The organism is Ruegeria sp. CDSB136 (assembly GCF_059610965.1).
The window spans coordinates 225770-283440 of record NZ_JBXWOP010000003.1; the positions used below are offsets into that span (position 1 = coordinate 225770).

The 57671-nt window shown below is 57.2% G+C and carries 53 protein-coding genes and 1 tRNA gene (2 of these 54 running past the window's edge); 25 read left to right on the forward strand and 29 right to left on the reverse strand.

The genetic code is table 11. The features are described from left to right. The 5 genes in view from AC2FIR_RS05180 to AC2FIR_RS05200 are tightly spaced (at most 60 nt apart) and all read right to left on the reverse strand, a layout consistent with a single transcriptional unit that may run on beyond the window. Positions 1–576: the 5' portion of an ImuA family protein gene (locus tag AC2FIR_RS05180; RefSeq protein WP_170676757.1), read on the reverse strand. Its footprint begins 45 nt before the window's first position; the window shows 576 of its 621 coding nt (coding positions 1–576); the start codon lies at positions 574–576; its stop codon lies beyond the left edge, outside the window. A gap of 60 nt (positions 577–636) precedes the next feature. Then, positions 637–1218, reverse strand: coding sequence for a TIGR02281 family clan AA aspartic protease (locus AC2FIR_RS05185; RefSeq protein ID WP_170806208.1), 582 nt, complete (start codon positions 1216–1218; stop codon positions 637–639). 41 nt (positions 1219–1259) lie between these two features. Beyond that, complete coding sequence (locus tag AC2FIR_RS05190) at positions 1260–1880, reverse strand: MarC family protein (protein WP_170616279.1); 621 nt, start codon at positions 1878–1880, stop codon at positions 1260–1262. Further along, entirely contained in the window at positions 1877–2269 is a 393-nt protein-coding gene (locus tag AC2FIR_RS05195) for an ACT domain-containing protein (protein WP_496761994.1), read from the reverse strand. Before AC2FIR_RS05195 ends, AC2FIR_RS05190 begins: the two co-directional genes overlap by 4 nt. After that, positions 2266–4116, reverse strand: a complete 1851-nt coding sequence (locus tag AC2FIR_RS05200) for an ABC-F family ATP-binding cassette domain-containing protein (protein ID WP_496744683.1) — start codon at positions 4114–4116, stop codon at positions 2266–2268. The genes AC2FIR_RS05195 and AC2FIR_RS05200 overlap by 4 nt, the downstream gene beginning before the upstream one ends. A 106-nt stretch (positions 4117–4222) precedes the next feature. Here AC2FIR_RS05200 and AC2FIR_RS05205 point away from each other — a divergent pair, with 106 nt between their 5' ends. After that, the gene (locus AC2FIR_RS05205) at positions 4223–5425 is read left to right on the forward strand and encodes a multidrug effflux MFS transporter (RefSeq protein ID WP_496744685.1); all 1203 of its coding nucleotides are present in this window, start codon (positions 4223–4225) and stop codon (positions 5423–5425) included. Between the two features lie 102 nt (positions 5426–5527). Continuing rightward, positions 5528–5950: a nucleoside-diphosphate kinase gene (ndk, locus tag AC2FIR_RS05210; RefSeq protein ID WP_155143779.1), complete on the forward strand. Its 423-nt coding sequence runs from the start codon at positions 5528–5530 to the stop codon at positions 5948–5950. A gap of 58 nt (positions 5951–6008) precedes the next feature. Here ndk and AC2FIR_RS05215 read toward each other — a convergent pair whose 3' ends face one another. After that, positions 6009–6356, reverse strand: a complete 348-nt coding sequence (locus AC2FIR_RS05215) for a TfoX/Sxy family protein (RefSeq protein ID WP_496744687.1) — start codon at positions 6354–6356, stop codon at positions 6009–6011. 283 nt (positions 6357–6639) lie between these two features. Between AC2FIR_RS05215 and AC2FIR_RS05220 the strand changes: the two genes are divergently transcribed. The 3 genes from AC2FIR_RS05220 to AC2FIR_RS05230 are packed head-to-tail and all read left to right on the forward strand — an operon-like array spanning position 6640 to position 9368. Then, complete coding sequence (locus AC2FIR_RS05220; protein WP_496761997.1) at positions 6640–8157, forward strand: CHAD domain-containing protein; 1518 nt, start codon at positions 6640–6642, stop codon at positions 8155–8157. A gap of 3 nt (positions 8158–8160) precedes the next feature. Beyond that, a complete protein-coding gene (locus AC2FIR_RS05225; protein WP_496744691.1) occupies positions 8161–8904 on the forward strand; it encodes a ParA family protein in 744 nt (247 codons plus the stop codon). Next, positions 8901–9368, forward strand: a complete 468-nt coding sequence (locus AC2FIR_RS05230; RefSeq protein WP_170616296.1) for a CYTH domain-containing protein — start codon at positions 8901–8903, stop codon at positions 9366–9368. Before AC2FIR_RS05225 ends, AC2FIR_RS05230 begins: the two co-directional genes overlap by 4 nt. Here the strand turns inward: AC2FIR_RS05230 and AC2FIR_RS05235 are convergent. The 8 genes from AC2FIR_RS05235 to AC2FIR_RS05270 form a co-directional block, all read right to left on the reverse strand. Continuing rightward, a complete protein-coding gene (locus tag AC2FIR_RS05235) occupies positions 9365–10735 on the reverse strand; it encodes a sensor histidine kinase (RefSeq protein WP_170616298.1) in 1371 nt (456 codons plus the stop codon). The two genes, AC2FIR_RS05230 and AC2FIR_RS05235, sit on opposite strands and share 4 nt — an antisense overlap. Next, positions 10728–11408, reverse strand: a complete 681-nt coding sequence (locus AC2FIR_RS05240) for a response regulator transcription factor (protein WP_170616300.1) — start codon at positions 11406–11408, stop codon at positions 10728–10730. Before AC2FIR_RS05240 ends, AC2FIR_RS05235 begins: the two co-directional genes overlap by 8 nt. Positions 11409–11572: 164 nt before the next feature. Next, complete coding sequence (locus tag AC2FIR_RS05245) at positions 11573–13009, reverse strand: DegQ family serine endoprotease (protein WP_170616301.1); 1437 nt, start codon at positions 13007–13009, stop codon at positions 11573–11575. A gap of 748 nt (positions 13010–13757) precedes the next feature. Continuing rightward, the gene (locus AC2FIR_RS05250; RefSeq protein WP_496744695.1) at positions 13758–14360 is read right to left on the reverse strand and encodes a nucleotidyltransferase family protein; all 603 of its coding nucleotides are present in this window, start codon (positions 14358–14360) and stop codon (positions 13758–13760) included. Between the two features lie 31 nt (positions 14361–14391). Beyond that, positions 14392–16809: a GcvT family protein gene (locus tag AC2FIR_RS05255; RefSeq protein ID WP_496744697.1), complete on the reverse strand. Its 2418-nt coding sequence runs from the start codon at positions 16807–16809 to the stop codon at positions 14392–14394. Positions 16810–16956: 147 nt separating this feature from the next. After that, entirely contained in the window at positions 16957–18264 is a 1308-nt protein-coding gene (locus AC2FIR_RS05260; protein WP_496744699.1) for an HlyC/CorC family transporter, read from the reverse strand. 62 nt (positions 18265–18326) lie between these two features. Beyond that, positions 18327–19280 carry a tyrosine recombinase gene (locus tag AC2FIR_RS05265; RefSeq protein WP_170616310.1) on the reverse strand — a complete coding sequence of 318 codons (954 nt, stop codon included), beginning with the start codon at positions 19278–19280 and terminating at the stop codon, positions 18327–18329. 2 nt (positions 19281–19282) lie between these two features. Further along, positions 19283–20806: a hypothetical protein gene (locus AC2FIR_RS05270; protein ID WP_496744701.1), complete on the reverse strand. Its 1524-nt coding sequence runs from the start codon at positions 20804–20806 to the stop codon at positions 19283–19285. A 218-nt stretch (positions 20807–21024) separates the two neighbouring features. Here AC2FIR_RS05270 and AC2FIR_RS05275 point away from each other — a divergent pair, with 218 nt between their 5' ends. Together AC2FIR_RS05275 and aroB are read left to right on the forward strand one after the other, a co-directional pair. Continuing rightward, positions 21025–21612: a shikimate kinase gene (locus tag AC2FIR_RS05275; protein WP_480910244.1), complete on the forward strand. Its 588-nt coding sequence runs from the start codon at positions 21025–21027 to the stop codon at positions 21610–21612. Further along, complete coding sequence (gene aroB, locus AC2FIR_RS05280) at positions 21613–22725, forward strand: 3-dehydroquinate synthase (protein WP_496744703.1); 1113 nt, start codon at positions 21613–21615, stop codon at positions 22723–22725. It abuts the gene before it with no gap. Between the two features lie 13 nt (positions 22726–22738). Here aroB and AC2FIR_RS05285 read toward each other — a convergent pair whose 3' ends face one another. Further along, positions 22739–23809, reverse strand: a complete 1071-nt coding sequence (locus AC2FIR_RS05285) for a site-2 protease family protein (RefSeq protein WP_496744705.1) — start codon at positions 23807–23809, stop codon at positions 22739–22741. A gap of 18 nt (positions 23810–23827) precedes the next feature. Beyond that, positions 23828–24331, reverse strand: a complete 504-nt coding sequence (ssb, locus tag AC2FIR_RS05290; RefSeq protein WP_480910250.1) for a single-stranded DNA-binding protein — start codon at positions 24329–24331, stop codon at positions 23828–23830. A gap of 208 nt (positions 24332–24539) precedes the next feature. Between ssb and AC2FIR_RS05295 the strand changes: the two genes are divergently transcribed. The 3 genes from AC2FIR_RS05295 to AC2FIR_RS05305 all read left to right on the forward strand — a co-directional run bounded on the left by AC2FIR_RS05295 (position 24540) and on the right by AC2FIR_RS05305 (position 27294). After that, complete coding sequence (locus AC2FIR_RS05295; protein WP_170616321.1) at positions 24540–25118, forward strand: lytic transglycosylase domain-containing protein; 579 nt, start codon at positions 24540–24542, stop codon at positions 25116–25118. A gap of 97 nt (positions 25119–25215) precedes the next feature. After that, on the forward strand, positions 25216–26178 hold the full coding sequence (locus tag AC2FIR_RS05300) for a LuxR C-terminal-related transcriptional regulator (RefSeq protein WP_496744708.1): 963 nt from the start codon (positions 25216–25218) through the stop codon (positions 26176–26178). Positions 26179–26307: 129 nt separating this feature from the next. After that, positions 26308–27294 carry an MBL fold metallo-hydrolase gene (locus AC2FIR_RS05305; RefSeq protein WP_496744710.1) on the forward strand — a complete coding sequence of 329 codons (987 nt, stop codon included), beginning with the start codon at positions 26308–26310 and terminating at the stop codon, positions 27292–27294. A 118-nt stretch (positions 27295–27412) separates the two neighbouring features. Here the strand turns inward: AC2FIR_RS05305 and AC2FIR_RS05310 are convergent, their stop codons facing one another. The 5 genes from AC2FIR_RS05310 to miaA form a co-directional block, all read right to left on the reverse strand. Beyond that, positions 27413–29500, reverse strand: coding sequence for a dipeptide ABC transporter ATP-binding protein (locus AC2FIR_RS05310; RefSeq protein WP_496744712.1), 2088 nt, complete (start codon positions 29498–29500; stop codon positions 27413–27415). A 97-nt stretch (positions 29501–29597) separates the two neighbouring features. Then, entirely contained in the window at positions 29598–31061 is a 1464-nt protein-coding gene (locus AC2FIR_RS05315; protein ID WP_170616345.1) for an ABC transporter permease, read from the reverse strand. A gap of 12 nt (positions 31062–31073) precedes the next feature. Beyond that, complete coding sequence (locus AC2FIR_RS05320; RefSeq protein ID WP_170676800.1) at positions 31074–32120, reverse strand: ABC transporter permease; 1047 nt, start codon at positions 32118–32120, stop codon at positions 31074–31076. 135 nt (positions 32121–32255) lie between these two features. Beyond that, complete coding sequence (locus tag AC2FIR_RS05325) at positions 32256–33926, reverse strand: ABC transporter substrate-binding protein (RefSeq protein WP_496762000.1); 1671 nt, start codon at positions 33924–33926, stop codon at positions 32256–32258. Between the two features lie 347 nt (positions 33927–34273). Next, positions 34274–35167 (reverse strand): tRNA (adenosine(37)-N6)-dimethylallyltransferase MiaA, encoded by an 894-nt coding sequence (gene miaA, locus AC2FIR_RS05330; protein WP_496747331.1) that lies wholly within the window; start codon positions 35165–35167, stop codon positions 34274–34276. 95 nt (positions 35168–35262) lie between these two features. On the opposite strand from miaA, the gene pyrH reads away from it, so the two are divergent. The 15 genes from pyrH to AC2FIR_RS05405 all read left to right on the forward strand — a co-directional run bounded on the left by pyrH (position 35263) and on the right by AC2FIR_RS05405 (position 50546). After that, complete coding sequence (pyrH, locus tag AC2FIR_RS05335) at positions 35263–36015, forward strand: UMP kinase (protein WP_170616353.1); 753 nt, start codon at positions 35263–35265, stop codon at positions 36013–36015. 429 nt (positions 36016–36444) lie between these two features. Beyond that, positions 36445–37671, forward strand: a complete 1227-nt coding sequence (locus AC2FIR_RS05340) for an aminotransferase class V-fold PLP-dependent enzyme (RefSeq protein WP_496747330.1) — start codon at positions 36445–36447, stop codon at positions 37669–37671. Between the two features lie 48 nt (positions 37672–37719). Next, positions 37720–39144: a cryptochrome/photolyase family protein gene (locus AC2FIR_RS05345; RefSeq protein ID WP_496747328.1), complete on the forward strand. Its 1425-nt coding sequence runs from the start codon at positions 37720–37722 to the stop codon at positions 39142–39144. 69 nt (positions 39145–39213) lie between these two features. Next, the gene (locus tag AC2FIR_RS05350) at positions 39214–40422 is read left to right on the forward strand and encodes a class I SAM-dependent methyltransferase (RefSeq protein ID WP_170806232.1); all 1209 of its coding nucleotides are present in this window, start codon (positions 39214–39216) and stop codon (positions 40420–40422) included. 16 nt (positions 40423–40438) lie between these two features. Beyond that, complete coding sequence (locus AC2FIR_RS05355; protein WP_170616361.1) at positions 40439–40879, forward strand: TrgA family protein; 441 nt, start codon at positions 40439–40441, stop codon at positions 40877–40879. A 27-nt stretch (positions 40880–40906) separates the two neighbouring features. Continuing rightward, positions 40907–42022, forward strand: a complete 1116-nt coding sequence (locus AC2FIR_RS05360; protein WP_496747326.1) for an NUDIX domain-containing protein — start codon at positions 40907–40909, stop codon at positions 42020–42022. A gap of 70 nt (positions 42023–42092) precedes the next feature. Next, positions 42093–43127: a cysteine synthase A gene (locus tag AC2FIR_RS05365; RefSeq protein WP_170806234.1), complete on the forward strand. Its 1035-nt coding sequence runs from the start codon at positions 42093–42095 to the stop codon at positions 43125–43127. Continuing rightward, entirely contained in the window at positions 43127–45556 is a 2430-nt protein-coding gene (locus tag AC2FIR_RS05370; protein ID WP_496762002.1) for a DUF3772 domain-containing protein, read from the forward strand. The genes AC2FIR_RS05365 and AC2FIR_RS05370 overlap by 1 nt, the downstream gene beginning before the upstream one ends. Before the next feature lie 90 nt (positions 45557–45646). After that, positions 45647–45736 (forward strand) — tRNA-Ser (locus AC2FIR_RS05375). 216 nt (positions 45737–45952) lie between these two features. Continuing rightward, the gene (locus AC2FIR_RS05380; protein ID WP_496747322.1) at positions 45953–46396 is read left to right on the forward strand and encodes a lipocalin-like domain-containing protein; all 444 of its coding nucleotides are present in this window, start codon (positions 45953–45955) and stop codon (positions 46394–46396) included. 79 nt (positions 46397–46475) lie between these two features. Then, positions 46476–47207, forward strand: a complete 732-nt coding sequence (locus AC2FIR_RS05385) for an SDR family NAD(P)-dependent oxidoreductase (protein WP_496747320.1) — start codon at positions 46476–46478, stop codon at positions 47205–47207. A gap of 246 nt (positions 47208–47453) precedes the next feature. Next, complete coding sequence (locus AC2FIR_RS05390; RefSeq protein ID WP_170676823.1) at positions 47454–48059, forward strand: YrbL family protein; 606 nt, start codon at positions 47454–47456, stop codon at positions 48057–48059. A 98-nt stretch (positions 48060–48157) separates the two neighbouring features. Continuing rightward, on the forward strand, positions 48158–49000 hold the full coding sequence (locus AC2FIR_RS05395; protein ID WP_496747318.1) for a glycosyltransferase family 25 protein: 843 nt from the start codon (positions 48158–48160) through the stop codon (positions 48998–49000). Positions 49001–49122: 122 nt separating this feature from the next. Then, the gene (locus tag AC2FIR_RS05400; protein ID WP_170616712.1) at positions 49123–49491 is read left to right on the forward strand and encodes a group I truncated hemoglobin; all 369 of its coding nucleotides are present in this window, start codon (positions 49123–49125) and stop codon (positions 49489–49491) included. Then, on the forward strand, positions 49488–50546 hold the full coding sequence (locus AC2FIR_RS05405; RefSeq protein ID WP_170616714.1) for an adenylate/guanylate cyclase domain-containing protein: 1059 nt from the start codon (positions 49488–49490) through the stop codon (positions 50544–50546). Before AC2FIR_RS05400 ends, AC2FIR_RS05405 begins: the two co-directional genes overlap by 4 nt. Before the next feature lie 6 nt (positions 50547–50552). On the opposite strand, the gene AC2FIR_RS05410 is transcribed toward AC2FIR_RS05405, so the two are convergent. The 8 genes from AC2FIR_RS05410 to AC2FIR_RS05445 all read right to left on the reverse strand — a co-directional run. Next, a complete protein-coding gene (locus tag AC2FIR_RS05410) occupies positions 50553–51167 on the reverse strand; it encodes a TetR/AcrR family transcriptional regulator (protein WP_170616716.1) in 615 nt (204 codons plus the stop codon). Positions 51168–51260: 93 nt separating this feature from the next. Beyond that, positions 51261–52130: a polyphosphate kinase 2 gene (gene ppk2 / locus AC2FIR_RS05415; protein ID WP_496747316.1), complete on the reverse strand. Its 870-nt coding sequence runs from the start codon at positions 52128–52130 to the stop codon at positions 51261–51263. Positions 52131–52179: 49 nt separating this feature from the next. Beyond that, a complete protein-coding gene (locus tag AC2FIR_RS05420) occupies positions 52180–53127 on the reverse strand; it encodes an alpha/beta fold hydrolase (protein ID WP_496747314.1) in 948 nt (315 codons plus the stop codon). Between the two features lie 9 nt (positions 53128–53136). Next, complete coding sequence (metA, locus tag AC2FIR_RS05425; protein WP_496747312.1) at positions 53137–54075, reverse strand: homoserine O-acetyltransferase MetA; 939 nt, start codon at positions 54073–54075, stop codon at positions 53137–53139. Positions 54076–54114: 39 nt separating this feature from the next. Continuing rightward, on the reverse strand, positions 54115–54987 hold the full coding sequence (locus AC2FIR_RS05430; protein WP_170676834.1) for an ATPase: 873 nt from the start codon (positions 54985–54987) through the stop codon (positions 54115–54117). Between the two features lie 48 nt (positions 54988–55035). Then, positions 55036–55932 carry a DMT family transporter gene (locus tag AC2FIR_RS05435; RefSeq protein WP_170676836.1) on the reverse strand — a complete coding sequence of 299 codons (897 nt, stop codon included), beginning with the start codon at positions 55930–55932 and terminating at the stop codon, positions 55036–55038. 97 nt (positions 55933–56029) lie between these two features. After that, positions 56030–57193 (reverse strand): OmpP1/FadL family transporter, encoded by a 1164-nt coding sequence (locus AC2FIR_RS05440; protein WP_480910282.1) that lies wholly within the window; start codon positions 57191–57193, stop codon positions 56030–56032. A gap of 128 nt (positions 57194–57321) precedes the next feature. Then, on the reverse strand, positions 57322–57671 hold the end of the coding sequence (locus AC2FIR_RS05445) for a DMT family transporter (RefSeq protein ID WP_480910284.1). The gene runs 556 nt beyond the window's last position; the window shows 350 of its 906 coding nt (coding positions 557–906); the start codon falls outside the window, past its right edge — the gene reads right to left on this strand; it ends in the stop codon at positions 57322–57324.

A 57671-nucleotide genomic window follows, 5' to 3' on the forward strand; every position in this document is an offset into this window, starting at 1 on the left:
CGCGCGCGGTTTGGTCTGGGTGGCTTGCCAGCTGACCGGGGGCAGGGCGCGGGCGCGGCGGCGGGTCAGAGTCCAGGACCGGGCCTCGCCCTTGTGGTTCGCCGCCATGTGCCAGCGCGTCTCGACACCTTGCGCGCCGCCATCGCCGGGTGTCAGCAGCAGCCCGAGCGGTGCCCGCCCCATCGCGCCGCCCTGTTCTGCGGCCAGATGCATCCGTCGTACCGGTGTCAGCCCGGGCGCACCGGGCAGGTCGCCAATGATCAGCGGGATGGCCCCGCTGCGCAACGCCTCTTCCATGCACCACAGCAGGTCTTCGGCGCGGTTGGGGCGGACGAACAGGAAACGCGCGGGGTCGGCAAAAGGCATCATCCCGTCAGGGTTCAGCTGGCCGGGCTCCCACGCGGGGGAAATCCACAGCACCGGCCCCTGTGCCTGACCCGCCAGCCACATGGCAAAGCTGCGTCGGGCAGGGCCGCAGGCCTCGTGCACGCGGGCCAGTTGCAGGGTGATCTGAGGGTGCAGTTTTATCCCCGGCGCCTCGCGCGCGGGTTTGCGGCCAAGAAGGTGTGCAGACATGCCGTCAGGTTAGCATGTTCCCATTTTGTTCTCAAGATTGGATGTGATCCCGGAAGCTATTTAACGAGACAGGATCAGACGGCCATCGGCAAACTGGATGTTCGAGAAACGATGCAGATAATCCATGCCCAGAAGGGACTGATGCAGCTCGCCTTCGTTGATCCAGGCCGAGATGTTGCGGTCTACGATCGGGCCAAGCTCGAGGCTGTCCAGACGTACGGGTGCTGTCCGGACTTCTCCGTTCGCGGTGGCGGCGCGGCCAAAATAGTTCAACTGATCCGGATCAATGCCGACGCGCCTTGCGTCTGCGGAACTCAGGACAATCTGACTGGCTCCGGTATCGACGAGAAATGTAATCGGCTCTCCGTTCACCAGAACTGGCAGGTAATAGTGCCCGTCATAAGACCGGGGAACCGCAACCGTGTCGCCGGTTACGGACATCTGCGCCGAAGGGCCCACGGTTGAACGGATGTCTTCCCACAGACCCACCACAGCTATCACGCCAATAAAGATGAACACCCAGGCCATCATCTGTTGCAGGGTCTTGTTCAGCGATTGCCGGTTCTGAGAGATGAACCAGGCCACCACCGCTGCGCCGAGCAGGCTCAGATACGCCAAACGTGCAATGCTGTCGCCATCCATACCGTTATCCCAACAATATTACCTGAGTGATATATGGGGATTCAGGACGCAAATCCAAAGGCCTTAAGGCCATCCAGGATGAACTGAACCGACAATGCCGCCAGCAACATGCCCAGCAGGCGGGTCAGTACGTTCAGCCCGGTTTTGCCCAGAATACGGGCCACAGCGCCGGATGTCAGATACATCACGAACACCATCGCCAGCACGACCAGCATCACACCGATGACGACGGCCAGCCCCTGTATGCCGGGCTGCTGACCCGCCAGCAAAATCATCGTTGCAATCGCGCCCGGGCCTGCAATCAAAGGAATGCCCAGCGGAAAGACTGACGGATCGGGGTGTTCTTCTTCCTCGGCGCTGGTTTCACGCCGTTTTGTTCGGCGCTCAAACAGCATGTCGAGCGCTGTCAGAAACAGCAGGACGCCACCGGCGACCCGGAATGCCTCCATCGAGATACCGACAAACCCCAGAAGCGCTTCGCCAAAGGCGGCAAACATGGCCAGAATGACGCCCGCCGTCAGACACGCGCGGATTGCGATCGAGCGGCGCGTGTTCCAATCCATGCCCTGGGTCAGCGCCACAAAGATCGGTGTTTGCGCAGGCGGGTCGAGCACCACGAATAGCGTCGTGAACGCGGTAATCAGGAATGCGCTGTCTATCACTGTTTGCTGCTCCGTTGCAGGTCTTGCAGGACACGCAAGGCGTCTTGCGACTGCGCTGCGGGGACATAGATGTGGTCGTGGTGATATCCCGCGACCATGTTTGCAGGTATTCCATGCCGCGCCAAAGCACCAGATACGGCGGCGGTAAGGCCTACGCCCTCCAGCGAGGAATGAATCTGCAATGTGATGCAGTGCATTGGGACCGTGTCTTGTGGCGCGCTGTCAATCGGGACGATCAGGGACAACCCCTCCGCCTCGACGCAGCTTGCACGTGTTCCGTCAGGCCAGGGTTTGTTGTCAGGCCAGACCACAAAGGCAAACGCACCAGGCTGCAAGACGGGGCGCATGCCGGAAATCATGGCATTGGTGTCCTTGACGGGTTGGGTCATGCGGATTCCGCCTGTTCCAGTCGTTCGGCGGCCGCAACCCACAAGGTCTCGGCCTTTTGCATGGCTTCGACAACTTCGGCAAATTTGCGGTTCCAGGATTCCAGATCGTTGATCCGGTCGTCTTCATACAGCGCGGGGTCAGCCAGTTTGGCCGACAGCTTCTCGTGCATGTCGCTCAACTTTTCGATCCGGTCCTCACATTTGCGCAGATCAGCGCGCAGAGCCAGCATCGCCTCGCGCGACGGGCGTTTGGGTTTGGCGGCTTGCGGCTTTTCCTTGAGCGGTTTTTCTCGGGCCAGCAGCATGGCGCGATAGGCTTCAAGGTCGCCGTCAAAGGGCTTGACCGTGCCGTCCGATACCAGCCAAAGCCGATCTGCGACCAGCGACAGCAAATGCATGTCGTGGCTGACCAGAACAACCGCGCCGGAATATTCAGTCAGCGCCTCGACCAGCGCCTCGCGACTTTCGATGTCCAAGTGGTTTGTCGGTTCGTCGAGGATCAGCATATGCGGCGCGTCGATCGTTGCGATCAGCAGCGACAGGCGGGCCTTCTGTCCGCCCGAGAGGCGGCCGACCACTGTCTCGGCCTGATCGGCGTTCAAACCGAATCCGGCCAGACGAGACCGCCACTTGCCCGGCGCCTCGTTTGGGCGCAGGCGGCGCAAGTGATCCAGCGGCGTTTCATCAACATAAAGCTCATCCACCTGATGCTGGGCGAAATAGCCGATCCGCAACTTGTTGCTGCGGGTCATTTTGCCGGCCATCAGGGGCAGGCGGTCGGACAGCAGCTTGGACAGGGTCGATTTCCCCTGACCGTTCTTGCCCAACAGCGCAATGCGGTCGTCCTGGTCGATGCGCAGGTTCAGACGTCGCAGAACCTCGGTCTCACCATAGCCCGTCACGCCGCCTTCGATCTGGATGATCGGAGGAGATAGCTCCTCGGGTTCAGGAAAGGAGAATGCGCGTAGCGCGGCTTCTTGCGGGGTCGAAACCAGTTGGATGCGTTCGATCATTTTCAGGCGCGATTGGGCCTGAACGGCTTTAGAGGCCTTGTACCGGAACCGGTCCACAAAGCTTTGCAGATGGGCGATGCGCGCCTTGGCCTTGGCGTTCTCGGATTCAGCCTGCGCCAGCCGCTCGGCGCGACGCTCGGCGAATTTGTCATAGGGCACCGCGTAATAGGTCAGCTTGCGGTCTTCCAGATGAAGGATCGATCCCACCGCGCGGTTCAGCAGACCCCGGTCGTGACTGATGATGATGACCGTATGCGGATATTTTGCCAGATAGCTTTCCAGCCACAGCGCACCTTCGAGGTCCAGATAGTTGGTCGGTTCGTCCAGCAGCAGCAGATCGGGTTGCGAAAACAGCACCGCCGCCAGTGCAACGCGCATCCGCCACCCGCCTGAGAAATCCGAACAGGGCCGCAACTGGTCTTCATCGTCAAAACCCAGTCCTTTCAGGATCGAAGCCGCGCGCGCCTCGGCCGACCAGGCGTTGATGTCGGACAGACGTGTCTGGATATCGGCAATCCGCGCCGGGTCGGTGGCTGCGTCGGCCTCGGCCAACAGCGCGCTGCGTTCGGTGTCGGCGGCCAGAACCGTATTGATCAGCGAAACATCGGAGGAGGGGACTTCCTGTGCCACCCCGCCAATCCGCGCGCGACTGGGCAGTTTGATGTTGCCCGATTCCAGCGCCAATTCCCCACGGATGAGGCGGAAGAGGGTGGTCTTGCCGGTGCCATTGCGCCCGACAAGACCCACCTTGTGGCCGTCAGGAATTGTTGCACTGGCCCCGTCGAACAGGGGGCGGCCTTCTACCGCGTAGGCTATGTCTTCGATCCGTAACATGAGCCGCTCATAACAGAGGGTGAAATTGGCCGCCAGCAGCTTGACATGTTCAGCACGCGATCAATGTGATAGCGCTGACATGATTTCACCCGGAACGGATTGTTGAATGAGACCCGCGCGAACGCCTCCATCCCTGATCACGCTGGTCCTGATCACTGCGTTGTCGGTTCTGTCGCTGAACATGTTTCTGCCATCTCTGCCTCATATCGGCAGCGACTTGCAGGCAGATTACGGTCTCGTGAACCTGTCTGTTGCAGGGTACCTGGCGCTGTCTGCGGTTTTGCAACTGATCATGGGGCCTTTGTCCGACAGGTTCGGTCGCAGGCCGGTATTGCTGAGCTGCATGGGACTTTTCGTCATTGCCTCGATCGGCTGCGCCATGGCCCAATCGATCTGGGTGTTTCTGGGTTTCCGTATGTTGCAGGGCGCTGTTATCGCGGGGCAGGTTCTGGCGCGCGCCGCCATCCGCGACATGCATCCTCCCAATGAGGCCGCCAGCAAACTGGGTTATGTCTCGATGGCCATGGCACTGGCGCCAATGCTTGGCCCGATGCTGGGCGGAGTGCTTGAGATGTTGTTCGGCTGGCGGGCCGGATTTGTTCTGTATTTCCTGATGGGAACAGGCCTTCTGGCGCTGGTCTGGGTCGATCTGGGCGAGACCAATACCAACACAACCGCAACCTTCACCGCCCAGATGAAGCTCTATCCGCTGCTGTTCAACTCGCGACGGTTCTGGGGGTATTCATTCTGTGCCGCCTTTTCCATCGGCGGGTTCCACGCCTTTATTACCGGTGCGCCGCTTGTTGCGGCCACGTGGTTCGATCTGAACCCGGCCTTGCTGGGGCTTGGAATCGGGATCATCACGATGGGGTTCATGGTCGGAAGCTTTTTGACCGGACGGCTTGCAGCCCGCACAAGACTGAGCACCCTGATTCTTGCAGGGCGAGTGATCGCTTCGGTCGGCCCCTTGATCGGCTTGATGACCTTTGCAGGGGGTGTGGGGACTGTCTGGTCCTTCTTTGGTTCCGCCGTGTTTGTCGGGTTTGGGAACGGGCTGACCGTGGCCAACGCGACCGCTGGCTTGATGTCCGTGCGGCCCCAGCTTGCAGGCAGCGCAGCAGGTCTTTCGGGCGCTATGACAGTGGCCTTGGGCGCGATCCTGACTTCGGCCACTGGGGTACTGGTCACCCCTGGAAACGCACCTTACGTCGTGCTGGGGATGATGGGCGTCAGCAGTTTCGCGGGCCTTCTTGCTGTGCTCTATGTGCGCTGGATTGACCAGCGCGACCCGTTGCCCGACACGATCTGATCCGCAAAGCATCATAGTGCTTTTCTTAAGGCACAGACCATGCTAGGCGGCGCGCGATAGATTTCGGCGCGGGTCCGCGCCATATAGTAAGGAGAGGCCGACATGGCACTGGAACGCACATTCTCGATCATTAAACCCGATGCAACCCGCCGCAACCTGACTGGCAAGATCAACGCCAAGTTCGAAGAAGCCGGCCTGCGCATCGTTGCGCAAAAGCGCATCCACATGACCAAGGAACAAGCCGGCAAGTTCTACGAAGTACACGCCGAGCGTCCGTTCTATGACGAACTGTGCGAATTCATGTCGTCGGCTCCGGTCGTCGTTCAGGTTCTGGAAGGCGAAGGCGCCATTGCAAAGAACCGTGAAGTCATGGGCGCAACCAACCCTGCAGACGCAGCAGCTGGCACCATCCGCGCCGAGTTCGCTGAATCGGTTGGCGAAAACTCGGTCCACGGTTCGGACGCACCTGAGACAGCAGCGGTTGAAATTGCTTACTTCTTCTCGGGCATCGAGCTGGTCGGCTAAGCCACCACTTTGGTGAACAGATTAGGCCGCCTCCGGTTTCGGGGGCGGTTTTTTTTGTTCAAACTGGCTTGAGGTCATTCGACGTGATGCGCACTCCGTTGGCGTCGAGGTCCGAAACCAACTTCGATTGCGGGGCGGTCTTTGTATTGGCCTTGATCGCATCGAACCTTTGACGCAGCGCTTTCTTTTCCTCGCCTTTGCAATCGTTCCAGGGGCGGCCCTGCAATCCCATGACAAGTACATAGTAGCCAATGAAATGCGGTCGTGATCCTGCCTGAAGCAGCCGGGCATACGCCGCGTCGGCCCCCAGTTCGCGCAACTCCTGCGCCGAATGAATTCCAGCGCGTGCGCATGCCTGTTCAAAGGCAGGGCCGAGGTTGCGGATGGATGAAACAGGATCTGACATGCCCAAGTCTTATCTGGACGCCGTGATGCTGTCATCCGGTTGATGGAGTGTCGCCGGCCTGAAAGATAACATTGACGCAATGCTTGCCTGATCACCCAAGCTACGATTTCATGCTGTCATATTGTCGTGCAGTCTCCGATGTTGGAAAATCAAGGAAACCGGTAACAATCGGTAGACGAATACAATGTCGCGAAAGCCGGGCGATCGAAGAAGTGAGCGTGCCAGAAATCATGGAAACTTTTTTGACCGATGAGCCCCGCGTGCCTCTCAAGGACCGACCCTGATGGTGCAACTGGTCGGAGTGTACGTTGTTGACGGGAAGTTTGACCCGTTCGCGTTCAACAAGGGCCTGAAAGGGCTGGCCTTACGGGTTGAAGGAGGGGATCCGCCGCAGTCCTTCAACTGGCTGGATTGCCACGATCAATCGCTCAGATCGGCGGGGTCGATCTTGCTGGAGGTCGGCGAAACACTGCGGCTTTTGCAGGGCAATGCAGGATTTCCGGTTCAGAAGGGCACAGGCACGGGAAAGTTCGTTCAGGATCTATCGGACGGTCCGGTACGTGATGCATTGAACGGATTTCCAAAGCTGCGTGCATTGATGAACCTTGGTGCAGGAGATTTGGAAATCCAGGAATTTGCCGCAGTTGACAATTTGGAAAAGACGCGTGTGCGCGGCGAACTGATTTCACTGAAATCCGAAAACAGGCGGGCGACCCTGGTGCGAGTTCGTTCCCTGCGCGGATATGAACCCGCCTATGAAACGATCTGCGCAGCATTGCAGGAAATGGCCGGGGACGAAGGCGGTCTTGATGTCGTTTACCCCATCCTGTTCCCTGAAACGCCCCCGTATCAATCCAAACCTATCGTACTTTTGGGAAAAGAAGAGCCTTCAATCGAGGTTGCCGTGGATCTGATGCGCACCTTTCTGGCTGTTGCGCGGCGGAACGAAGCGGGTGTTATTGCCGACATTGATACCGAGTTTCTTCACGATTACCGCGTTTCGTTGCGGCGTGTCCGCTCGGTTCTCAGCCTGTTCAAAGGGGTCTTTTCACCTGCGCATACGAATGCCCTCAAGCGGCAATTTTCCGACCTTATGGCCCCGACCGGTCGGCTGCGGGACTTGGATGTGTACCTTTTGGAAAAGGATATGTATTTCAGCTTGATACCGCCCAATCTTCATGATGGTGCCGAGGCCATGTTTCGGCAATTCCAGACAGAACGTGCGCAGAAACTTTCTAGCCTGTCCCGTCGGTTCCGCAGTGCAGCCTATCAAAAGCAGATGGATGACCTTGCGGCGCTGCTTGCAGCTCCCCAGTCTTTGCAACCCGGGCCCAACGCCGAACGCGGCGCTTATGAATATGCTTGCGCCCTGATCTGGAAACGCTACCGCAAGGTTTGCAAAAGGGCGCGGCGTATATCCCCCATGACCCCGGATAAAGCGGTCCACGATCTCAGGATCGACTGCAAGAAACTCAGGTATCTTATGGAGTACTTTGCACCACTTTTTGATGCAAAGGCATTCAAGTCGATCATCAAGCCATTGAAAAAGTTGCAAGATAATCTGGGGCGTTTCAATGACTGTTCAGTCCAGCAGGACGCGCTGCTAGGGTTTGTGACTAAACAGTCGAACACACAAGGCCGGGTGGACGCCCAAATGGCCTTGGCCGCTGGTGGGCTGATTTCGGTGCTTGATCAGCGGCAAAAGTCCGAACGGGATCGTGTGATCGCCAATTTCAACCATTTTGACAGCCCGGACATCCGGCATCTTTTCCGCAGCTTGTTTCATCATAAGGGGGACTGAGGATTGAAAACCATTGCCTGCTACAGCAACAAAGGTGGTGTGGGGAAAACCGCGACCTCGGTCAATCTTGCCTATGCTTATGCGCGTTCGGGTCAAAACGTGCTGCTGTGTGATCTGGATTCCCAAGGGGCGTCAGGATTCTACCTGCGGGTAAAGCCGTCAAAAAAGCTGATTGAAACACGATTCTTCGAGGATGTGGAACGGTTTACCAAATCGATCCGCGCCAGCGACTTTGACCGGCTGGACGTCCTGCCTGCTAACCTGACCTATCGCGATTTCGATGTTTTCCTGTCGCGAATGAAAAACAGAAGATCCCGGTTGAAGAAAGCCCTGGTTGCGGCGGGCAGTGACTATGATGTGGTCATTCTGGACTGTCCGCCAAACTTTTCGACATTGTCCGAGAACGTATTCAAGGCTGCCGATCAGATTGTGGTTCCAGTCATTCCGACGACCCTGTCGGAACGGACATTCGATCAGCTGATCGGTTTTTTTGAACAGAAAAAACTGCCCAAAAAGAAGCTCAAGGCCTTCTTTTCCATGGTGCAACGGCGCAAGACCCTTCATCTGGAAACGATGGATGGAATGCGAAAGCTGTATCGCAAGAGGTTCATGAAAACGGTCATACCCTTCGCAGCCGATATTGAACGCATGGGTATGCACCGCGCGCCTGTCAGCGTTTATGCGGGCTCGAGCGTGGCAAGCCGGGCCTACAAGGCGCTGTTTGACGAGTTGGAAGCCCTGACATGAGCACGGAAATCGAACGTAAGTTTCTGGTGGCTGAACGGCCTGATCTGACAGAAACGCGCAAGGCCTTGGTGCGGCAGGGCTATCTGACTGCGCCAGACGATTCCACCGAACTGCGGTTGCGTCAGAAGAACGACGTTCATTACCTGACACTGAAGGGAAAGGGTGCAATGGTGCGTGTGGAAAGAGAGGCCGAAATCACACCCGAACAATTCAACACCTTCTGGCCCGAGACCGAGGGCCGCAGGGTCGAAAAAGAGCGCTATACCGGGGAGTTGCCGGATGGTCGGGTGTTTGAGCTGGACGTGTTTCTGGGCGATCTTGCGCCCTTGTCTCTGGTCGAGGTCGAGTTCACATCGGCGGCCGAAGCAGAAGGGTTCAGGCCGCCAAGCTGGTTCGGTACAGATGTGACCGGGGATAAGCGTTATAAAAACAAGATGATGGCGATTGACGGGATTCCCGACTAACCCTTTCGCGCCAGCGTCAGGGTTGCTTCAAGCCCCGGATTGCAATTGCGTGCCGAGAATTTGCCCCCATGCATGTGCGAAATTGCCGCGACCAGCGCCAGACCCAGCCCGGAATTGCGTTCGGTGCGCGCAGGATCAAGCGTGACGAATGGCAGTTGCAGGCGCGGCAGATCCTCGGGCGGAACACCGGGGCCCTGGTCTCTGACGCTAAGAAGAACGTAATCCTTTATTCCGGACAGGTTTATCGTAATATCAGACTCTTCGGGCGCGTATCTCATCGCGTTTTCGAGTAAGTTTGACAAAGCCTGGGACAGAAGCGGTCGATGCCCCTGAATAGGCTTTGCTTCGCCGGATACTAAAAGTCGGATACCCTGGTCCGCCGCGACAGGCTCGTACAGGTCCACCACGTCGCCCACCAACTGTTGCAGGTCAACTGTTTCGAACTGTTCCCGGCCCAGACCGGCCTCGGCGCGTGAAATCTCGGTCAACTGACCCAAAACCCGCAAAACGTGGTCGATTTCACCGGTCGCGCGGGCGATGTCGACTTCTCGGTCCAGACCACTCTTGCCGGGATCGGTCAAGGCTTCGATCCTTTGCCGAAGCCGCGAAAGGGGCGAGCGCAAATCATGGGCAATCGAGTTTGATGTCGTGCGCAGGTTGCTGATCAGTTCTTCGATCCGGTCCAGCATGTTGTTCAGGGTGCCTGCGACCTGATCGAATTCATCCCCCGTGCCGCGAATAGGAATGCGGCGGCTCAGGTCGCCGGACACGATGTTGTCCGCGGTGTCCGCAACATCCTTGAGACGGGAAAACACCAGCCGGGTTAACAACCATCCGGTCAGCAGGCTCAGAACCAGTGCAATGGCCAGGGCGAGCGCCACTGATTGAAACAGCACACGGTCGAACTGCTGTCTGGCGGACGCGTCCCGTCCAACCAGAAGCCTTTCACCGCCGGGCAGCCGGACCGATGCCGCCGAAATCGGAACAAACTGATTGGATTCGGTTTGCCGCACCTGAAGATCGACCCATCCGCTGCCTGCAGTCACATCGTCGGGCCATTGTGCGAGATTACCGGCAAGAGGTGTTCCAAACCTGTCCGTCAACAAATACAAAGCGTCACGTTCGGCCGCGTTCGCAAGACGGCGATCAATGGCTGATATCAATCCGATCATTCCGCGTCTGTCGTATTCGTCCGCCAGCCCGGTCAGCTCGGCGGTTACGACAGACCGCGTTTCGCCTTCGATCGTTCTGTTTGCCGTCAAATAGACCAGTCCTAGAACGGTCGCAGTCAGCAATGTGCTGAGGATCATGCTGGCCAAAACAAGCCGCGTACGCGAATTTCGCAGGGACAGTCGCAGGTTAGCCATCAGAAATCATGTAACCGGCCCCCCGGACAGTTTCAATCAGGGGCTGGGCGTCGCCTTCATCCAACTGACGGCGGAGTTTTGAGATATGGACATCGACGACATTGGTATTGGGATCAAAGTGGTAGTCCCACACGCCTTCCAGCAGCATGGTGCGGGACACCACGCGGTTCTTGCGGCGCAGGAAGAATTCCAGGATCTGGAACTCGCGCGGGGTCAGGGAAATTTCACGACCGTCGCGCGTGACCTTGCGGGTCAACAGGTCCATTTCAAGGTCCCGGCAGTTTAGCGTCGGGTTTTCTTCGGCTTCCTGAGGGCGGCGCAACAATGCCTCAATCCTTGCATGCAGTTCCTGAAACGAGAATGGCTTGACCAGATAATCGTCGGCACCGGCGCGCAAGCCCTTGACGCGCTCGTCAACGGCGCTCATGGCGGTCAGCATCAGTACGGGCGTCTTCAACCCGGCGGCGCGCATGGATTTGATCAGAGACAGCCCGTCAAGACCCGGCAGCATCCGGTCAAGGACGACAGCGTCAAATCCTCCGTCAGTTGCGTGATACAGCCCCTCACGGCCATCGGCCGCAGTTTCGACAACATATCCTTCTTCGCCAAACCCCTTGGCGATAAAGTCCCGCGTCTCTTCGTCATCTTCGACGATCAGAAGGCGTCTGCTCATGATCGAGGTTCCTTTCTGCCGGGATTTAAACACAAATTTCAGATAAAGCACATGCCGGGTGCGACCAGGCACACCCGGCAGTGCCGGCAGGCTGCGGACAATTCAGACCCGCCGGCGAGGCGCGCGCCAAATTTCCCCATCACGTGGCACGCGCATGTTTCAGATCAGGCGATTTCGACCGCGACGAAGATCTGGTTGCCACCGCGATTGATCAGAACCAGCGCAGGATCAGTCTTTTCGCTGTCCAGCGCCGCCTTCAGGGCCTCCGGAGTGATCGTGTCCTGACCGCCCAGTTTGACGATTACGTCACCGCGCCGAAGCCCTGCTTTTTCAGCCGGGCTGTCCGGCGACATGTCGGTTACAACGACACCTTCGACGGATTGGTCAACGCCCATTTCGGCCCGCGCGGTATCTGTCAGCGGGGCAACTGTCACACCAAGGGATGTACCGGACAGGGTCTCGTCAACCGCCTTGTCGGGTTCCGCCGATGCGGACTGATGCTGTCCGATGGTCAGTTTGACCTGTTCCTCCTTGCCGTCGCGCAACACGGTCAGCGTGCTGTCCGTGCCGACCTTGGTCGTGCCGACCAGAAGCGGAAGCTCGCTGCTGGAATCGACGCTCTGGTCATTGAAGCTGAGGATCACGTCGCCCTGCTGCAGGGCGCCTTCCGCGGGGCTGCCGGGTACGACATCCGACACAAGTGCGCCTGCTGACGAATCGATCCCCAATGCGGCCGCGAGTTCGGGGCTTACGTTCTGGATCGAGACACCCAACCAGCCGCGGCTTACCTGACCATCATCCAAAAGGTCGGCGGTGATGTGTTCGACGATATTCGAGGTTACGGCAAAGCCCAGACCGACCGAGCCGCCGCTGGGTGAGTAGATGGCCGAGTTCACGCCGATGACTTCGCCTTCCATGTTGAACAGCGGGCCGCCCGAGTTGCCTTTGTTGATGGCCGCGTCCGTCTGGATGAATTCAGCATATGGCCCTTGCGAGATGTTGCGGCCTTTGGCCGAAACGATACCGGTGGTCACGGTCGAATGCAGACCGAACGGATTGCCGATAGCGACCACGTCTTCACCGACGCGGATTACTTCACTATCGCCCATCTTGACGGCCTGCAGGTCCTCGCCCGCGTCGATTTTCAGAACGGCGATATCGGTCAGGGGGTCTGTCCCCACGATCTCGGCTTCGAAGGTTCGGTCATCGCTCAGACGGACCGTAACCGTGGCGGCATTGTCTACGACATGGTGGTTGGTGACGATGTAGCCGTCCTCATCCAGCACAAATCCCGAACCCAGCCCCTGGGTCGGGCCGCGTTGGGGGGCGTCGAAACCTTCAGGCATGCCGAAGCGCTTGAAGAACTCACCGAACGGGTGGCCTTCGAAATCAAACTCTTTTCCCTGAACCGGGGTAGGGGCGGCCTGTTGTTTGGCGATAATGGTCACGACCGATGGCGAAACGGATTCGACCAGGTCTGCCAGGGCTTCATCGGCCAACGACGGCAGGGCGGTCGAGGCCAGCATGGTTGCGCCCAGGGCGCTGGCCCCGATCCAGCCAGACGTTCGTGGCAAAAGAAGCGAGGATTTTCGGATGCTCATTTAGTTCTCCTGTTAACATCACGCGGTTACACCCGCGCGTTGAGACAGAAGATGCCGCTTCAGGTTTGGGCTTTCATGATCGCGAGATTAAGAAATCTTAATTCAGCCACATTCGGGCCTTCCTTTGTTACCAATCAGGTCAACCGATACCGGGCGTGAAAAGGGATCGCAGCTCACGAATCGGTGTATTGTTGCCAAAATCGCTGTCAATGGATGAAAACTGGTGAATTGAATCTGTTTGGTAAACAAAGGGACTGCGCAAAGTTGTGCGGATCAGTAAATCGCTTTCAGGTTGTGATGGGATGTAATCTAATGACTAGCCCTGAGTGTAACGCATTTTCTTTTTGCCGTTATTGATCACTCCAAGCAATCATAAAACATCGATTTGTAACTTGGCCATAAGAGCGTGATCGCGTTAAAGTTGAGATTCAATAAGCGAGATGTTGCGCAAAAACTACCTGAATTCTTCGAAATTAACCGTTTCTTCCAATTTTAGATTGTTTGAAAGGGTCGGATAAGCGACGATGAAATTGTCCAAGCGAGGGGGAGCCAGAAGCACTAGGGGGTGCTGAAGGCTTACTCAGTACCAGAAGCGCTGAGCGGCATGTTAACGAGGGGGTCTTGTTTAGGTTCGGCAGCGTAATACCCGATAGCCTTGTAAGGTGGTTGGGTCGCGCTTTTGGAATTGGTGAAAAGTGGTAGTCTTGCTTTTGGGCAACCGGCCCGGTCGACAACGACCGGGCCGCGTCTATTTCGGGGGCTGTGTTCTGCGCCACTCGTCCCAGTCTTCGGGCGTATCCAGATCCAGCAGCGCGTTGTGTCCGGGCAGGCGGTGCAGGTGAACCCTGTCGGAATGTGCACGCACAACGGATTGCGCACCTTCATCGCCCTTGAGCTGGCTCAGTAACGAAAAAAGCTTGTGGTCGAAAATGACAGGGTGCCCCGGCCTTCCGTTTTCTGTCGCACCACGCCAGATCAGTTTGTCCGGATGAGCTGCGACACAGGCCGCGACCGCCTCCAGATCATTGCCTGTTAATTCCGGAAGGTCCGCCAGCAAAACCATGACGGCTTTGGCTTCGGTTGGGATAGCGGCCATGGCACCGCGCAGGCTGGCGTTCATGCCTTCATCGGCATCCGGGATTTCCACCGCATGAACATCGAGTCCCTTTACGGCCCCGTAACGCGGATGCGGGGCGGGAGGCAGCGCAACAAAGACCGGCCCGACTGCCAACGCAGCCCGGGCTGAGCGGCGCAACAAAGGGATGCCATCGACATCCTGCATCAGCTTGTCTGCACCGCCCATGCGGCTGGATTGCCCTGCGGCCAGAAGAATGACGGGTATCTGAATCATTCCGCCATCATGCTGGGGCTGCAGCCCCGAGTCATCCCCGCATCCGCATACCATCCGCATCGAACAGCGGTTTTGAGATCACGTGCGCCTTGCGCATCTGGCCAAGTATTTCGATTTCAACTTCAAGTCCGTCATGGGCGCGGTCGGCGGGCAGAAACCCCAGGGCGATAGATTTACCGGCGTAATGTGAATATCCGCCGGACGTGCAGAACCCGACAACTTCGTTGTCCAGCCAAATCGGTTCGTATGCGTTTACATCCGTGTCCTCCGCGTCGACTTCAAAGGCTACAAGCTGGCGTGTGGCACCGGCTTCCTTTTCGTGCTCGGCTGCCGCGCGGCCAATGAAATCAGCGTTTTTTGTAAACGAGATGAACCGATCCAGTCCGGTTTCCGCAGCAGTGTAATCCGGTGAAAACTCACGCATCCACGAGCCGAAAAACTTATCCAGACGCAGGCTCATCATTGCGCGCATGCCAAACGGCACCATTCCAAACGGTTGACCGGCCTGCCACAAGGTCTGCCACAACTGTCGTTGGGCCATTGGTTCGCAGAACACCTCGTACCCCAGATCGCCGGTATAGCTGACCCTCTGAACAATGCAGTCGGTCATGCCCACCGTCATGCGGCGTACATCCATGAACTTCAGGCCTGATACGTCGTCCCGCGTACAGGCTGCCAGAACATCGCGGGCCAGGGGGCCCGCGACCTGAAATCCGTTCAGGCGATCGCTGATGTTTTCAATCTCGACATGTCCGGTTTGGTTCTGCCGGAACCAACGCATGTGAAACGCCTGGCTGCCGTAAGAGGCGGTCAGTTGAAATTCTGTTTCACCCAGACAGGAAATGGTGAAATCGCCGATCAGTTTTCCTTTGGGAGAAAGCATCGGCGACAGGGACAGCCGCCCGGTTTGCGGAATCCGTCCCGCCATGATCCGGTCCAGCCAGGCCCGGGCATCAGGTCCCGTGACGCGGTATTTTCCGAAGTTGTGAACCTCGTTGATACCTACCGCTTCACGAACCGCGCGTACCTCGCGGCCGGCGGCCTCGAATGCGTCAGAACGACGGAAAGACGGGGTTTCGTAGCCAGGCTCATCGCCTTGGGCAAAGTAGTTGGGAACTTCCAGCCCGAATTGCTGCCCCCAGACCGCGCCCATGTTGCTGAAAATGTCATACATCGGTGTGGTTTGGTTTGGACGCGCAGCGGGCAATTCCTCGTTCGGGTAGGCGACGCTGAACCTTTTCTGATAGTTTTCGATCACCTTAGGGCGGGTGTAACCGGGGCTTATCCAATCGCCAAAGCGGGCAACATCCATGGCAAAGACGTCCCGTTCGGGTTCGCCTTCGATCATCCACTGCGCCAGCGTCAGGCCAACGCCACCGCCCTGGCTGAACCCGGCCATCACGCCACAAGCTGACCAGTAGTTGCGCATGCCCGGCACCGGCCCGACCAGAGGGTTCCCGTCAGGTGCAAAGGTGAACGGGCCGTGAATCACGGATTTCACGCCCGCTTCGGCCAGAACGGGGAAGCGTTTATAGGCAAATTCGATACTGTCAGTGATTTTGTCATAATCATCGGGCAGCAATTCGTGGCCGAACTCCCACGGGGTTCCGTCCACGGCCCAAGGCTTGCAGGGCTGTTCATAAAACCCAATGCACAGGCCGCGTCCTTCCTGCCGCAGATAGCTTTCGCCAGCGGGGTCCATCACATGCGGGTGTTCGCCGCCTGCGTCAATGATTGCTTCGATCTGCGGGATCGAGTCGGTAACGAGATACTGGTGCTCCATCGGATGCAGCGGGAAATAGATACCCGCCATCGCCCCGACCTCGCGGGCCCACAAGCCGCCAGCGTTGACAATATGTTCGGCGTGGATCGTACCCTTGTCGGTGACGACATCCCATGAACCGTCAGGCCGTTGCCGGGTTTCCCGAACCATGCAATGGGTTTCGATCGTGGCCCCGCCCATCCGGGCCGCCTTGGCATAGGCATGGGTCGTACCGGACGGGTCCAGATGCCCGTCGAGCGGATCATACAGCGCGCCGATGATGCCATCGGTGTTGGTGATCGGCGCAATCTTGCGGATTTCTTCGGGCCCGACGATTTCAGTGTCCAGTCCCATGAACCGATGTTTGGCCCGTTCAGCCAGAAGCATGTCAAACCGGTCCTGATTATCGGCAAGCGTGACTCCACCCACGTGATGCAGCCCACAGGACATGCCTGTGATCTCTTCCAGCTCTTTGTACAGGCGGATGGTATAGCCCTGAAGGGCAGCCATATTGGTGTCGCCGTTCAGTGTGTGAAACCCCCCGGCCGCGTGCCAGGTGGATCCGCTGGTCAACTCTGACCGTTCCAGCAGCATAACATCTGACCACCCAAGTTTGGTCAGGTGGTACAGGACCGAGCATCCGACGACACCGCCGCCGATCACGGCAACCCGGGTTGTGAGATTCATGATTTGCTCCACAAGGTTTTATGCCAGTCTGTATCGGCGGGCAGGGGATGCAACGCCAAATACGACATTGGGTGTCGCTTGGGCACGCAAACAATCGATTGCGTTGGGAGGCCGGACTCCTGCGGCTGGCTGCTATAGCATCCTGCTTCAGAGTGGGCGGATCTTCAGCCCGGTGATCCGGTTGCCTTCCCGCGCGGTGACTTCAAAGCGGAACCCGTGGAAGGAAAAGACCTGTCCGACAGTCGGGATCATCTGCGCCTCGTGAATGACCAGGCCGGCGACGGTGTTGGCCTCTTCGTCGGGCAGGGTCCATTCCATCGCGCGGTTGACGTCTCGGATCGTCATCGCGCCTTCGACCAGAAACTGCCCGTCATCGGTCCGCGTAATCGCTATTTCTTCGTCCAGATCGAACTCATCGGCGATTTCGCCCACGATCTCTTCAAGAATGTCCTCAAGCGTGATCAGGCCGCGGAGCGAGCCGTATTCATCGACAACCAGTGCAAAATGACTGTGCATGCGCAGGAATTCCCGCATCTGATCGTCCAAAGTAGTGGTTTCGGGAACGAAATACGGATCGGTGGCTACCTTGGAGATGTCGAAGGACTTCAGCCGGTCTGTGTCGCCGTCGTGTCCGCCCACCTGGGCATACATGGCGCGAAACAGGTCCTTGGCGTGCACGACGCCGACAATGTTCTCGGGCTCGTCGCGGAAGACGGGCAAGCGGGTGTGCGGGCTTTCCAGACATTGTTTCAGAATTTTTTCGGGCGCGTCGTCCGCATCGATCATTTCGATATTGGATCGATGCAGCATGATCTCTTCCACCGCGCGATCGCCCAGATCAAGCGCGCCCAGAATACGGTCCCGGTCTTCTTTTTCGACCACGCCTTCGGAATGTCCCAGATGCAGGGCGCCCGCGATTTCTTCGCGCACGGCAAGGATGTTGCTGTTGGGGTCAATCTGAACGCCAAACAGGCGCAACACGCCGCGCACCAGCAGACGCACCGCCGCGACGACAGGGGAAAACACCGTCACCACGATTCCGATGAGAGGAGCCACCGCGGCGGCTGCTTTTTCCGCGTTCGTGATGGCATAGGTCTTTGGCAGAACCTCGGCAAAGATCAAAACCAACAAGGTCATCACCAGCGTTGCCAGCGCCACACCGCTTTCGCCGAACAGTCGCGTAAAAAGTGCCGTTGCCAGCGAGGCGGCAAGAATATTGACCAGATTGTTGCCCAGCAGAACCGAACCGATCAGGCGTTCATTGTCGTCGGTAATGTCCAACGCTTTTTGCGCACCGCGTGATCCCTTGTCGGCTTGTACCCGCAGCTTGCCGCGGGATGACGCGGTCAATGCCGTTTCGGATCCCGAAAAGAAACCTGACAGAACAAGCAAAAATAGGATTGCGCCGGTGGTGAACCAAAAAGCGCCGTCGATCAGTGAAGAAGTGGGTTCCATTGTTCTTTATTGTTGATGCGGTTGCGATTGTTATGGGGGTGCCACCCCTCCGGATCAAGGGTTTAGCCCTTGTTGTCCGGGTCTTTCGCCAGCGGGTGATGCTCCAACACCAGTTCTGACAGGCGTTCGTCCAGAACATGAGTGTAGATTTCCGTGGTCGCCACATCCGCATGACCCAGCAAGGTCTGGATCGACCGAAGATCTGCGCCATTGGCCAAGAGGTGGGTGGCAAAAGCATGGCGCAGAGTGTGCGGTGTGACCTTTTCGGGCGAAACACCGCCCTGAACCGCCAGTTCCTTGACCAGCAAAAAGAACCTGTGCCGTGTCAAATGGCCGGACTTGCCCCGGGACGGGAACAGAAACCGGGATCTTTGCCCACCTTTCGCGACCGTTTGGTCTTCGGCCTCGTCCCGCAGGGGCAGCCATGCCGCCAACGCATCGCGGGCAGGCGGGGACAGGGGCACCATCCGCTCTTTCCCGCCTTTGCCCAGGACCAGAAGCATGCGCGGATCGCCACGCGCCGATGAAACCGGCAGCGAGACCAGCTCGGTCACACGCATTCCCGTGGCGTAAAGAAGCTCCATCAGGCAGGTATTGCGAACCCGATCCGCGACACTGCGCCCGGTTTGGCGTGCGGCGTCCAGCAGCCTGTCGACCTCGGGTACATCCAGCGTTTTGGGCAATCGTTTGGGCCGTCCGGGACCCTTGATCTGAATGGCCGGGTTGGTGTCGCGCCAGCCTTCCTCGAAGGCGAACCGGTACAATTGCTTGATGGCCGATAATCGCCGCGCGCGGGTCGAGCGAGACAGCCCCTGTGCGTCGCAATCGATCAGATAGGCTTCGATCCGGTCCCTGTCGGCGTCAGCGAAACTCGAAGACCGCCGCTCCAGCCAGGCCGCAATATCTTTCAGATCACGCCCATAGGCCAGCAGGGTGTTGGTTGCCGCCCCAAGTTCTGCCGCCTGAGCCTGTAAAAAGGTGGAAATCCACAAGTCCTGAGTGGCCGGGGATGCCATTCTCAAACTCCTTGAAGGATCAGCAACTGAAGCGCCGCGCGACGGGCTGTATCTTCAAGTCCGACGCGGCGCAAAGTGGCGATGGCCGCGGTCAGGTCCACAAGATTTCCGCGTGCACCATGGGCAAAAAGGGTCATGGCCTCCAGAATGGCCTCGCCCAGCTGATCATTGGCCAGCAAGGTTTCGATGTCGGATGGGATCGGTGCGGCCCAGACAAACCCCTCGGCAACGGCATCTGCAAGTGGAGATGGTGATTTGGCACGACCGGGATCACCTTGGGCCAGTGCTGCCAGAAACTGTGTTCCTTGGTCCGTTTCCGGTATGTCAATTGCAGCGGCTTCGTACAATTCAGACAAAAGCAGAATGCGCCAGCGCAAGGCTTCGGATGCGTCATCTGGCAGCGTAACCCGCGACAGCCGTTCGGCAAACAGTTCGGCAAAAGGAACTTCCAGCCCGATGTCGTGCATCTGGTTCCAGACCGTCAGCAGGGCTTCGGCAATGGAGTCGGGGTTCCCGGTTTCAAGCGCGCTTTCAAACCGTTGAACAGCCGCAACCCGATCCCAGACCGCGCCCGACGCCGCAGGTTTGCGTTCGGTATAAAGGCCAAGCAACTGATTGGGGGTCAAAGCGCCGATTCTCGTCAAACGTTCGGCTGCCTCGATCTGGGCTTTCCAACCTGCAACATCGCGCAGGTCCGCGTTTGCAAATGCTCGGGGCAAAGGGGCCGAGGGCAAGCGTTCGCCAATGGCTTCAAACAGCCGGAAACTCAGCGGATCGGGGTTTTCAGGCTGCGGCAGATAGGCGGCCCCTTCAAACAGTTCAGGGCTAAGGAAGCGATCAAGAACCGCCAGATCTTCGTCGGGCAGAATTTGCAACGCATGCGCGGCTTCCAGTGTCAGCGCGGCCGAGACCCAGTCTCCGCGGCGTGCCTTACAGAAGATTTGAGCAGCGTAGTCGGTCGACAGATAAGGCTGTGCAATCAAAGCGGTGCAGCTGCGGTCCTCGTCGCCAGTCAGAAGTGTGGCGTCAAACCAGCGTTGAAATCGCGCCTGGCTGTCGGTTGGTCCGGCAAGCTGAACCAGTGACTGGGCGGGATCAGCGGCCCCCAATTGCATCAGCCGGTCCAGGCGGGCCAATAACAGCGTTTCTTCCGCTTCTGGTCCCGAGGGCGCCCGCGCTTCAGAGAGCTGCAGAGTGAATAGCAACTTTTGCATGGCTGCATTGTATTTGACCGGAACATCCGCAATCAGCTCGGCCAGACGACCTGGATCGCTGTTCTGCCACAGATCGACCGGCAGCCCGGTGACCGATGATGACACGAGGCCCAACGGTTGCGACAAAGCCTCGAGCGGGGTGACCTGGACGTCGGGCTGAATGCCGGTCTGGGTAACCGGGGGTTCCAGCAGAACTGTACCTGGCAGGTTTTCGGGCGGATCGGTCAACCAGTCAATGGCCGAGAGAGGTTCCTGTTGCGCTTGCGCCGTACCAGCCAGAACCAGCAAAACCGCCGCTGCTTTAATTCGCATCCAAATCAACCGGTTCGCGTATTTCACTTTGCGGGGCAGAGAAGTCCGCGCCGAAGTATGGGCCAACATAGGTATAGGCGACCAACCCGATGAAACTCAGGCAAATGATATATATAACGAACTTGATCAAGCGGCCCATGGCTCAACGCTGCCTCAATTTTTGATTTTGACCAAGTTATAACTGGCAATTTTCACAAGATCACGTCATTCACGGTGAAATGAGCGAAATTAAGCATAACACCCGCACGGTTGACCCGTCAGCAGGCTTTGCACTGCACAAAACGGTTGTTTTGGTGGGAATGATGGGTGCAGGAAAGACGGCCGTGGGCCGCGCCCTTGCTGCGCGGCTTGGCGTGCCCTTTCTGGACAGCGATGCCGAAATCGAATCGGCGGCGAATATGACGATCCCGGAAATCTTTGAACGCGATGGTGAATCCTTTTTCCGGACCAAGGAAAACCAGGTCATCGGGCGGCTTCTGGATGAGGAAAAAGGCATCCTCTCGACCGGCGGTGGCGCATTTTTGTCGGGGGATAACCGACGGATGATCAGCGAACGTGGGGTGTCGGTCTGGCTGCGCGCCGATCTGAATGTGTTGTGGAACCGGGTCCGGCACAAAGACACGCGCCCCTTGCTGCGCACGGCTGATCCCCACGCGACCTTACGCGCCTTGTATGAAGATCGCGTGCCGGTCTATGCGCGGGCTGATCTGACCGTTGTTTCGGACGGCGAAATTTCGATCGACAATATGGTGAACCGGGTAATCGAGTCTTTGATGACGCGCCCGGACGTTCTGGAACAAAAATAAATGCATCAAACCGTAAATGTGGAACTTGGAGATCGGTCTTACAACGTTGAGATTGGACCCGATCTGTTGGCGAAGTCCGGCGAGTTTATCGCGCCCTTGCTGCATCGGCCAAAAGTGGCGGTTCTGACGGATGCGAATGTCGCCGCATTACACCTGGATGGTTTGCGCGATGGGCTGCAATCTGCGGGCATCAGCATGAGCGCGCTGGCGCTACCCGCCGGCGAGGCGACAAAAAGCTGGCCTCATTTTGAACGTGCAGTGGAATGGCTGCTGGCGGAAAAGATCGAACGGCGCGATGTCGTTGTCGCCCTCGGCGGCGGCGTCATTGGCGATCTGGCCGGATTTGCCGCTGCGGTGTTGCGGCGCGGTGTGCGGTTCGTGCAGATCCCGACCTCGCTGCTGGCGCAGGTCGACAGCTCGGTCGGTGGAAAGACGGGTATAAACGCACCCCAAGGCAAAAACCTGATTGGCGCGTTTCACCAGCCCTCACTGGTGCTTGCGGATACCTCGGTCTTGGGCTCCATGACACAGCGGGACTTTCTTTCGGGCTACGGGGAAGTGGTAAAATACGGCTTGTTGGGCGATGCCGCGTTCTTTGAGTGGCTTGAAACGAATGGGCCTTCGGTGTCGTCCGGTGATATGCAGGCCCGCGTGCACGCCGTAACCCGGTCCGTCCAGATGAAAGCCGACATCGTTGCGCGCGACGAGACTGAGCAGGGTGATCGAGCCTTGCTGAATCTTGGTCATACGTTCTGTCACGCACTCGAGGCGGCAACAGGATATTCGGACAGGCTTTTGCATGGGGAAGGTGTCGCCATTGGATGTGCCCTGGCTTTTGAACTGTCCTCACGGCTGGGTCTATGCTCGCAGGAAGATCCCAGCAGGGTGCGGGCACATCTTCGGGCGATGGGGATGAAAACGGATCTGGCTGACATTCCCGGTGAATTGCCGGGGGCCGAGGCGTTGGTGGATCTGATGGCGCAGGACAAGAAGGTCATTGATGGCCAATTGCGATTTATTCTGGCGCGCGGGATAGGTCAGGCTTTTGTGACCTCTGATGTTCCGCGCGATGCGGTCCTGTCCGTGCTTGAGGATGCTCTTTCAATCAGCTGATTGTAAGGTGCTTTCAGCGACCGCGCAGAACCATCAGCTCACCGATATTTTCGCGTGTGATATACCCAATCATGCGCCCACCGGCAGTTCGGACGGCAATTGCGGGTGCGCCTTTGTGCAGACCATCCAGAACGGTTTCCAGGCCACTGGTCAATTGAACCGACGGAATATCCGTCTCCATAATCGAAGTGGCAGGGTCTGATCTGGGACGATCTCCCTCAAGAGCGGCAAATAGGCGGTTGCGGGTCACGAATCCCAATAGCGTTCCGTCGGCTTCAATCACCGGAAACTCGTGCTGCGTGGTATGAATGACGGCCTGCGCCGCGGTGTCGAGCGTATCGTCGGGCGAAAGCGGATGAAATTCGGTGATCATGGCGTCGCGCGCCAATACCCGCCGGGCCACAGACCGCATTGCGACATCCTGACTTTCCGCGTTGGCCGCGATAAAAACAAAGACAGCTATGAGCACCAGAATGGGGTTGCCTGTATTCAGGCCGAGAAAGCCCAAACCAATCGCCACAACTTGGCCGCCCATTGCTGCAACGCGGGTGGCTTTGACCCGGTCCATCTTGAGACACAGCAGGGCCCGGAAAACGCGTCCGCCATCCATCGGAAATGCCGGGATCATGTTGAATGCAGCAAGCAGGAGATTGATATAGGCCAACCGGTTCAGAAGTCCGATATGGACCGAGTCGATCTGGGCCATCGTTTCAATGGGCATGCTGGCGCCAAAAGTGACCAGCACAAACCAGATCACGATATTGACCGCCGGCCCGGCCAGCGCCACCCAGACCTCTTGCATTGGCTTTTCCGGCATGCGTTCAAGCCGAGCAAGGCCACCGATGGGCAAAAGGGTTATGTCCGGGGTTTTGATGCCGAACAGCCGTGCCATAAGCGCGTGCCCGAATTCGTGCGCCACCACACAGGCAAACAGCAGCAGGACAAAGATGATGTTTTGCAGGGCTGCATTCCATCCACCCTGCGTATAGGCCGCGAACCCGATCCAGGCGAGCAAGAGGAAAAAGGTGACATGGACCCTCAGTTCGGACCCGAGCAGCCGGCCGAGAGAGAAGGACCATGTCATGATATGTCTCCGCTATGCTTAGAACGGAATCTCGTCGTCGTCGATTCCGCCTGATGCAGGGGACGGTGCGCTGGACTGGCCGCCGTAGGAGTCGCCATAGCCTCCGCCGGCCTGACCACCGCCATAGCCACCGGACTGGCTTCCGCCATAGCCACCACCGCCGCCTTCACCGCGTGCATCCAGCATGACCAGGGTTGAGCCAAATCCTTGCAAAACAACTTCGGTCGAATAGCGGTCCTGGCCAGACTGGTCCTGCCATTTACGCGTCTGCAACTGACCTTCAAGATAGACCTTCGAGCCCTTGCGTAAATACTGCTCGGCCACGCGAACCAGACCTTCGTTGAAGATTGCAACCGAGTGCCATTCGGTCCGTTCGCGCCGCTCACCTGTATTGCGGTCCTTCCATGTCTCGGACGTGGCGATGCGAAGGTTGCAGACCTTGCCGCCATTCTGGAATGTTCGCACTTCAGGATCGCGGCCAAGATTGCCGACCAGAATGACCTTGTTGACTGAACCCGCCATGTATTTCCCCGTACTGTTCTGACTTGATCGCGCCCGAATCTGGCGCCTGTGTTCCTGAGCGACCCTATACGGACTGCGATCCGGTTGAAACAGAGTTGATGGTTACAACACCCGGCGGGAAAACTCTCAGGATTTTTTTACCAAGCTTTCATTATTGGCTGGAATACCTATACTCCGGCAGAGTTTTGAGTGAGCAGGATAAGCATAAATGCGGTCTATGATTGGTGGCTTCTTTGTTCTGGGCCTGTTGCTGGCGTCGGTTCCAGCCAGTGCGCAGACGTTGTCCAGCAAAAGCCGCAAGGACATATTCCTAAAGCAGGCCAAAGTCCTGGATAGCAGGTCCGCGACCCAGTACCGCGGGTCCGAGCGGCTCAAACCGAAATCCGCCCAGGGGAAATTCAACAAACGTTATACCGGCAAATACCGGGGGCAATATCTGGCGCTGGCCCGTGACGCTGCGCGCAAGCACAGCATCCCCGAAGACCTTTTCCTGCGGCTGGTGCAGCAGGAAAGTGGCTGGAACCCTACTGCGAAGTCCCACAAGGGGGCGCTTGGGCTGGCGCAACTCATGCCGCAGACCGCCAATCTGCTGGGGGTTGATCCGCTTGATCCAAAGCAAAATCTGGAAGGTGGCGCGCGGTACCTGTCGTGGCAATATCGCAAGTTCAAATCCTGGCCGCTGGCTCTGGCGGCGTATAACGCCGGCCCCCTGGCCGTGGAAAAGCACGGTGGAATACCGCCTTATGCGGAGACCCAGAACTACGTGAAGGTGATTTGGGGCGGCTGAAATGGCCTCGCTGCACTGCGGAGGGGCGGATTCTTGATCGCCGGGTTACGGTCAGCCTAACCTGAGAGGGAAAGCTCCATCACCAACGAGGCATCCGATGCCACACAATCGCCCGGACATCCCGCAAGGTACAATGGCCAATTGGCAGCGGTTGGTGGATCTTGTGGCGCAGCTCGCCGATGTTCCGGCCAGCCTGATTATGAAGACGGATGCGCCCGATCACAGGGTTCTGGTCACGTCCGAACACCCGCAAAACCCCTATCCCGTCGGCATGAATTTTCAACTGCACCCGAAGCTGTATTGTCAGGGCGTCTTCGAACGCGACGGTGAACTGGTTGTCGAGGACGCGACATGTGACCCGGTCTGGAACGAAAATGAAGACCTTGAACACGGCATGTCCTTTTATATCGGGTTGCCGCTGAAGTGGCCGGACGGCGAGATATTCGGAACGATCTGCGTGCTGGACCGCCACCGCAACCGCCGCGCGCTGCTTTTCCGCGAGGGATTGATCCAGTTCGCCCGCATGGTCGAAGCTGATTTGGCTTTGTTGCAGGAGGTTTATCTGCGCCGCGCGCTTGAGGCGAAACTGAATGAGACGCTGGCGCAACTGGAAGACAGGGTTCAATCCCGCACGAAAGAACTGCGAGAGACCAACACAGCCTTGCGTGTATTGTTGTCCAGCCTCGACGACGACCGGAAGAACCGGGACCAGAAGATTGTCGAGCAGGTTCGGGCCATGGTTCTTCCGTATCTGCACAAACTGCGCGATCATCTGAACGCAGAAGACGTATCTCACGCGTATCTGGATCTTGCCGAGGATAATCTGAAACAGATCACCTCGGATATCTCTGACAAGTTGTCGGACGCGTTTTCGATCATGACACCGACAGAAATTGAAATCGCCCAGCTTGTTATGCCGGGAAAGACCACCAAGGACATAGCCAAGGTTCTGTGCCGCGAAACTTCGACTATTGATTTTCACCGAAACAACATTCGCAAGAAACTTGGCCTAGAAGGCCGCGATCAGAACCTGCGCAGCCATCTGCTCACGATTTCGTGAAGGTTGAATATGGGGAACGCCCCCTTATTACCCCCCGATATTTCTCGTCTGAGAATGGATACCTTTGCTTGTTAGCCTGCCTGTGAAGGTGCGGATCGTACCGCACCTAACCAACACGGAGGTCAACACATGGATCGCAAGGATCTGAAGCCAACAGTCATGAATGGATCACGGGACACACTGGCACCCGGCCTGTCGCGCCGATCATTCTTTCTGGCTGCTGGTGCGGCAGGTGTGGGGGCAGGGGTGTCTCTGGTTGCCGGATCGCCGGTACAGGCGCAATCGCAAGCCTGGCTTCAGCCCGGGAACAACAACCACGTCATCGACCTGCAGGGCTCGACCGGTCAGGCTTCGACCGGCGCTGTGGGGATTGATTATTACGGTCACTGCGCAATCAAGATCACATCGCCAAACGGGGCGACGGTTCTGTTCGACCCGTGGCGTGACGATCCGTCCGGTGCATGGGGTCTTTGGTTCCGCAATGAGTTTCCGCAGATATCCGTGGACATAACCATGTCGACCCACGCGCATTTCGATCATGATGCGATCGAACGGCCGAGTTCGACCATGGTGCTGGACAGGATGGTGGGAAACTTTGAATTTGCCGATCTCAAGATTACCGGGTTTGCGGACAAGCATGCCTGCGTTGCGCCGGGCTGGTATGACTGGACCAATGCGCTGGCGGAATTCGGAGCCGAGGCCTGCCCGCCGAACAATGTCGGCCACATGGACATGGTCGTCTACCTCGTCGAAACCGGCGGGATCCGCACCCTGATCTGGGGCGACAACCGCCACAATCCGCCGCAGGAATTCTGGGATGCCATCGGGCAGGTGGATGTTCTCACCCTGCCGGTGGACGGATCCCAGCACATCCTCAGTTATGATCAGGGCAATGATATCGTGGCCGGGCTGAAACCCAAGGTAATCATCCCGACCCATTACCTGAACGAAGTGACGTCATACACGCTGACAACGTTGCAGTCCGCAGATGAATGGGTGAAGGCGCAAAAGAGCCATACGATGCTCGACAGTGCCGGTCTGAAACTGGAGGCCGGCGAGGTCGCAGGCATGGATCAGGAATTCATGCATTTCGGAAACAACGTCCTGACCGGGTGAGCACAATTCTGACCGGGGCTACCACTCACAACATATCCCGGGCGCCGTCCAAAAATATGCGGCGCGAAAAAGCAAAGGCCGGTCTGACGACCGGCCTTTGTCAATAGATTCACGTTGCCTATTCTGCGGCAATCTTGATGACCGGCTCCATTCGGGCAAGGATATCCTCGGCCAAATGACATTTGACCTGATGACCGTCCGCCAGTGTCTGAACAGGCGGGACGCGTTGCTCGCACAGTCCATCCGGCACCTGTGACTTCCACCGACAGCGGGTCTGGAACGGGCATCCCGGCGGCGGGTTCATGGCCGACGGAATATCGCCTTCCAGAACAATGTGCTCTTTCTGGATCGACGTATCCGCGATGGGCACCGCGCTCAGCAGGGCTTCGGTATATGGATGATATGGTGGCGCAAAGACCTGATCTGTGGTCCCAAGTTCGACCACATGGCCCAGATACATCACCATCACTCGGTCGCTGAGATAGCGCACGATCGACAGATCGTGACTGATGAACAGCAGCGTCGTCTTCTGTTTGCGCTGAATTTCCATCAACAGATCGGTCACGGCAGCCTGCACCGACACATCAAGCGCGGAAACGGGCTCGTCCGCCACAACGATGCGTGCGTCACCGGCAAAGGCACGGGCAATACCGACCCGTTGCTTCTGGCCGCCCGACAACTGACGCGGCATGCGGTCGGCGAAGGCGCGGGGCAGTTTCACCAGATCCAGCAGTTCCAGCATCCGCTTCTTGCGCTCTGCCTCGGAGTTGCCGACGCCAAAGATCTCCAATGCGCGAATGATCTGACGCCCCACCGTCATCGAGGGGTTCAGCGTATCAAAAGGGTTCTGGAACACCATCTGAACTTCGCCAACGGTCTTGGCGTCACGTTCCTCGATCGGGACCTGTTCGATATTGCGGTTATCCAGAAGAATCTGACCGTCGGTTGCCGTTTCAAGCCCCATCAGGACCTTGGCAAAGGTGGATTTGCCGCAACCGGATTCACCCACAATGGCCAGCGTTTCGGATTCATGCGCCTCGAAACTCAGTGTTTCGTTGGCTTTCACCACCTTCTTCTCGCCGCCACCGAACAAGGCGTTCGCCGCAACCTCGTAGTATTTCTTGAGGTTGTCCATCTTGAGAACGGTTCGGCCGATCTCGGCCTTCTCCTTCTGTTCCCCAACAGTGATCGGCGCGTTCCAGTCGATCTCCTGGAATTTCAGACAGCGCGTGTGGTGCCGGTCATTGCCGGGCACCGCCTGCATCAGGATGTCCTGCGCATCACAGCGCCCTTCCTCGAAATAATCGCAGCGCGGACCAAAGTTGCATCCCGGAGGCCGCTCATGGGGCAAGGGGAAGTTCCCGGGAATGGCGACCAGCGGGCGCGAATTCTTGTCCGCCCCCGGCAGAGGTATCGAACGGAACAACGCCTGCGTATAGGGGTGCTGCATCTCGTCGAACACATCCTTGATCGAACCGCGCTCGACAGCCTCACCCGAATACATCACGCACAGCCGGTCGCAGGTTTCCAGAACCAGACCGAGGTTGTGCGAGATAAACAGCATCGAGGTGCCGTATTTCTTGCCCAGGTCCTTGACCAGTTCGACGACCGCCGCCTCGACCGTCACGTCCAGTGCGGTCGTCGGCTCGTCAAGGATCAGCAATGTCGGTTTCGACATTAGCGCCATGGCGATCACGATCCGCTGCTGCTGACCGCCCGACAACTGGTGCGGGAATGAGTTCAACATCCGCTCGGGGTCGGGCAGACGCACATCGGTGACCACCTCCAGCGCACGGGCATAGGCCTCTTCAGCGCCCACACCCTCGTGGATCATCGGCACTTCCATCAGCTGCTTGCCGATCTTCATTGCCGGGTTCAGCGAGGCCATCGGCTCCTGATAGATCATCGCGATCTCGTTGCCGCGAATGTCGCGCAACTCCTCAGTGGTCATCTCGGACAGATCGCGGCCCTTGAACTTGATCGTACCACCCACGACACGCCCGTTCTTCCCCAGGTCCTGCATGACACCCAGCGCAACGGTCGATTTCCCGCAACCGGATTCACCGACCAGTCCCACGGCTTCGCCTGGCTGCACACTGACCGAGAAATCCATTACGGCGGGTATTTCCCGCAGGCGGGTAAAGAATGAAATCGACAGCTTGTCGATCTCCAGGATCGGGCCGTCATATTCCGCCAGTTTGTTCATTGTTTCCTACTCCCTGATGAAGCTGTTCAAGCGACCAACTTCATCTTTTCGAAAATACTCCGGGGGTCCGGGGGCAGGGCCCCCGGCCTCGATCACATCAGTCCTTCAGACTTTCTTCGCGCAAACCATCTGCCAGCAGGTTCAAACCAAGAACCAGTGACAAGAGCGCAAGTGCGGGCGGAAGGGCCGGGTGCAGATAGATCGACAACAGCTTGCGCCCCTCGTTGATCGTCGAACCCCAGTCCGGGCTTTCAGGCGGCAAACCCAATCCGAAGAAACCCAACGTTCCCAGAAGGATGGTGGTATAGCCGATACGAAGACAGAAATCGACGATCAGCGGGCCGCGCGCGTTTGGCAGGATTTCCCATAGCATGATGTACCAGGGACCTTCACCCCGGGTTTGCGCCGCCGCAACATAGTCGCGTGTCTTGATGTCCAGCGCGAGGCCACGGACGATACGGAACACGGTTGGTGAGTTCACAAAGACCACCGAAACGAACACGACCAGAATACCGCCCGGAATATCGAACAGATCCAGATAAGTCGGCAGGCCCCAGATGCGATAGTCATCGGTGTTGATCACGTAACCGCCTGTCGAAATCAGCGACAGGTACATCCAGATCGCAACGCCCAATACTCCGATCAGAAGTGGCGTTCGGAATTTTGGCCGCGTGTAATAGCGCGAGTTCAGCAGCACGCCAAGGAACAGGATCGGGAACAGGAACAGGACGGCCGCCATGTAGTTCGGCACACCTGTCGCGACGATCTCCGGAGTGACCAGCAGATAGAACAGCAGGATCACGGGGAAGGCCAGGATCAGGTTGGCGAGGAACGACAGAAACGTGTCCAGCCGTCCGCCATAGTAACCGGCCGGCAGACCCAACGTGATCCCGACCATGAATGCAAACATGGTGGCCAGTGGTGCGATCTGCACAACGATCCAGGCGCCCTTGACCATCCGGCTGAACACATCGCGCGCAAGATTGTCTCCACCCAGCAGATACCAGGCGAATTCGCCTTCCTCCAGGTTTGGCAGCGGAGTGCCGGGGACCTTGTTCTTCATACCCGAGACTTGCGCCAGCGGGTCGTGCGTCACGATCAGGTCCATCGCTCCGAAGATCCCGGTAAAGACCCAGAACATGACAAGGCCAAAACCGATCATGCCGATTGGGCTGTCGTACAGTTTGCCGTACAGACCCAGCCGCCGCTTGAAGGCGATCGACATGGCGTAAAGTATGATCAGTGACACCCAGACAGGCAGGAATTGTTGCGAGATGGCCCCGATGATACCGGCACCGGTTCCGAACAGGATGCCCAGCACGATATAGGCAAGCACCAGGCCGACTGAGGCCAGAAAACTAAGGCGCAATGACGACTGTATCAGCCCACGCACCCCGCCGGCCGAGCTGAGCGTGCCATCCGGATTGACGCTCACCTGGGCTTCGGGCAGGACGATACTGGCCAGAATCCAGACCAGGATCGACAATACCAGTACCGCAATCGCGATCATCAGCAGGGGATTCAGAAAGGCGATAGAGCCGGTCCAGCTTAGAGGTTCCATGTTCTATCTCCCTTACGAAATGCGGATGCGCGGGTTGAGGTACACATAGCCGATATCCGAGATCAGCTGCGTGATCAGCACCACGAAGACCGACACGACCGAGATTGCCAGCAACAGCTGAATGTCGTTGTTGCCCGCGGCTTGCACCAGCGCCCAACCGAAACCCTTGTAGTTGAACAGGGTCTCGACGATCACGACACCATTCAGCAGCCATGGGAACTGCAGCATGATGACGGTGAACGGCGCGATCAGTGCGTTGCGCAATGCGTGTTTCATCACGATATTGCCGAACGATACCCCTTTCAGACGGGCGGTCCGGATGTATTGAGCGGTCATCACCTCGGTCATCGAGGCGCGGGTCATCCGGGCGATATATCCCATCCCGTAAAGGGCAATGGTCAGAACCGGCAGAAAGAAGTTCTCGAATGTCGGGTTGTCCATCGCCTGTGTTGCCGTGCCCTTGAACCATTTCAGGCCGACCGTGGACGAGGTGAAGATCGCGATGAAGATAACACCGGACACATATTCAGGTGTCGCTGTCGTGATGATCGAAAATGTCGACAGGGAACGGTCCAGCGCCGATCCTTCCCGCATCCCCGCCAGTACACCGACCAACAGTGCCGAAGGAACCATCAGGACCAGAACCCAGAACATCAGATACCCGGTATTCCCCAGACGCTTGGCGACAATGCTGCCGACGTCGTCCTTGAATACGGTCGAATAGCCCCATTCACCCTGCAGAACGCCGCAATAGCTGGGCGTCGTTTCCGGGGTCGTTCCAGGGCGTACACAGGTGCCGACAAACTGTCCGTCCGCCAGCGTGTTGGTGAACCCGGGGGCAACACCCAGCCATTGGCCGTATTTGATCAGCATCGGCTCTCTGTAGCCGCGGTTTTCAAGCCAGGCTTCCACCTGCTCGTCCGACATCCGCTGGTTGCCCTGTGTCTTGGCCAGTTTTTCAAGATTCGGGTAAAGATTGGTCAGAAAGAAGACCACGAATGTCAGACACAAAGCTGTAAGCAGCATCACGCCTGACCGACGGAGGATGAAAAGTCCCATGATGGCCCCGTTGTTCAGGTGTTCCGCAGATCATTGGACCATTATCTGGCCTCGGACATCCGACCCCGTGTCGGCTAGTCTGCGGCTGGAAAGGGGCGCCCCGATCAGGCGCCCCCGGTTTGCAGTCGGCAGTGTTTAGGCTGCCCAACCCCACTTGTAGTGGTGGTGTTCGAACGACACGTGCATGTCGGTGCCCACCAACCCGTCCTTCATGTGACGGTAGAGTGCGCGCCAGTATGGCTGGATCGTCACACCTTCTTCCTGGATCAGCGCGGCGCCACGTGCAGCGACCTCGCGGCGTTTGTCCGCATCCGCGATGGCAAGCGCTTCGTCGAGGATCGCGTCGAAGTCAGGATTGGACCAGCCGAATTCGTTCCAGGCTTCGCCCGATTTGTAGGCCAGCGCCCAGATCTGAACACCCAGTGGACGGTGGTTCCAGTTGGTCGAGCTGTAGGGATACTTCACCCAGTCGTTCCAGAATGTGTTGCCCGGCAGAACGGTCCGTTTGACGTTGATGCCCGCATCGCGAAGCTGCGCCGCCACGGCGTCTGTCGTGTTGCGGCGCCAATCGTCGTCGATCGAGATCAGCTCGTGCTCGAAATCGGCCATACCGGCCTCTTCCATCAGCTTGCGCGCACCTTCCGGGTCAACCTTCTGCGGTGGCAGTTCAGGGTATTCCGGATGGATCGGACCGACGTGATGGTTTTCGGCAGTTGTGCCACGGCCGCCATAGCCCAGTTCCAGACAGACCGAGTTATCCACGGCCATCTGAAGAGCCTGGCGCACACGCTTGTCCGCATAGGGTTGCTTGCCGTCAACTTCGGCCAGCTGGTTCGGACGGATTACAATCGAAGCCATGGTGATAACTTCGGATTTCACGTAGCCGAGGCCGTCCATGACGTCGATGAATTCACCAACCGACTCGTACAGCATGTCGACTTCATCAGATTCCAGAGCCGCCAGCCACGCAGACGGGTCGGTGCCGTAGTCAATGTATTCGATACGGTCGAGCGCCGGACGGCCGAAAACTTCCTCGCCCCACCAGGTATGTTCCTCGTTGCGGACAAGAACACCTTTGACGCCGACTTCCAGTTCGCTCATCAGATACGGACCGGTGCCCACGTTGTTCAGCAGGTCATTTTCGCTGAAGGACTGGTGAACGATCGCTGCCGGATAGTCAGACATGCCCGCAATCAGCGAAATGTCGGATTTGGGCAGGTTTAGCTTTACGGTCGTCGGGTCCACGACCTCGATGCCACCTTCGATAGCCTGACCCGTCCCTTCATCGACCAGCGTTGCAAAGCGACCCGCCATCGAGTTGGTTTCCGAAGACTTGTCGCACCAACGCGCAATGTTGAACGCCACATCGTCGGCCGTGAAGTCGTCGCCATTGTTCCACTTCACACCCGGACGAACCTTGAGGGTATATTCTGTCGCGTCGTCGTTGATTTCCCAGCCTTCCAGCAGCATGCCCCGGAATGTACCGTCCGAGTTGTACTCGACCAGATATTCAAGAGTACCGCGGCTGTAGTTGCCGATTTGCGACCAGTCATAGGTGCGCGGGTCTTTCAGTGCGCGAACCTCGGTCTGAACACGAATAGTTCCGCCTTCCTGTTTGGCATCTTCACCAGCGGCGCGCGCCGGAGCTACCAGGCCGATCATGCCGTATGCCGCAGCAGCCGTAACACCCAGCCCCGTGGCGCGGGTCAGGAACTCGCGGCGGCTTAGCTTGCCGTCACGGTATTCCTGCGCGTGCATCTCTGCCGCCCAGTGAACTGGTGCCCCGGTCATGGTACGATTTTTCATCAAGATGTCTCCCTGTGGTACATTTGTCGATTTAGTGTGCTCGGAATCAGGCAGACCGGCCGGTCGCATTCAACGAGCAATTGGGTCTTCTTTTTTGGATTCTCACATTCCCCATGAACGTATTCCGCACCAGAATTCGGATTACGTCAATGTTCGAAATCGGCATACAGAGTACAAAAACGACATATGCGCCCCGTTCATCCGGGCGAGTCGCGGCGTGATGGAGCTTTTGGAAATGAATACATTCGTACACAAAGTCGTTCGCGACCGGCGGGTTTTGGCGGGCCTTGAAGCAACATATTCAAGATGCGCCAGAGTGTCCGGCACTCAGTTAGGAATGTTTAGTATCATTTTGAGAAGTCTACGGGATTCCACTTTCCCATCCTGGCCCTGAACCACGTGCGCTGACGCTTGGCAAACTGCCGAGTGGAGATCGTGGCGCGTTCCCGGGCCTGATCCATAGTCATTCGGCCATCGAGGTAAGCAACCAGTTCCGGGACGCCGATGGCCTTGCAGGCCGGCAGGGTCGGATCATACCGATCCAGCATCGCTTCAACCTCGTCCAAGGCCCCTGTTTCCAGCATGAGATCAAAGCGACGAATGATACGGTCCAGCAGCCAGTTTTTGTCGACGTCAAGAACAATGGGAACGGTATCAGACAAGGCAAGAACCGGGGGTGGGGTATCTACCTGCCAGTCCGACAAACTGCGTCCGGTCGCGGTCTGCACTTCCCATGCGCGCTGAACGCGGGCGCGGTTGTTGATGTCCAGCTTGTCCAAAGTGTCGGGATCGACACCTGCGATCAGAGCGGGCAGTTCCATCTTATCCGCTTGCGCCCGCACTTCAGGTGGCGTCGCGGGAATTTCTGCCATTCCTTCAGTCAGTGCTGAAAAGTACAGCCCGGTGCCGCCCACAATTATGGGACGCTCAGCTGAGTTCAAAAGGGGTTTGACCTCGCGCAGCCAGTGTCCTGCCGAATAGATCTGGTCAAATGGAATGTGTCCATAGAGACGGTGTGGCGCACGGGCTTCTTCATCGACCGACGGGCGCGCTGAAATCACCCGCCAGCAATCGTAAACCTGGCTTGCATCGGCATTGACGATGACACCACCGAACTTTTCGGCAATCTGCAGCGCAAGCGCCGATTTTCCTGACGCAGTGGGCCCGGCGATCAGAACAGGCTTGTCATCCGGAACGGGGGGCAACATGTCCCAAAACCGCGATGAGATTGCGTTGGCCATCTGGACTGCCTTATTCCTAACGTTCCGCATTGAACCTGCGGTGCTTTTGCTTCATTTTGCGCCGGAATTAAACCTGTGCCAGCCCGGAGCGCAACATGAGCCAATCCCCTTCGACCGAGACAACCGAAACCCCCAAGACAAAATACAAGCGCGTGATGCTGAAAATATCGGGCGAAGCGCTGATGGGGGATCAGGGGTTCGGCCTGCATCCGCCCACCGTTCAGCGTATCGCGCAAGAGGTGAAATCCGTACACGATCTGGGCGTCGAGATCTGTATGGTCATCGGCGGCGGCAACATTTTTCGGGGCCTTAGCGGTTCGGCGCAAGGGATGGAGCGTACGACGGCGGATTACATGGGAATGCTTGCCACCGTCATGAACGCATTGGGCATGCAGTCCGCGCTTGAGGAAGTGGGCGTATTCACACGGGTTATTTCCGCCATCCGGATGGACGAGGTGTGCGAACCCTATATTCGCCGCCGCGCCGTGCGACATCTCGAAAAGAAACGGGTCTGCATTTTTGCTGCCGGAACCGGAAACCCCTATTTTACAACGGATACGGCAGCCACGCTGCGGGCTAACGAAATGGCGTGCGAAGCCATCTTCATGGGCAAAAACGGTGTCGACGGTGTTTATGACAAGGATCCCAAGGTTCACGCCGACGCACAGCGCTATGACACCGTTAGTTATGACGATGTTCTTGCAAAACGCCTGCGGGTCATGGATGCCTCGGCCATTGCACTGGCGCGCGACAACAACCTTCCTTTGATCGTGTTTGGATTGGACGAACCCGGCGGTTTCCGCGGCATTCTTGCCGGTGAGGGGACTTATACCAAGGTTCAGGGCTGACAATCTGCTGTATGTCAAAAAGCGGGCCGGTTCAAATCCCCGGCCTGTTTGCCTTTTGTGTCCGGTTTGCGGTCCTGTTCATTGAAATGAAATCGCTGCTTTTGCAGGACGCTCGCCTCGCTTGCATAATCAAGAATATCGGCAGCAAATCTCTGATGAGCTTGAGATCCGATGAAGTCCTGACCGAGGTAGCGAAGTTGGACGGGTGTCTTTTCCCTTCACGTTCCGGTTGACCAACGCGAATGCGGCTGGCTAATTATCCGGGATCTTCGTTTGGGAACGTCCCGACTGAAGATCTGCCTGCACTTCCTTGTTTTCATGATAAGGTCTGCGGCTGGGCTGGAAGACCTGCCATGATTTCTGAGGGATCCGGGATCATGCCCGGGCACCTTGCCCCTGATGCGCAGCATGACGAGAAAGTAGCGAGCCATGACCAAACTGGATATCGATTTTGTTCGGGCACAATTCCCGGCCTTTTCTGAACCCGGCCTTCAGGGGCAGGCGTTTTTTGAAAACGCTGGCGGGTCTTATACATGCAAACCGGTCATCGACAGGCTGACGCGGTTCTACAGGCAGCGCAAGGTTCAGCCCTATGCACCTTTCGAGGCCAGCCGCCTGGCGGGCGAGGAAATGGATGAGGCGCGCGCCCGCATGGCCGCCATTCTGGGCGTTGACACAGATGAGCTGAGTTTTGGTCCGTCCACCACGCAGAATACATATGTCCTGGCGCAGGCGTTTCGGCAGTGGATGAAGCCGGGTGAGGCGATTGTTGTTACCAATCAGGACCACGAAGCGAACTCCGGACCTTGGAGGCGCCTTGCCGACGACGGGATCGAAATCCGCGAATGGAAAATTGATCCGGACACCGGTTCCCTGAACCCACAGGATCTGGAAGACCTTCTGGATGAAAAGGTGCGGCTGATCTGTTTCCCGCATTGCTCGAACGTTGTGGGCGAGATCAACCCTGTCACGGAAATCACCGCCATCGCCCATGCCGCAGGTGCATTTGTTTGCGTCGATGGCGTCTCTTACGCGCCGCATGGTTTTCCTAATGTTGGAGAACTGGGGCCGGATATCTATCTGTTTTCGGCTTACAAGACTTATGGTCCTCATCAGGGATGCATGGTCATTCGCCGCACGCTTGGGGAAATGCTTCCGAACCAGGCGCATTTCTTCAACGGTGATGTTTTGTACAAACGCTTTACCCCGGCAGGGCCGGATCATGCGCAGATCGCTGCAAGCGCGGGCATGGCCGACTATGTCGACCTTCTGTGCGATCACCACGGCGGGCCTGACACCGATGCAAGTGCGCGCGGTGAATTTGTTCACGACCTGATGCGCGCACATGAAATGGACCTACTTCAGCCGTTGCTGGATGCGGTAAAGGACCGCAACACGGTTCGCCTGATTGGCCCGGCGAACGCTTCGATGCGGGCACCTACGGTTGCGATATCGCTGAACCGTGAAGCGGAATCCGTTGCCCGTGACCTTTCCGATCATGGTGTTATGGCGGGTGGTGGTGACTTTTACGCTGTCCGCCCGCTTCAGGCGATGGGGGTCGCGCCGGAACACGGCGTATTGCGTGTCAGTTTCACGCACTACACTTCGAAACGGGAAGTCGATCAGCTTCTGGATGCGTTAGACAAGGTTTTGTGATCCGATTTCCGCCTGATTTCGTAATACTAATAAACACTTGGGGCGGATATGCAGAAAGACAATGCGCCAATACTATTATGGTTTCGCCGGGACTTGCGCCTGTCCGACCATCCCGCGCTTTGCGCCGCCGCAGCGACAGGCCGACCCGTCATTCCGGTTTTCGTATTTGACGACCTTGTGCGCGGTCTGGGTGCAGCCCCCAAATGGCGCCTGGGTCTGGGGCTCGAGGCGTTCGCCAGCAGGCTTCGGGACGTCGGTAGCCGCCTGATCCTTCGGCGCGGCAGTGCGCTGAGCGTTTTACAAGAACTGATAGCCGAGACCGGGGCCGCATCGGTTTTTTGGACCCGCGCTTATGATCCGGATGCCATCGCCCGTGACACCCGTATCAAGGCAACCCTGACAGATGGCGGTATTGATGCCAGGTCGTTCGACGGACATTTGCTGTTTGAACCGTGGCAGGTCGCAACCAAATCCGGACAACCCTTTAAGGTTTTCACACCGATGTGGCGCGCGGTGCGGGAGAAGGAGATACCTGTTCCGCAGGGCGCGCCATCACGGCTGAAAAATCCTGACAATTGGCCGGAAACCGAGGATATGGTCGACTGGTCCCTTGGCGCTGCGATGAACCGAGGAAGCCGGGTCGTTCGACCGTATGTGCAACCTGGTGAAAGGTCCGCCAATGATTGCCTGCTAGAGTTCCTGGATCGGATCGCACGGTATCAGGAACGACGCGATTGTTTGGATGTAGACGGCACCTCGAACCTGTCCGAATATCTGTCACTGGGCGAGATTGGGCCGCGAACGGTGTGGCACGCCGTTCAGAACGCCTCGATGATGGGCATTCCCGGAACCGACGCCTTTCTGCGGCAATTGATCTGGCGGGAATTCGCGTATCATCTGATGTATCACTCGCCTCGGTTACTGACGAACAACTGGCGGCCCGAATGGGATGGATTTCCTTGGTTTGAGGATGACCAAGCCCCGTCGGTTATGGCGTGGAAGCAAGCCAGAACTGGCGTTCCAATCGTGGATGCCGGACTTCGGCAGATGTATGTGACAGGCCGAATGCACAACCGCGCGAGGATGGTTGTGGCAAGCTATCTGACCAAACACCTCATGACACACTGGAATGTCGGGATGAACTGGTTTGAGGATTGCCTGATCGACTGGGATCCGGCCTGCAACGCGATGGGTTGGCAATGGGTCGCAGGTTCGGGGCCGGATGCGGCGCCGTTCTTTCGGATATTCAATCCGCAGACGCAGGCACAGAAATTCGACCCGGATGCGGTTTACAGGCAACGATGGATCGCGGAAATCCAGGATAATCCACCGAAGACCGCGCTGGCATACTTTGAAGCTGCGCCCAATTCATGGGGGCTGACACCGGACGCGCCTTACCCTTCGCCGATTGTAGAATTGGCGGACGGTCGAAAACGAGCTCTGACAGCTTATGAACAGGCGAAAAGTCGGTAACGAACTGAAAACTTGCCAGAAACAGAAACTCGGCCTAGCTTATTTCTACGACCGCACAGGGGAGAGCGGATGATCCTGACCACGACTGAAGGGCAGAAGGACCTGCCCAGATATTTTTCACAAGTGCTGAAAATGCTTGGCCGGATGGAAAATGGACGGCTGGATATTGTCTTGCCTGATGGTCGGGTGTTTCGAACCGAAGGCGCAAAGCCCGGGCCGGTGGCGCAGGTCGATATTCATGATCCGGATGTTTTTTCCCGATTGGTTCGCGAGGGTGAGCTTGGTTTTTCTGACGCCTATCTGGAGGGCGGTTGGAGCACACCTGATCTGAGATCGTTCATGGATCTGGTACATCTGGAATCAGAGGCCGTTTATGACGATTTCACCGGTCGGTTTCTGGTTCAGGCCTATGAAAGGCTTCGGTTCTGGTTGCATCGAAACAACCGCAAGCAGGCCCGAAAAAATATCTCGTACCACTACGATTTGGGTAATGATTTCTATTCCCTGTGGCTGGACGATACGATGACCTATTCCAGCGCATTGTTCGAGACCGGGCAGGAAAGTCTGGAAAATGCGCAGATCGCCAAATACGCAAGCCTTGTGGACGAAATGGGTGCCAAGCCGGGAGATCACATACTGGAAATCGGTTGCGGCTGGGGCGGTTTTGCCGAATATGCCGCAAAGGAACGTGGGCTGCGCGTCACCGGCCTTACACTCAGTCAGGAACAGTTGAACTTTGCGCGGCAACGTATTGAAAATCTTGGGCTATCGGACCAGGTGGAGTTCAAACTTCAGGATTACCGCGACGAACAGGGGCATTATGACGGGATCGCCTCGATCGAGATGTTCGAGGCGGTTGGCCAGAAGTACTGGCCTGTCTACTTCGAGACAGTACGCGACCGGCTGAAACCCGGCGGTCAGGCCACGCTTCAGATCATTACGGTGGGTGATCATCGCTGGGATTATTACAAGAACGGCGTTGATTTCATTCAGAAATACATATTTCCCGGTGGAATGTTGCCGTCGCCAACGATCCTCAGGCAAGAGATTGAACGCGCCGGGCTGAGTGTGATGAAGTCACGCGAGTTCGGTAAAAGCTACGACCTGACTCTTCGACGCTGGTACGAGACGTTCAATGCCAAGTGGGAAGAGATTTCCCAGATGGGCTTTGATGAGCGTTTTCGCCGCATGTGGAATTATTATTTGACTGCATGCGGCGCGGCCTTTGACACCGGCAATTGCGATGTGACACAGATCACCATAGCAAAACCGAGTTAACAAACGGACCCCTCGTATGCCCAGTGCCTCACGTCTAGTTGCCGCTGTATGTCTGGTGGTGGTTGCCTTTATTGTCTCTACGATGATCATCGAAAACGGGGACGAGGGTAAGGATTACGGCTATTTCACTCTGGTCAACATTGCGCTTGGGTTCGTTTGCGGGTGGAAAATCATGGGCAAGCGGGCTGGTCGCGGATGGACGGCAGGTGTCAACAACGGGCTTACCGGTGTCGCATCTTTGGTGTTCTGGGGACTTTTCGTGCAGGGCACCTATGAGATGTTCCGCCTGGCGATGCGTCACAGGTATGACGGCCCGTTCGAGGCGGTGCTTGCGATTTTCAAGCTTGGTGTCGAGTTTGGCGAGCAGCTGATTGTTCCGAACATTCTGGTGACGCTAGCGGTGGGCGCTGTCATAACCGGGTTGGCGACCGAAGAGGCGAGTCGCCGCTGGCGTTAAGGACTGAACAACGAAAGCTCTATCCTCGTGTCTGATCTATTTTTTTACGGCACGCTCAGGTGCCAGCCGTTGCTGGAACGTGTGCTGGGCCGCCCGCTGTCTGAATTGAAGATATCTGAGGCCAGATTGCCCGACCACACCGTCTATGGGGTGAAGGGGCAAAGCTTTCCGATGATTGTCAGCGAGAATGGCAGCCAGGCCGAAGGTTTGCTGGTGCAGGGGTTCGGCCCCGAGGATTTGAAACGGCTGACTTACTACGAAGGCGGTTTCGATTACGATCTCAGCCCCCGTGACCTTGAGTTGCCTGACGGAACGAAGGCGACGGCAAGCGTATTCTTTCCAGAACCCAACCTTTGGACGCCGGACCAACCCTGGTCCCTGAAGGACTGGTTTGGAGATTGGGGAGAACTGACGCTACTTGCCGCAGATGAGGTGATGGCCCACTACGGCAAGGTCGAAGCCGCTGAGATTGCGCGAAGTTTTCCAGCCATCCGGACCCGGGCCTGGGCCAGGTTGGCTGCGCGCCGGCGTCAGACCGGTGATGCGCGCGATACGGCGCAGGACGTGATCGTCCATGATCGCAAGCCCGCCTACATCAACTATTTTGGGATTGATGAAATCAGGTTTCAACACCGCCAATACGACGGATCAATGGGTCCGGTTCTCAACTACAATGGGTTGATGCAGGGCAGCGCCGTCGTTGTTCTGCCCTACGATCCGGTACGGGACACGGTCTTGCTGGTCGAACAGTTTCGCGTGCCGGTCTTTTTGATCGACGACCCGGAACCCTGGATGTGGGAGCCGGTCGCGGGCATGATCGATCCCCGCGAAACGCCCGAACAGGCGGCAATTCGCGAAACTCAGGAAGAAGCGCACGTGACCCCCAGCGCGCTGGAGTACGCCGGAGGGGTGTATTCTTCCAGCGGTTCGTCGACCGAGTTCGTCCATCTGTATCTGGGATTGGCTGACCTGATCGAAACGACCGACAACGGTGGCCTTTCTTCCGAGGGCGAGAATATCCGTAGCCGGATTTTCTCGTATACCGAATTTATCGAAATGGTCGACAGTCATGCCTTCAAGGACATGCCTCTGCTGACCTTGGCCAATTGGCTGGCACGACATCGCGACCGGCTGCGCGGTTAAGTTTCGTTGCTTGTGGTTGCTGCGGCGCGCCTGTAAATCTCTGACGATACCAAATTGAAATGAGGGCGCCATGCGCATTGCACGAGATCTTGCCGACGCAGTAGGGAAAACACCGTTGATCCGGCTGCGCCGCATCAGTGAAGAGACCGGTTGCGAGATCCTCGGCAAGGCCGAGTTCATGAACCCGGGGCAATCCGTCAAGGACCGTGCCGCTCTGTTCATCATCCGTGACGCAATTGCCCGGGGGGATCTGAAGCCAGGCGGGACAATTGTCGAGGGTACCGCAGGTAACACCGGTATCGGTCTGGCGCTGGTGGGCGCATCGATGGGGTTCAAGACTGTCATCGTGATTCCCGAAACCCAGTCGGAAGAGAAAAAGGACATGCTGCGTCTGGCAGGTGCCCAGTTGGTTCAGGTTCCTGCGGCGCCTTATCGCAACCCGAACAATTTTGTGCACTATTCACGGCGTCTGGCCGAAGAACTTGCGCAATCTGAGCCCAATGGCGCGATCTGGGCCAATCAGTTCGATAATGTTGCCAACCGTCAGGCGCATGTGGAAACAACGGGCCCCGAGATCTGGGAACAGACCGACGGCAAGGTCGACGGATTTGTCAGCGCCGTAGGTTCGGGTGGTACGCTTGCCGGTGTGGCCGAAGTGCTGCAGCCAAAGGGGGTGAAGGTGGCATTGGCCGATCCGATGGGCGCCGGGCTGTTTTCCTATTACACAACGGGTGAGATCGCGATGGAGGGCGGATCCATTGCCGAGGGTATCGGGCAGGTTCGGATCACCAAGAACCTTGAAGGGTTCAAGCCTGATTTTTCCTACCAGATCACAGACAATGAGGCGTTACCCTATATCTTCGACCTGCTCCGTGAGGAAGGTCTGGTAATGGGCGGATCAACCGCGATCAACATGGCGGGTGCGGTCCGGTTAGCCAAAGAAATGGGACCAGGTCATACCATCGTAACCATCCTGTGCGACTACGGCACTCGCTATCAGTCCAAACTGTTCAACCCCGATTTTCTGCGTGAAAAAGAGCTGCCGGTTCCTGATTGGATGACCGATGCGCCACGCAGTATCCCGGGCGTGTTCGAGGACGTATGATGCGGCAGCAGGTCCGCCTGTTCCTGGCCCTTGTTGCGGTGTGTTTTGCCGTACTGGGCGGTTCTGCGTTCGCCCAGTTGTCTGATCGACAGAGCGAATACTATCAAGGCTGGGTCAAAACGGCGGATCGGGCCGAAGCGGTAATCGAGGCCAACAAGGCCTCAAACGCGGCTCTTGAAAATTTGCGGAGTGAAATCAGCGACTATCGCGAAGATTTCAACAATGCGCGGAGCGCGAATACAGAACGTATCAAAACGCTGGAAGGCCAACTGAAGGCGCTTGGTCCGGAACCGGAAGGTGATGCAACCGAACCGGAAGACATCGCCAACCTTCGAAATCACCTTGAGGAGCAGCTAAACAGTCTGCGGGTCCCTAGGATAATCTCGGAAGAGGCGTTCAGCCGGGCGAATGGTCTTATCTTCGAAATTGATCAATTGCTGCGGGACCGTCAGGCAAAAGAACTGCTAGAGCGCGGTCCGTCTCCTTTGAATCCTGCCCATTGGGGTCCCGCCTGGACCGATGTTAACGAAGCAGCGCGCAGTCTGTTCAATGAGGTGCGCAGAAATTTTCAAACAGACGTGGTGCATGAACGGTTTCGCGACCGCGGGTTGGGCATTCTTGCCCTGGTCGTGATTGCAGGTGTTTTGCTGATTTATGGAAAGCGATGGTCTGAATCCGCCGGTGAATATCTGCGGCGTCTGGGCGGGCAGGGCAGTGGTGTCTGGGCTTTCCTGACCTCTCTGCTGCGGATCATTCTGCCGTGGTTTGGCGTTGTGCTACTGGTAACGGCAGTGTCGCTGACGGGCATTTTGGGGCTGCGCGGCGCTCTGCTGATGGAAAACGTGCCTTATTGGGCCGGGATCATACTTTTCTACGACTGGATTGGCCGACAGTTCCATGTTCTGCAGGAAGCGCAGGGATTTAAGAAACTGTCGAGGCAAAGGGTAAGAGAGTTACGAGTTCATCTTGATCTGTTGGCGGGGTTCCTGATCCTGCACGAACTGGTAAAGCTGTTTGAGCAGATCGAGAATATCTCTGACGCGACGCGTGCCGTGGTCGCGTTCCCGGTAATTTTCGGGACGGCCCTGCTGTTGCTGCGTGTTCGCCTGGTCCGAACCGTGGATACCACACCTGACCCGGATGAACCGGCCGCGACGGCCCGGGCTGCCGGGTTCAGTCAGCTGGTCGAGTTCATTCGCAGAGCCTTGTTCCTGCTGGGGATCGGCAGTCCCATACTCGCTGTTCTGGGATACACGAACGCGGCTGAAGCGATTGTTTTCCCGGCTGTAAAAACACTGGTCCTCATTGCCGCATTGCTGATTTTTCAGCGTTTCCTGGCTTCGGTCTACGGATGGTTCAGCGGCAAAGGTGAGGCCGCCAAGGACTCGCTTTTTTCCGTTCTCGTCGGATTTGCCATGGCCATTCTGGCGATGCCTATTCTCGCGCTTTACTGGGGCGCGCGCAGGACGGATCTGCAAGAGATCTGGTCCCATCTATTGCAAGGGTTTGATATCGGTGGGGTGACAATCTCCCCCAGCAATTTCTTCACTTTTGTTGTGGTCTTCGCCATCGGGTATGGCCTGACGCGCATGTTGCAAAGCGGGTTGAGGAACTCGCTGCTGCCCAAGACCAGTATTGATCCGGGCGGGCAAAACGCGATTGTTTCCGGCACCGGTTACGTCGGTATTTTCCTGGCCGCTTTGATTGCGATCACGATTGCAGGCTTCAACCTATCGTCGCTGGCGATTGTTGCTGGTGCTCTTTCGGTCGGCATTGGCTTTGGTCTGCAGACCATCGTATCGAATTTCGTCTCGGGCATAATCCTGCTGGTCGAGCGTCCCATCTCTAAGGGGGACTGGATCGATGTGAATGGAATGATGGGCTATGTCCGCGATATCTCGGTTCGATCTACACGGATCGAGACGTTTGACCGGACGGATGTGATCGTTCCCAACTCGGACCTGATCAGTGGTGTGGTCACGAACTACACCCGCGGCAACACAATCGGGCGGGTGATCGTGCCTGTTGGTGTGGCTTATGGCACCGATACCCGGCTGGTCGAAAAAATTCTGGGCGAGATCGCAAATGCGCACCCCATGGTTCTGGCAAATCCAGCGCCCAGCGTCGTGTTTCAGGGGTTCGGCGCGGATTCGCTGGATTTTGAAATCCGCGGCATTCTTCGGGATGTGAACTGGGTTCTGTCGGTGAAGTCTGACATGAACCATGAAATCAACCGGCGGTTTGTCGAAGAGGGGATCGAGATTCCGTTCGCACAGCGCGATGTCTGGTTGCGCAATCCCGAAGTATTGAAGGCAGGGGAAGCCCAAACCGAGCAGAAGTCAGCGGAAATCCCCTCCGCAACACCATCAACCGCGCCGGTTGAGATGACCGAAGCCGACATGCCTGATGCCGATGGGGACGAGGTTTGACCTTCATAAACGTGCTGTTGTTTTCCGGTGAATTTTCACCCTAATCGGGCCTTGCAAATCCCCCGGCGATAGTCCAAATATCCCGCTCACGGAGAGGTGGCCGAGTGGTCGAAGGCGCACGCCTGGAAAGTGTGTAGGCGGGAAACCGTCTCCAGGGTTCGAATCCCTGTCTCTCCGCCATAAACCAAACGAAGCCCAGATCCAGCCGTCTTCTGAGAGCCGCTGATTCAGACTTTTTTCGTTTGACCTATTTCGGTCGAGTCATATCCTTGCAGCTGACTGACCAGCGGTCCTTCTTTCAATAACAAATTACCCATTCAAAAAGGCCGCTTTTGTCGACTGCGTCAGGCGCACGGCGTTTGATACCGATCCACGCATTGAAGCTGGAGTTTTCGGATGAACGGCTCGGAAAGGCCCTCGGAAAAGTCTGTTCTAGGAACATGGAAACTTGTCGCTTATCGCTTTGACTACGACGAGGGCACGCACGAGGAACCATACGGTCCCGATCCGATTGGAATGCTTCACTATTCTGAGGACGGGCATGTATTCGTGCACATGATGGCGACTGGTAGACTACCTCTTGGTTCGGACAGTTCGACTGCAACATGCGAGGCCGCCAAAGCGGCACTCGGCAGCCACATGTCCTATTGCGGTACGTTTCAAGTCTCTGACCAAACGGCCAATCATGAAGTACTAGTCTCGGTTTTGCAGGATTTTGTAGGCCTGACCTTGCAGCGGGAAATTGAGGTCGCAAAAGATCGGCTTACGCTTCGTGGCAAGAACGCGACATTTGGAGAGAAACGTGGAACGGCCGTGCTGGAATGGGCGCGTGCAGATTGAAAGGACTTGCTGTCGAGTTTCCCCTGAATGCTGGCCCACAGGATCCCGACGGCGGCTTACTTTGGACAGGAGGAGAGTAATGGCGCGCATTCTGGATTTTTCAGAGCAGAACGTCATGGTGACAGGCGGCTCAAACGGCATCGGGCTCGCCGTCGCGGAAGCGTTCGCAGACGCTGGAGCGAAGGTGACTGTGACCGGAAGAAGGGGATCGGTCGGGGAGTATCAGGCGGACCTTTCCGCCTTCCGATACCATCAGGTGAACATGGAAGACGAAGCCTCGGTAGCTTCCCTGGTCGCCGCGACTGGTCAGGTTGATGTTCTTGTCAACAATGCGGGAACCTTTGTTGATCCTCCTGAAGGCCTCTCACCCGAGGGGTTTGATCGAAACATGATTATCAACCTCAACTCGGTTTATCGCCTAAGCCACGGCCTGTACCCGAAATTGGCCAAACGGCCGGGCTGCATCATCAATATCGCCTCGATGTACAGCTACTTCGGAAGCGGATCGGGGCCAGCCTATGCCGCAAGCAAAACTGGGATCGTTGGCCTGACCAAATCGCTTGCGGTCGCCTATGCGCGTGACGGCGTACGGGTAAACGCCATTGCGCCAGGATGGATCCGGACCAACCTGACCGCAGGATCGCAGGCAAACGACACGTTCAGCACTTCCATCGTCCAGCGAACACCTTTGGCGCGCTGGGGTGAACCAAAGGAAATGACCGGGACGGTTCTTTACCTTGCATCATCAGATCTGGCCGGATTTGTGACAGGCGTGACGATACCGGTGGATGGCGGTTACAGCGTGATGTAGGACGATGCGTCTGCTTTTTTCAGGCCGAACTATTCGTCAGAGAACGTATGGCGCCAGCCCCATTCCTACCACCCTGGATCACTGTTCGTCATGTCGGTTGGTCGCGCGTGGATTGATGGGGTGATCAGTGGTGAATTGACTGGATGCTGCATTGTATCAAGACAGCGGCGCTTTTATATCTGGCTGGCACATGCTGTGGCTTTGCAAGACAGTTGCGGTGAATTTGACCTATTGGAATAACGCTTCATGATCGATCTGAGTTCTTTTGAACCACTGCGAAAAAGCCGCAATTACCTGATTTTCCAGCACCCTGAACAAGACAACGCGCTGCTCAAGGTCAGAACGGATAAACCGGTTCGCAGTCATTTTGTACCGCGATACGCCGAATGGCGTTATGGCAATCTGCGGCAGTGGAACCGCGAGGCCAATGAGTACCTGGCCGCCCTGAGCCGAGGATGCCCCGAAATCGAGCGTCTGGCCCGGTTTATGGGATACGCGTCGACATCAGCGGGGCCAGCACTGGTCGTGGAAAAGATGACCGGCCCGGGCGGCGATCTGGCACCGACGGTGTATCAGGAATTTGTCTCGTACGACGGCGACAAAGACAAAATCCGTGCGCTGCATGATGAATTCATGGATCTTCTGGATGACTTGGAACGCGGCAACATTCTGATGGGCGACATGGGGTTGGAAAACGTTGTTCGCGCTGAACAGAGGGGCGGGCGTCTGGTCGTGATTGACGGGCTGGGTGAAAGGGTTCTTCTGCCTTTGACGCTGTTTAGCAAACGTGCGTATCAGCATTCCATCTTGCGGAGACGCAAGCGCATGTCAGGCAGCTTTGGCGAATTTTGATCCGCGAATCCTCGGCCTGCCATATCGTGGCCCGCGTACAGGGTTGATTTCCGGATCAGGCAGGACCGGCCTGCGCTAATTGAACGAAAGGAACGGTAGTGGAGCGTCAGAGGCAGGATCAGTTGACCGGTGTGTTTTATATCAACCTGGACCGCGTTCCCGAGCGGCGGGAGTTCATGGAGGCCGAGTTCGCCAAAGCCGGGTTGAGCAACGCAATTCGATTCAGTGCGACGGACGCGAAGGCAGAAGGGGCGCTTGAAGGGAACGGATACGTCCCGGGAACCGGTAATCGTTGGGGCCTGAAGCAAAGCGAGATTGCCTGTTTTGAAAGCCACCGGGCCGTCTGGAAACAGATCGTGGATCAGGGACTGCAAGCTGCCGCGATTTTCGAAGACGATGTGGAAATGTCTGCCAGCGCCGGAGGCGTGATTGAGACAATTCTTTCCAATGGCCAAGCCTTTGATTTTGTGAAGCTTGACTATTCACCCAAACCATTGCGTTTCGGGCCACAGGAGACCATTGGTGGTGTCATGGCAAGACCGATGCTGGAAATGGCACCCAGTGCGGCTGCGTACATTCTTTCGCAGGACGGGTGCCGAAAGCTCTTGTCGTGGTCGGAAACCTACTCGGATCATTTGGACGATTTCGTATCTATTCCGCGCACCGACTGGCGCATGTTTCAGGTGTTCCCTGCTGTCGGGGTGCAGATGATCTGGTCGAAGCAACAGGGTCAGACGGTGGAAACTGTCAAAGTCAGCGAACGGTCACAGGACAAGACAACGAATAGCGGTCTGGACAAGGGGCCGCTTTGGTTTCGGGTCCGGCGCGAACTGCAGGCTGCGGGCCGAAAACTGCGTTGGCGAATGGGGCGACAAAAGCGTCTGCTGCGCCAGGGCGGCTATGCAGGGTTCATTTCCACTGCGGATGATTTGAAGGTCTGAGACACTCGGCGACCCAGCCATTCCGGTCGTTGAAATCAGTGTTCCGGTCATAATCGTTAACAAAACTGTCAATTTGATATAACCTTGCAGTGTTATGAAGAATTAACGCGCAGGTAATTGGTGTGGGTCAGACTATTTATGAAAAATACGGCGGGTTCAAAACCATCAGCCGTATCGTGATGACATTCTACGAAATGGCGCTGGACTCCGATGAAATCGGGGGGTTCTTCGAGGACATCGACATGCCGCGTCTGATCGATCACCAAACCAAGTTCGTTTCGTCACTGGTCGGTGGACCGGCATCGTTCAGTGATGAACGGATCGAGGCGGTGCATCGGAACCTGAACATCAGCCACTCGGACTTTGACGAGATGGCCGAATTGTTCGGGCAGGCATTGTCGATGCACGGAATGTCGGACGGTGATGTGAAAACGGCGCTGGCTGCAATCGAAGGGAAGCGCGCTATCATCGTGGCGCGGGACGCTGCATGAGTATTCTTGCAATCAATGAACAACTGCTGCGTGCAATCGGGGTAGGAGTGGCTGTTGTCCGTGCCTCAGATTTAAGTTTTGTCTTCTATAATGGACCCTTCAGCGAATGGTTCGGCACGCCAGCCGAAGGACAAACCCTGATGGACTTCCTTCCGGACCTGGATATGCGCGAACTGGAGGATGTGAAACAATCCGGTCTGCGTTATTCAGTGGAGTTGCAGATCAAGCCGAAACGCAGGACCCTGATATTTGCCACTGCCGTTTCCCTTGCCAATGGCCTTTCCGAGCAGGTCCTGGTGGTCGAGTGCCAGAACATCACCCGCATTCGTGAATTGGAAAGCATGATCGACAGCTATTCGACCATGGTGGAACGCAATACGCGCGAACTTGAGCGGGAAAAGGAACGGGTCGAAAGGTTGCTGCTGAACCTGATGCCTCGTGCGGTTTACGAGGAATTCAAGACGTTCGGCGTTGTGACACCGCAGCTTTATGAACAAGTTTCGGTGGTTATGCTGGACTTCGTCGGCTTCACCGATTTTGCTGCGAAAACGGACCCGACAGTCACGCTGAGCGAGCTGAATGATATTTTCACGGCATTTGACCGCATCGTTGAACAGTATGGATGTGAAAGGATCAAAACGATCGGAGATGCCTATCTTGCGGTGTCCGGTATGCCCGATGCGACGCCGGACCATGCAACGGCTGTCGCCCATTGCGCGGTCCGGTTCCTCAGGTATCTCGAGCGGCGCAACGAGACTCACCCCCACAAATGGCAGGCCCGTATCGGGTTGGGCATGGGCGCCGCGGTGGGGTCGGTCGTCGGTATCCAGAAATACGTCTACGACGTTTTTGGCCCGGCCGTGAACATTGCGTCCCGACTGCAAGTTTTTGCGAATCCAATGAAAATCGTTGCTCCGGAAGAAATGAAATATGCGTTGATTGACGAATTCCAGGTTTCGGATCTGGGACGCGTGGAAATCAAAGGCATGGGTGAAATGGACCTGATCAATGTGACGTCCGGCCTGAGCGTGCCGCAACCCAGAAAGGTTTTCTGATCTGGTTCAGTCATCCTGCGGAACCAGGCCAAGCCCCCTCAGGTAGATGCCGATGCCGGTCTCCAGAAGGTCTTCGGGCGGAAAGGGAGAGCTTGCGCCGGTATTTCGGGCAAACAGTTCCACGACACCGTGACTCATTGCCCAAATATGGGCGCTGAACATCGATGCGGGCGGGCGTTTTTCCGGTGGAATGTGCTTGGACAGCTCACTGGCGGCTTTTTCCAGAACGGCCTTGGCCCTGTTGGCGGCCATCGCCAGCTCAGGTGTCCGGTTCAGGGAAATACCGCTTTCAAACATCGAAATGTAGTGACCGGGATGTTTGCGGGCAAAGGCCAGATATGCCCGCCCGGTCGCCTCGAACGCGGCCAGGGCCGAGGGCTGGCCTTTGTCGTATGCGTACTGCATCAGGTCCGCAAACATCTCGAACCCCTGACGCGCAGCTTCGGCGATCAGGTCTTCGCGACCATGAAAATGCCGGTACACTGCGGCAGGGGTCACGCCCGCCGTCTTGGCAGCCTCGGACAGGGTGAACCCGGTGGGACCCTTTTCTTCGATCAAGGACAATGCCGCCTCGATCAGCGCTTGTTTCAGGTTTCCGTGGTGATACCCGCGTTTTGTCATCCAGGCCTCTGGCGTCTTTTGTTGTCATAACTTGTAAAGTAAGCAGGCTGGCCCGTCCAACAACTGCACCATGTTTGCCAGTCAATCGTACGCCTACGACTCCCAGATGTCCGGCCCGCCGCAAATCAGGGGATCGATCTCTCCGATCGCGCTCTTGTCCTTTTCGTCATAGTCCAGCGCGTGCAACACCGTACGAATGGCGGCCAGCCGCGCACGTTTCTTGTCATCCGAGCGGATGATGGTCCAGGGACAGTGATCCGAGTGGGTGCGGCTCAGCGTTTCTGCGATGGATTGGCTGTACTCATCCCATTTTCCAAGACCGGCAACATCGATCGGGCTGAGTTTCCATTGCTTGAGCGGGTCATTTTCGCGATCCAGAAAGCGATTGAGCTGTTCCGCGCGCCCGACATTCAGCCAGAACTTGAAGAAATGAATGCCGTCATTTACCAACCCGGTTTCCAGCGGGGCGACCTGACGGAAAAAGCGCTCCCGTTCTTCAGAGGTGCAAAAGCCAAAAACGTTTTCCACCACACCCCGGTTGTACCAGCTGCGATCAAAGAACACGATTTCACCTGCCGAGGGCAGATGCTGGATATAGCGTTGGAAATACCACTGGCTGCGTTCGGCATCCGATGGTTTGCTGAGCGCGACAACCCGCGCGCCACGCGGGTTCAGGTTTTCGCGAAAGCGTTTGATGGTGCCGCCTTTACCCGCCGCATCGCGGCCTTCAAAGATCAGCGCCACGCGATGATCCGAATCTTTCAGCCAGGCTTGCATCTTGACCAACTCGATCTGTAAAGCCTCCATCTGCCGATCGTATTCCTTGCCCTTCATTTTTTCCGAGTGGGGAAAAGAGGGGTTCAGAATTTCGCGTTTCCCGGCATCCTTGATCGCGGAGCGAACGTCTTTGGGCGCTTCATTCCGGTAGTAGTCTTCGATCAAACCTTTGTCCGAACGGGCCATGCCTTACCTCGCGATAAAATCCATACCTGACTATGGATTAGCCGGAAGCCTAACGCAAACCGGCGCGTTGTGCGGCCCGGTCGATGGCCGAGGCAACCTCGGGCGCGGCGACCACTTGCGGCATGTGGCCGATCCCATCAAGCAGGATCAATTCCGCACCGGGGATCTGTTGGGTCAGCGGTTCCGCGTGCCAGTCGGTTTCAACCGTCGTGTCAGCCGTGCCATGTACGATCTCGGTTGGCACGGAAATCTCTCCGTACCGTGGTTGCAGCTTAGTGATCTCGTCCAAAAGGTTGGCGCGTTGCCGTGCATTGGCATGCATTGAATCGGGTCGCATCGTCAGCCCGGGGCCGAAATGCGCGGCGTAGCCTTCCGGGGCTTTCTGCGGCGCGAACACTTCATCCAATGCGCGTTCGACAAACCAGTCCGGCGTGTATGCGGACACGAACGGCAATGCCGCTAGGCGCCCCGTCGTGGTCGAGGCGAGCCGATTGAAACCATCCAGTGGTGTTTCCCAAGGGATGGCTGCCGGCGCGATCAAAACCAGCGCCGAAATGTTCTCGGGCCGGGTCACTGCCCATGCCAATGCAACGGAACCACCATAGCTTTGCCCGGCGACAATGGGTTTCTCGGCCCCAAGCTGGGCGGCCGCACGTTGCAGGATTTCGGCTTGCTCCGTGATGGTTTCGCCGTTCGGGTTAAAGCTTTGGCTGTATCCGAGGCCGGGCCGGTCAAACACGATTACGCGAAAGCTTTGTGCCAGGATCGGAGCCAGCGCAACCGTCATGTCCCGCGTGTTTCCGCTGGAGCCGTGGATCAACACCACATCCGGTCCTTGGCCCATGACCACCGCGTGAACCGCAATGCCGTCAACCGTCAGGATTTCCCCTTCGGGCGGAAAAGCGGCCTCTGCGCTTTCCTGATATCGCGCGGCACGCCACAGGGTGAAGGCCCAGAACAGGGCGAGGGCAGTCAGGAAGATGACGGCAACACGCATCGACCCGCGTCAGGCCCTCAGGTCGGTCATTTCCATACCGATCCGAGTGATATCATAGGGGGTGGTTTCGTAGATTTCGCTGATCCAGTTACCATAAAGCAGATGCGCATGGCTTCGCCACCGGTTCTGCGGTGTCCTTGTTGGATCGTCATCGGGATAGTAGTTCAGCGGGACATTGATCGGCGTGCCGTTGGCGACGTCGCGATCGTATTCCTGTTTCAGCGTGTCGCTGTCATACTCGAAATGGTTGAAGATATAGATCGCGCGGTGGGCCTTGTCCTCGACCAGACATGGCCCGACTTCATCGCTGCCCAGCAAGGTGATCAATCCGGGTGCTGCGTCTATCTCATCCTGTTTCATCTCGGTCCAACGGCTGACAGGGATCACGCAATCGTCTGAAAACCCGCGCAGAAAGGGCGAGGATGGTTGCAGATTGCGATGACGGAAGCAGCCAAATGCCTTCGCGCCCAGCATGTGTTTCCTGACGCCATGAAAATGGTTGATCATGGCCATTCCGCCCCAGCACACTCCGAAAGTGGAATGCACGTTGGTTTGTGTCCACTGGAAGACTTCACTGATCTCGTCCCAATAGGTGACGTCGTTGAAATCCAGATGTTCGATCGGCGCGCCGGTGATGATCAGACCGTCGAATTTCTCGTCCTTCACCTCCTGAAAAGGGCGATAGAACTCCTGCATATGCTCGGCGGCGGTGTTCTTGGTCTGGTGCTCGGTCATGCGGATCAGCGACAGATCGATCTGCAATGGCGTGGCGCCGATCAGGCGGGCGAACTGGTTTTCGGTCTGAATCTTCTTCGGCATCAGGTTCAGCAACCCGATGCGCAATGGCCGGATGTCCTGCCGCATTGCCTGATCCTCGGCCATGACCATAACGCCCTCGTTGCTGAGGACGTCAAATGCGGGAAGGTCGGATGGGATCTTGATTGGCATACTGGTCAAGCCTTTGCGGGAACAAGGTAAGTTTGAAAACTATGTTCGGTTGCGGTGGGTCTCAAGAGTGCGTTCGATCAACTCGTCGAAATCTCCGGCGTCCCGGACCGACGCAATCTCACGCGCGGGAATAGTGACGCCCCAATTGTCGGCCATTGCCTGGTAACGCGGTTGGCGGTGCGCCAGAGCCTGCGCATAGGTCCACCTGATGAAGGCATCGGGGTCAACTTCGGTCGGGGCGCAGTCATTCAGGGTCAGGTATTCGTCCCATACGCGGGTCAAAAACTCCGGCTGATAGGACATTGGCTTTGGGGCTTTGTCAAAGCGGCGGATCAGTTCGGAGGTGTGGTTTTCGTCGCCCTTGATCCAGATCATCAGTGTCTGGCCGGACAGTTCTGACAGGACCTGATCTCTGGGATCGCTTGGGTCGACCCACTCGCAGATCGATCCGCCCGTGTCACAGATGAAGTGCGGGTATTTGTAAAGCCGCTGAGCCCGGTCAACAAAATACTCGGTATCCAGCAAAGCGTGGATTTCTGCCAGCCGGAACTGTTCCTGCCTGCGGCGATATTCCTGCAGTTCCATTCCACCCAATTCCGGGTCGCCCGGTTTGCCCAGGTATGTCGCGACGGGCTTGAGGTTCTCGAATGAGATGTTCGAACCGATATAGATCGAGTCCGACAGCAGCAGGTCGCGCAGAAAAGGCACTTTCATCGCCTGCGCTTTGGCGTTGTCGGTAATGTACTCACCCATGTAACGGGTCCCGATCCGGTAGTCGATCGAGTAGTGAAACCAATCCCCCGAGTCACGCAGAACGTTCGATACGTAAGTCTTGCCCAGGCCCGACATGCCGAAGAACAAAACCTTTTTCCGCGCAGCCTCGCGCCAGTCTTTCGCTGATTTGTAGATCATGACCCGCCGTTCCTTTTGGAACCTAGCTAAATCGGGCAGCGAGCGGCGTCAATCGCGCGGACCCGAGCGGTTGAGGATCAGCAGGCCCAGTGCCAGCACAGCAAATCCCACAAACGCATTGGGCTGTAGCGTTTCGCCGCGAATAACTGCCCCCAGCACGATGGCGACGGGTGGAATTATCAATGTCACCAGCATCAGGTTTCCACTGCCTGCCATCGCCAGGATCCGGTAATACAGCAGATAGGCCCCGGCAGTTGCAATCAATGCGTAATATCCGATTGCGACCCATGCGGAAACCGGCAGGGCAAGCGTCGGGACACCATCCAGATACAGAGCGAACGGCAGTATCAAAATCGTCGACGCCGTCAGCATTCCAGCCGCGGCGACTTGTGGCGGCAGGTCGGACAGGGTTGCCCTGGCCCATGCACCGGCCAGAGCGTAGGAAACTGTTCCCGCGACAATTGCGATCTGGGCCGTGCTTTGCAGTGAGAAGCTTGTGAAATTTTGTAGTCCAATGGCGATAGTGACGCCTGCAAAGCCAAGCGCAACACCAACGATACGAGCTGGCGTCAAACGTTCGTCGTTGAAGCACAGTGCCGCCACGATAACGCCGAAAATGGCGGTTGCGGCATTCAATATCGACGTCAAACCGGAAGTCACATAAAGCTGCCCCCATGCCATCAGCGAAAACGGAATGGCATTGTTCAGCAAACCCATGATCAGAAACGCCCCCCAGACGCGTGGGTTACGGGGAACAGGAAGCCGTTGAAACCAAACCACAGCCCAAAGCACCAGCATTGCCCAGAACACCCGATGCAGAACCGAAGTCACGAAAGGCACCGAGTCCAGCGCGACACGAATGGCAACGAAGGATGCGCCCCAAATCAGGCCCAACAGACAAAGTTCGGACCAGGCGCGGGCGGAGAAGTGTTTTTGAGAAGTCATGGTTTGTGTTCGCATGTCCGGACGTGCACGACGACCCGGATCCTGCGAAAAAAAAAGACCCCGCACGTCATGCGGGGTCAATTCCGTGTCTTGGCGATCAGTCCAGAGCGTATGTGATCTGGAAGCCCACGCTCCACGCACTGTTGCCCGAGAAGTCTGCCCGTGCCAATGGTCCTGCGCCGTCTGCGGTCGCGTCGCCGATATCGGTGTAGCGAACGCCGCCCGAGATTTTGGCCTTTTCAAGCGAGTAGGTTCCGCCCAGGCCAATGCTCCAGAACCCGTCGGTCGGCCCCAGGTTGGAAACCGGATTGCCCGACGAGGATTCGTAGCCCAGTGTCACAGCTCCAGAGAATTCTTCCGAGAACTGATATCCCAGACCAAGAGAGTAGGTGAACGTGGCTTCGTCGTAATCGACCAGGTTCGAGGTCGGCGGATAGTTTGGCGGGTTATATACCAGCTGTGGCCAGTCGACCCAGCGAATCGAGCCAAACAGAAGGGTCTTAGGCGCCACACCGGTCTGGAAGTCCAGGTTTACGGACTGCGGTGTTTCAATCTCGCTCGACGTGTCGAATGTTGCCACGGTTCCCGGTGTTATCGGGGGAAATGGCGGTGGGTTCAGCGATTCTGTCTGCGACCAGTCATGGCTGATCTTCGAGTTGTAGGTCAGTGCTACGCGCGCCGCGATCTCGGGCTTCTCCCACGCCACGCCAACCACGTAGCCAAACGCGATATCGGCATCGGTGTCGACTTCATATCCGGCGGCGAGCGGAACGGTAACGGACGCCTCAACACGTTGAGCGCGAATACCACCGATGGCGCTGAAGCCACCGTCGAACTTGTAGCGCAACAGCGCCGTGATGGCGTCGGTATCAGCCGTTGCTTCCAGAACACCGGAACGGCCGCCCGGAATTGGGTTCAATGACAACGGGTAATTGCTTGCGTATGAAATGTCCGCCCCGAACGGCTGATCGTACATGACCGCAAAATCAAGCTTGTCGGTCAGTGACGTTTTGAAGCCGAGGTGGGGTGTGAAGAAACTGTTGGCAACATCGCCTGAATCAACAGGCTGGCCAAGGGTGGCAGGATTCAAACTGGGCATGGTGCCGCTGACGCTTGGGTCGGTATACCCCAAACGGAATTGGGCAACCGTACCTTTTTCGAAAATAAGGTTGATACCCTGTCCGCTTCGGTCCAGCCCCCCAGCCTGCGCGGCTGATGCACCGGCACATATCATGCACGCCTGTAGTAGCGCTCTCTTCATGTATTCCTCCCTGTTTGCCTCATAACAGTCGCTCTGCTTGGGTTGAGTGAATGGCAGAGCGAGCCCCGGTAGTAAGATTTGCGGATACTCGCTTTTCGTTTGTTTTAACGTCAATCGGTGACGGTGCGTTACTGGCTGCGACTATCCTGACTGACTGTTGCCAAACTGTTACGATTCTCGGACCAGACATTCAGAAATATCCCAGAAAAAATAACAGCCGCCCCCACAAGCGTCCATTGATCCAAAGGTTCGGAGTAGAGGACCATGCCGACGATGGCGATGGTCGGCAGCCTGGCAAAGTCAAACGGGATGACCACGGTGGCAGGTGCAATCGCCAGCGCGTTGGTGATGCAGAAATGCGCCAGCAAGCCGGCTATGCCGACCAGCACCAAATAGGGCGCGGTCTGTACGCTTGGCAGCCCGATCTCGCCATCAAGACCAGCGGCAGCAAAACCCAGTACGCCTTGCATCGCGGTGA

What these genes read in the sequence shown, in the direction of transcription:
- AC2FIR_RS05230 (WP_170616296.1), top strand. Translation starts at nt 8,901, where the DNA reads ATGAGCACGGAAATCGAACGTAAGTTTCTGGTGGCTGAACGGCCTGAT.
- ndk (WP_155143779.1), top strand. Translation starts at nt 5,528, where the DNA reads ATGGCACTGGAACGCACATTCTCGATCATTAAACCCGATGCAACCCGC.
- AC2FIR_RS05285 (WP_496744705.1), bottom strand. Translation starts at nt 23,809, where the DNA reads ATGACATGGTCCTTCTCTCTCGGCCGGCTGCTCGGGTCCGAACTGAGG.
- AC2FIR_RS05390 (WP_170676823.1), top strand. Translation starts at nt 47,454, where the DNA reads ATGATCGATCTGAGTTCTTTTGAACCACTGCGAAAAAGCCGCAATTAC.
- AC2FIR_RS05240 (WP_170616300.1), bottom strand. Translation starts at nt 11,408, where the DNA reads ATGAGCAGACGCCTTCTGATCGTCGAAGATGACGAAGAGACGCGGGAC.
- AC2FIR_RS05260 (WP_496744699.1), bottom strand. Translation starts at nt 18,264, where the DNA reads ATGGAACCCACTTCTTCACTGATCGACGGCGCTTTTTGGTTCACCACC.
- aroB (WP_496744703.1), top strand. Translation starts at nt 21,613, where the DNA reads ATGCATCAAACCGTAAATGTGGAACTTGGAGATCGGTCTTACAACGTT.
- AC2FIR_RS05370 (WP_496762002.1), top strand. Translation starts at nt 43,127, where the DNA reads ATGCGGCAGCAGGTCCGCCTGTTCCTGGCCCTTGTTGCGGTGTGTTTT.
- metA (WP_496747312.1), bottom strand. Translation starts at nt 54,075, where the DNA reads ATGCCAATCAAGATCCCATCCGACCTTCCCGCATTTGACGTCCTCAGC.
- AC2FIR_RS05205 (WP_496744685.1), top strand. Translation starts at nt 4,223, where the DNA reads ATGAGACCCGCGCGAACGCCTCCATCCCTGATCACGCTGGTCCTGATC.
- AC2FIR_RS05410 (WP_170616716.1), bottom strand. Translation starts at nt 51,167, where the DNA reads ATGACAAAACGCGGGTATCACCACGGAAACCTGAAACAAGCGCTGATC.
- AC2FIR_RS05440 (WP_480910282.1), bottom strand. Translation starts at nt 57,193, where the DNA reads ATGAAGAGAGCGCTACTACAGGCGTGCATGATATGTGCCGGTGCATCA.
- AC2FIR_RS05250 (WP_496744695.1), bottom strand. Translation starts at nt 14,360, where the DNA reads ATGATTCAGATACCCGTCATTCTTCTGGCCGCAGGGCAATCCAGCCGC.
- AC2FIR_RS05200 (WP_496744683.1), bottom strand. Translation starts at nt 4,116, where the DNA reads ATGTTACGGATCGAAGACATAGCCTACGCGGTAGAAGGCCGCCCCCTG.
- AC2FIR_RS05385 (WP_496747320.1), top strand. Translation starts at nt 46,476, where the DNA reads ATGGCGCGCATTCTGGATTTTTCAGAGCAGAACGTCATGGTGACAGGC.
- AC2FIR_RS05380 (WP_496747322.1), top strand. Translation starts at nt 45,953, where the DNA reads ATGAACGGCTCGGAAAGGCCCTCGGAAAAGTCTGTTCTAGGAACATGG.
- AC2FIR_RS05275 (WP_480910244.1), top strand. Translation starts at nt 21,025, where the DNA reads ATGAGCGAAATTAAGCATAACACCCGCACGGTTGACCCGTCAGCAGGC.
- AC2FIR_RS05220 (WP_496761997.1), top strand. Translation starts at nt 6,640, where the DNA reads ATGGTGCAACTGGTCGGAGTGTACGTTGTTGACGGGAAGTTTGACCCG.
- AC2FIR_RS05255 (WP_496744697.1), bottom strand. Translation starts at nt 16,809, where the DNA reads ATGAATCTCACAACCCGGGTTGCCGTGATCGGCGGCGGTGTCGTCGGA.
- ppk2 (WP_496747316.1), bottom strand. Translation starts at nt 52,130, where the DNA reads ATGGCCCGTTCGGACAAAGGTTTGATCGAAGACTACTACCGGAATGAA.
- AC2FIR_RS05270 (WP_496744701.1), bottom strand. Translation starts at nt 20,806, where the DNA reads ATGCGAATTAAAGCAGCGGCGGTTTTGCTGGTTCTGGCTGGTACGGCG.
- AC2FIR_RS05420 (WP_496747314.1), bottom strand. Translation starts at nt 53,127, where the DNA reads ATGCGTGTTGCCGTCATCTTCCTGACTGCCCTCGCCCTGTTCTGGGCC.
- AC2FIR_RS05325 (WP_496762000.1), bottom strand. Translation starts at nt 33,926, where the DNA reads ATGAAAAATCGTACCATGACCGGGGCACCAGTTCACTGGGCGGCAGAG.
- AC2FIR_RS05405 (WP_170616714.1), top strand. Translation starts at nt 49,488, where the DNA reads ATGAGTATTCTTGCAATCAATGAACAACTGCTGCGTGCAATCGGGGTA.
- AC2FIR_RS05185 (WP_170806208.1), bottom strand. Translation starts at nt 1,218, where the DNA reads ATGGATGGCGACAGCATTGCACGTTTGGCGTATCTGAGCCTGCTCGGC.
- AC2FIR_RS05305 (WP_496744710.1), top strand. Translation starts at nt 26,308, where the DNA reads ATGGATCGCAAGGATCTGAAGCCAACAGTCATGAATGGATCACGGGAC.
- miaA (WP_496747331.1), bottom strand. Translation starts at nt 35,167, where the DNA reads ATGGCCAACGCAATCTCATCGCGGTTTTGGGACATGTTGCCCCCCGTT.
- AC2FIR_RS05355 (WP_170616361.1), top strand. Translation starts at nt 40,439, where the DNA reads ATGCCCAGTGCCTCACGTCTAGTTGCCGCTGTATGTCTGGTGGTGGTT.
- AC2FIR_RS05320 (WP_170676800.1), bottom strand. Translation starts at nt 32,120, where the DNA reads ATGGGACTTTTCATCCTCCGTCGGTCAGGCGTGATGCTGCTTACAGCT.
- AC2FIR_RS05295 (WP_170616321.1), top strand. Translation starts at nt 24,540, where the DNA reads ATGCGGTCTATGATTGGTGGCTTCTTTGTTCTGGGCCTGTTGCTGGCG.
- AC2FIR_RS05215 (WP_496744687.1), bottom strand. Translation starts at nt 6,356, where the DNA reads ATGTCAGATCCTGTTTCATCCATCCGCAACCTCGGCCCTGCCTTTGAA.
- AC2FIR_RS05195 (WP_496761994.1), bottom strand. Translation starts at nt 2,269, where the DNA reads ATGACCCAACCCGTCAAGGACACCAATGCCATGATTTCCGGCATGCGC.
- AC2FIR_RS05430 (WP_170676834.1), bottom strand. Translation starts at nt 54,987, where the DNA reads ATGATCTACAAATCAGCGAAAGACTGGCGCGAGGCTGCGCGGAAAAAG.
- pyrH (WP_170616353.1), top strand. Translation starts at nt 35,263, where the DNA reads ATGAGCCAATCCCCTTCGACCGAGACAACCGAAACCCCCAAGACAAAA.
- AC2FIR_RS05300 (WP_496744708.1), top strand. Translation starts at nt 25,216, where the DNA reads ATGCCACACAATCGCCCGGACATCCCGCAAGGTACAATGGCCAATTGG.
- AC2FIR_RS05315 (WP_170616345.1), bottom strand. Translation starts at nt 31,061, where the DNA reads ATGGAACCTCTAAGCTGGACCGGCTCTATCGCCTTTCTGAATCCCCTG.
- AC2FIR_RS05365 (WP_170806234.1), top strand. Translation starts at nt 42,093, where the DNA reads ATGCGCATTGCACGAGATCTTGCCGACGCAGTAGGGAAAACACCGTTG.
- AC2FIR_RS05350 (WP_170806232.1), top strand. Translation starts at nt 39,214, where the DNA reads ATGATCCTGACCACGACTGAAGGGCAGAAGGACCTGCCCAGATATTTT.
- AC2FIR_RS05265 (WP_170616310.1), bottom strand. Translation starts at nt 19,280, where the DNA reads ATGGCATCCCCGGCCACTCAGGACTTGTGGATTTCCACCTTTTTACAG.
- AC2FIR_RS05345 (WP_496747328.1), top strand. Translation starts at nt 37,720, where the DNA reads ATGCAGAAAGACAATGCGCCAATACTATTATGGTTTCGCCGGGACTTG.
- ssb (WP_480910250.1), bottom strand. Translation starts at nt 24,331, where the DNA reads ATGGCGGGTTCAGTCAACAAGGTCATTCTGGTCGGCAATCTTGGCCGC.
- AC2FIR_RS05435 (WP_170676836.1), bottom strand. Translation starts at nt 55,932, where the DNA reads ATGACTTCTCAAAAACACTTCTCCGCCCGCGCCTGGTCCGAACTTTGT.
- AC2FIR_RS05235 (WP_170616298.1), bottom strand. Translation starts at nt 10,735, where the DNA reads ATGGCTAACCTGCGACTGTCCCTGCGAAATTCGCGTACGCGGCTTGTT.
- AC2FIR_RS05340 (WP_496747330.1), top strand. Translation starts at nt 36,445, where the DNA reads ATGACCAAACTGGATATCGATTTTGTTCGGGCACAATTCCCGGCCTTT.
- AC2FIR_RS05310 (WP_496744712.1), bottom strand. Translation starts at nt 29,500, where the DNA reads ATGAACAAACTGGCGGAATATGACGGCCCGATCCTGGAGATCGACAAG.
- AC2FIR_RS05245 (WP_170616301.1), bottom strand. Translation starts at nt 13,009, where the DNA reads ATGAGCATCCGAAAATCCTCGCTTCTTTTGCCACGAACGTCTGGCTGG.